This is a genomic window from Vibrio porteresiae DSM 19223, assembly GCF_024347055.1.
Lineage (GTDB): Bacteria > Pseudomonadota > Gammaproteobacteria > Enterobacterales > Vibrionaceae > Vibrio > Vibrio porteresiae.
This window is the reverse complement of the sequence record NZ_AP024896.1, coordinates 749,729-807,399: the sequence shown is the minus strand read 5'-3', so window position 1 is coordinate 807,399 and position 57,671 is coordinate 749,729. Positions and strand designations below refer to the sequence as shown.

The 57,671-nt window shown below is 45.8% G+C and carries 49 protein-coding genes, 2 tRNA genes and 1 pseudogene (1 of these 52 cut by a window edge); 18 read left to right on the top strand and 34 right to left on the bottom strand.

Annotated elements, in window-relative coordinates:
* The first annotated feature begins 385 nt into the window (after positions 1-385).
* The 4 genes from OCV11_RS20220 (at position 386) to glpD (ending at position 5,237) form a co-directional block, all read left to right on the top strand.
* Complete coding sequence (locus tag OCV11_RS20220) at positions 386-568, top strand: hypothetical protein (protein ID WP_261897809.1); 183 nt, start codon at positions 386-388, stop codon at positions 566-568.
* Between the two features lie 320 nt (positions 569-888).
* The gene (locus OCV11_RS20215) at positions 889-2,862 is read left to right on the top strand and encodes a methyl-accepting chemotaxis protein (RefSeq protein ID WP_261897808.1); all 1,974 of its coding nucleotides are present in this window, start codon (positions 889-891) and stop codon (positions 2,860-2,862) included.
* A gap of 116 nt (positions 2,863-2,978) precedes the next feature.
* Positions 2,979-3,416 (top strand): DUF3069 domain-containing protein, encoded by a 438-nt coding sequence (locus OCV11_RS20210; protein ID WP_261897807.1) that lies wholly within the window; start codon positions 2,979-2,981, stop codon positions 3,414-3,416.
* A 270-nt stretch (positions 3,417-3,686) separates the two neighbouring features.
* Complete coding sequence (gene glpD, locus OCV11_RS20205; protein ID WP_261897806.1) at positions 3,687-5,237, top strand: glycerol-3-phosphate dehydrogenase; 1,551 nt, start codon at positions 3,687-3,689, stop codon at positions 5,235-5,237.
* A gap of 91 nt (positions 5,238-5,328) precedes the next feature.
* On the opposite strand, the gene OCV11_RS20200 is transcribed toward glpD, so the two are convergent.
* From OCV11_RS20200 to OCV11_RS20150, 11 genes are all read right to left on the bottom strand, one after another.
* Positions 5,329-5,937, bottom strand: coding sequence for a DJ-1/PfpI family protein (locus OCV11_RS20200; RefSeq protein ID WP_261897805.1), 609 nt, complete (start codon positions 5,935-5,937; stop codon positions 5,329-5,331).
* 26 nt (positions 5,938-5,963) lie between these two features.
* A complete protein-coding gene (locus tag OCV11_RS20195; protein ID WP_261897804.1) occupies positions 5,964-6,350 on the bottom strand; it encodes a MazG nucleotide pyrophosphohydrolase domain-containing protein in 387 nt (128 codons plus the stop codon).
* Between the two features lie 111 nt (positions 6,351-6,461).
* On the bottom strand, positions 6,462-6,944 hold the full coding sequence (locus tag OCV11_RS20190) for a YbaK/EbsC family protein (RefSeq protein WP_261897803.1): 483 nt from the start codon (positions 6,942-6,944) through the stop codon (positions 6,462-6,464).
* A gap of 127 nt (positions 6,945-7,071) precedes the next feature.
* Positions 7,072-7,710: an HAD family hydrolase gene (locus OCV11_RS20185; protein ID WP_261897802.1), complete on the bottom strand. Its 639-nt coding sequence runs from the start codon at positions 7,708-7,710 to the stop codon at positions 7,072-7,074.
* A 210-nt stretch (positions 7,711-7,920) separates the two neighbouring features.
* On the bottom strand, positions 7,921-8,367 hold the full coding sequence (locus OCV11_RS20180; RefSeq protein WP_261897801.1) for a GNAT family N-acetyltransferase: 447 nt from the start codon (positions 8,365-8,367) through the stop codon (positions 7,921-7,923).
* Between the two features lie 69 nt (positions 8,368-8,436).
* A complete protein-coding gene (locus OCV11_RS20175) occupies positions 8,437-8,844 on the bottom strand; it encodes a BTB/POZ domain-containing protein (protein WP_261897800.1) in 408 nt (135 codons plus the stop codon).
* Positions 8,841-9,062 (bottom strand): membrane protein insertion efficiency factor YidD, encoded by a 222-nt coding sequence (gene yidD, locus OCV11_RS20170; protein ID WP_261897799.1) that lies wholly within the window; start codon positions 9,060-9,062, stop codon positions 8,841-8,843. The genes OCV11_RS20175 and yidD overlap by 4 nt, the downstream gene beginning before the upstream one ends.
* Position 9,063: 1 nt before the next feature.
* A complete protein-coding gene (locus OCV11_RS20165) occupies positions 9,064-9,279 on the bottom strand; it encodes a DUF4177 domain-containing protein (RefSeq protein ID WP_261897798.1) in 216 nt (71 codons plus the stop codon).
* Between the two features lie 164 nt (positions 9,280-9,443).
* Positions 9,444-9,878, bottom strand: coding sequence for a GNAT family N-acetyltransferase (locus OCV11_RS20160; protein ID WP_261897797.1), 435 nt, complete (start codon positions 9,876-9,878; stop codon positions 9,444-9,446).
* Positions 9,879-9,937: 59 nt separating this feature from the next.
* Entirely contained in the window at positions 9,938-10,414 is a 477-nt protein-coding gene (locus OCV11_RS20155; protein ID WP_261897796.1) for a GNAT family N-acetyltransferase, read from the bottom strand.
* A gap of 101 nt (positions 10,415-10,515) precedes the next feature.
* The gene (locus tag OCV11_RS20150) at positions 10,516-11,094 is read right to left on the bottom strand and encodes a cysteine hydrolase family protein (RefSeq protein ID WP_261897970.1); all 579 of its coding nucleotides are present in this window, start codon (positions 11,092-11,094) and stop codon (positions 10,516-10,518) included.
* 235 nt (positions 11,095-11,329) lie between these two features.
* Here OCV11_RS20150 and OCV11_RS20145 point away from each other — a divergent pair, with 235 nt between their 5' ends.
* On the top strand, positions 11,330-11,638 hold the full coding sequence (locus OCV11_RS20145; RefSeq protein WP_261897795.1) for a hypothetical protein: 309 nt from the start codon (positions 11,330-11,332) through the stop codon (positions 11,636-11,638).
* A gap of 293 nt (positions 11,639-11,931) precedes the next feature.
* On the opposite strand, the gene OCV11_RS20140 is transcribed toward OCV11_RS20145, so the two are convergent.
* The 4 genes and pseudogenes from OCV11_RS20140 to OCV11_RS20125 all read right to left on the bottom strand — a co-directional run bounded on the left by OCV11_RS20140 (position 11,932) and on the right by OCV11_RS20125 (position 17,690).
* Complete coding sequence (locus OCV11_RS20140; protein ID WP_261897794.1) at positions 11,932-12,549, bottom strand: NUDIX hydrolase; 618 nt, start codon at positions 12,547-12,549, stop codon at positions 11,932-11,934.
* A 230-nt stretch (positions 12,550-12,779) separates the two neighbouring features.
* Positions 12,780-13,313: pseudogene (locus OCV11_RS20135) on the bottom strand (GNAT family N-acetyltransferase); the annotation flags it as partial.
* Between the two features lie 267 nt (positions 13,314-13,580).
* A complete protein-coding gene (locus tag OCV11_RS20130) occupies positions 13,581-16,529 on the bottom strand; it encodes a sensor domain-containing protein (protein ID WP_261897793.1) in 2,949 nt (982 codons plus the stop codon).
* Between the two features lie 240 nt (positions 16,530-16,769).
* The gene (locus OCV11_RS20125) at positions 16,770-17,690 is read right to left on the bottom strand and encodes an AEC family transporter (RefSeq protein ID WP_261897792.1); all 921 of its coding nucleotides are present in this window, start codon (positions 17,688-17,690) and stop codon (positions 16,770-16,772) included.
* A 688-nt stretch (positions 17,691-18,378) separates the two neighbouring features.
* On the opposite strand from OCV11_RS20125, the gene msrP reads away from it, so the two are divergent.
* The 3 genes from msrP to OCV11_RS25015 all read left to right on the top strand — a co-directional run bounded on the left by msrP (position 18,379) and on the right by OCV11_RS25015 (position 22,610).
* Complete coding sequence (msrP, locus tag OCV11_RS20120) at positions 18,379-19,389, top strand: protein-methionine-sulfoxide reductase catalytic subunit MsrP (protein WP_261897791.1); 1,011 nt, start codon at positions 18,379-18,381, stop codon at positions 19,387-19,389.
* A gap of 1 nt (position 19,390) precedes the next feature.
* A complete protein-coding gene (locus tag OCV11_RS20115) occupies positions 19,391-20,017 on the top strand; it encodes a protein-methionine-sulfoxide reductase heme-binding subunit MsrQ (protein WP_261897790.1) in 627 nt (208 codons plus the stop codon).
* 265 nt (positions 20,018-20,282) lie between these two features.
* Positions 20,283-22,610 (top strand): PocR ligand-binding domain-containing protein, encoded by a 2,328-nt coding sequence (locus OCV11_RS25015; RefSeq protein ID WP_315972766.1) that lies wholly within the window; start codon positions 20,283-20,285, stop codon positions 22,608-22,610.
* Here the strand turns inward: OCV11_RS25015 and OCV11_RS20100 are convergent.
* The 8 genes from OCV11_RS20100 to OCV11_RS20065 form a co-directional block, all read right to left on the bottom strand.
* Positions 22,607-23,524 carry a glycyl-radical enzyme activating protein gene (locus OCV11_RS20100; RefSeq protein WP_261897789.1) on the bottom strand — a complete coding sequence of 306 codons (918 nt, stop codon included), beginning with the start codon at positions 23,522-23,524 and terminating at the stop codon, positions 22,607-22,609. The genes OCV11_RS25015 and OCV11_RS20100 overlap by 4 nt on opposite strands.
* Before the next feature lie 61 nt (positions 23,525-23,585).
* Positions 23,586-26,123 (bottom strand): glycyl radical diol dehydratase GrpM, encoded by a 2,538-nt coding sequence (gene grpM / locus OCV11_RS20095; protein ID WP_261897788.1) that lies wholly within the window; start codon positions 26,121-26,123, stop codon positions 23,586-23,588.
* Positions 26,124-26,292: 169 nt separating this feature from the next.
* The gene (locus OCV11_RS20090) at positions 26,293-26,490 is read right to left on the bottom strand and encodes a hypothetical protein (protein WP_261897787.1); all 198 of its coding nucleotides are present in this window, start codon (positions 26,488-26,490) and stop codon (positions 26,293-26,295) included.
* 80 nt (positions 26,491-26,570) lie between these two features.
* Complete coding sequence (locus tag OCV11_RS20085; RefSeq protein WP_261897786.1) at positions 26,571-27,065, bottom strand: GlcG/HbpS family heme-binding protein; 495 nt, start codon at positions 27,063-27,065, stop codon at positions 26,571-26,573.
* Between the two features lie 342 nt (positions 27,066-27,407).
* Positions 27,408-28,277, bottom strand: coding sequence for an aldo/keto reductase (locus OCV11_RS20080; protein WP_261897785.1), 870 nt, complete (start codon positions 28,275-28,277; stop codon positions 27,408-27,410).
* Between the two features lie 211 nt (positions 28,278-28,488).
* The gene (locus tag OCV11_RS20075) at positions 28,489-29,727 is read right to left on the bottom strand and encodes a PrpF domain-containing protein (RefSeq protein WP_261897784.1); all 1,239 of its coding nucleotides are present in this window, start codon (positions 29,725-29,727) and stop codon (positions 28,489-28,491) included.
* A gap of 279 nt (positions 29,728-30,006) precedes the next feature.
* Positions 30,007-30,081, bottom strand: a tRNA-Gly gene (locus tag OCV11_RS20070).
* Between the two features lie 44 nt (positions 30,082-30,125).
* A tRNA-Gly gene (locus OCV11_RS20065) sits at positions 30,126-30,200 on the bottom strand.
* Positions 30,201-30,467: 267 nt separating this feature from the next.
* Here OCV11_RS20065 and OCV11_RS20060 point away from each other — a divergent pair.
* The 4 genes from OCV11_RS20060 (at position 30,468) to OCV11_RS20045 (ending at position 34,994) form a co-directional block, all read left to right on the top strand.
* Positions 30,468-32,084: a VRR-NUC domain-containing protein gene (locus OCV11_RS20060; RefSeq protein ID WP_261897783.1), complete on the top strand. Its 1,617-nt coding sequence runs from the start codon at positions 30,468-30,470 to the stop codon at positions 32,082-32,084.
* A gap of 520 nt (positions 32,085-32,604) precedes the next feature.
* Positions 32,605-33,969: an ethanolamine permease gene (gene eat / locus OCV11_RS20055; RefSeq protein ID WP_261897782.1), complete on the top strand. Its 1,365-nt coding sequence runs from the start codon at positions 32,605-32,607 to the stop codon at positions 33,967-33,969.
* A 187-nt stretch (positions 33,970-34,156) separates the two neighbouring features.
* Entirely contained in the window at positions 34,157-34,519 is a 363-nt protein-coding gene (locus OCV11_RS20050; protein ID WP_261897781.1) for a hypothetical protein, read from the top strand.
* A 286-nt stretch (positions 34,520-34,805) separates the two neighbouring features.
* On the top strand, positions 34,806-34,994 hold the full coding sequence (locus OCV11_RS20045; RefSeq protein WP_261897780.1) for a hypothetical protein: 189 nt from the start codon (positions 34,806-34,808) through the stop codon (positions 34,992-34,994).
* 41 nt (positions 34,995-35,035) lie between these two features.
* Here the strand turns inward: OCV11_RS20045 and OCV11_RS25010 are convergent, their stop codons facing one another.
* The 8 genes from OCV11_RS25010 to OCV11_RS20005 all read right to left on the bottom strand — a co-directional run bounded on the left by OCV11_RS25010 (position 35,036) and on the right by OCV11_RS20005 (position 45,781).
* Positions 35,036-35,635 (bottom strand): RNA-binding S4 domain-containing protein, encoded by a 600-nt coding sequence (locus OCV11_RS25010; protein WP_315972765.1) that lies wholly within the window; start codon positions 35,633-35,635, stop codon positions 35,036-35,038.
* 80 nt (positions 35,636-35,715) lie between these two features.
* On the bottom strand, positions 35,716-36,975 hold the full coding sequence (entS, locus tag OCV11_RS20035) for an enterobactin transporter EntS (RefSeq protein ID WP_261897779.1): 1,260 nt from the start codon (positions 36,973-36,975) through the stop codon (positions 35,716-35,718).
* A gap of 64 nt (positions 36,976-37,039) precedes the next feature.
* The gene (locus OCV11_RS20030) at positions 37,040-41,299 is read right to left on the bottom strand and encodes an amino acid adenylation domain-containing protein (RefSeq protein ID WP_261897778.1); all 4,260 of its coding nucleotides are present in this window, start codon (positions 41,297-41,299) and stop codon (positions 37,040-37,042) included.
* Between the two features lie 35 nt (positions 41,300-41,334).
* Positions 41,335-41,529 carry an MbtH family protein gene (locus OCV11_RS20025; protein WP_261897777.1) on the bottom strand — a complete coding sequence of 65 codons (195 nt, stop codon included), beginning with the start codon at positions 41,527-41,529 and terminating at the stop codon, positions 41,335-41,337.
* Between the two features lie 22 nt (positions 41,530-41,551).
* On the bottom strand, positions 41,552-42,259 hold the full coding sequence (locus tag OCV11_RS20020) for a 4'-phosphopantetheinyl transferase family protein (protein WP_261897776.1): 708 nt from the start codon (positions 42,257-42,259) through the stop codon (positions 41,552-41,554).
* Between the two features lie 32 nt (positions 42,260-42,291).
* On the bottom strand, positions 42,292-42,951 hold the full coding sequence (locus OCV11_RS20015; protein WP_261897775.1) for an isochorismatase family protein: 660 nt from the start codon (positions 42,949-42,951) through the stop codon (positions 42,292-42,294).
* A gap of 8 nt (positions 42,952-42,959) precedes the next feature.
* Positions 42,960-44,588: a (2,3-dihydroxybenzoyl)adenylate synthase gene (locus tag OCV11_RS20010; RefSeq protein ID WP_261897774.1), complete on the bottom strand. Its 1,629-nt coding sequence runs from the start codon at positions 44,586-44,588 to the stop codon at positions 42,960-42,962.
* Between the two features lie 11 nt (positions 44,589-44,599).
* Positions 44,600-45,781, bottom strand: a complete 1,182-nt coding sequence (locus OCV11_RS20005) for an isochorismate synthase (RefSeq protein WP_261897773.1) — start codon at positions 45,779-45,781, stop codon at positions 44,600-44,602.
* Between the two features lie 175 nt (positions 45,782-45,956).
* Between OCV11_RS20005 and OCV11_RS20000 the strand changes: the two genes are divergently transcribed.
* The 5 genes from OCV11_RS20000 to OCV11_RS19980 all read left to right on the top strand — a co-directional run bounded on the left by OCV11_RS20000 (position 45,957) and on the right by OCV11_RS19980 (position 50,536).
* Entirely contained in the window at positions 45,957-46,742 is a 786-nt protein-coding gene (locus OCV11_RS20000; RefSeq protein WP_261897772.1) for a 2,3-dihydro-2,3-dihydroxybenzoate dehydrogenase, read from the top strand.
* Positions 46,743-47,046: 304 nt separating this feature from the next.
* Entirely contained in the window at positions 47,047-48,570 is a 1,524-nt protein-coding gene (locus tag OCV11_RS19995; protein ID WP_261897771.1) for an alpha/beta hydrolase, read from the top strand.
* Between the two features lie 71 nt (positions 48,571-48,641).
* Positions 48,642-49,373 (top strand): nicotinamide riboside transporter PnuC, encoded by a 732-nt coding sequence (gene pnuC / locus OCV11_RS19990; protein ID WP_261897770.1) that lies wholly within the window; start codon positions 48,642-48,644, stop codon positions 49,371-49,373.
* Positions 49,370-50,104, top strand: coding sequence for a nucleoside phosphorylase (locus tag OCV11_RS19985; protein ID WP_261897769.1), 735 nt, complete (start codon positions 49,370-49,372; stop codon positions 50,102-50,104). Before pnuC ends, OCV11_RS19985 begins: the two co-directional genes overlap by 4 nt.
* 66 nt (positions 50,105-50,170) lie before the next feature.
* Positions 50,171-50,536 (top strand): DnaJ family domain-containing protein, encoded by a 366-nt coding sequence (locus OCV11_RS19980; protein WP_261897768.1) that lies wholly within the window; start codon positions 50,171-50,173, stop codon positions 50,534-50,536.
* Positions 50,537-50,610: 74 nt separating this feature from the next.
* Here OCV11_RS19980 and OCV11_RS19975 read toward each other — a convergent pair whose 3' ends face one another.
* From OCV11_RS19975 to OCV11_RS19965, 3 genes are all read right to left on the bottom strand, one after another.
* Positions 50,611-51,585, bottom strand: a complete 975-nt coding sequence (locus tag OCV11_RS19975; RefSeq protein WP_261897767.1) for a LysR substrate-binding domain-containing protein — start codon at positions 51,583-51,585, stop codon at positions 50,611-50,613.
* Positions 51,586-51,949: 364 nt separating this feature from the next.
* Entirely contained in the window at positions 51,950-53,878 is a 1,929-nt protein-coding gene (locus OCV11_RS19970; protein ID WP_261897766.1) for a DEAD/DEAH box helicase, read from the bottom strand.
* 798 nt (positions 53,879-54,676) lie between these two features.
* Positions 54,677-55,183: a phosphatase PAP2 family protein gene (locus tag OCV11_RS19965; RefSeq protein WP_261897765.1), complete on the bottom strand. Its 507-nt coding sequence runs from the start codon at positions 55,181-55,183 to the stop codon at positions 54,677-54,679.
* A 659-nt stretch (positions 55,184-55,842) separates the two neighbouring features.
* On the opposite strand from OCV11_RS19965, the gene rnb reads away from it, so the two are divergent.
* Positions 55,843-57,671, top strand: the 5' portion of a protein-coding gene (gene rnb, locus OCV11_RS19960) for an exoribonuclease II (protein WP_261897764.1). Its footprint extends 214 nt past the window's final position; only the first 1,829 of its 2,043 coding nucleotides appear in the window; the start codon lies at positions 55,843-55,845; its stop codon lies off the right edge, out of view.

The window sequence follows — 57,671 nt, the reverse complement described above, 5'->3', positions numbered from 1 at the left end:
GAGCTAAAAAGCCGATTGCTTCTAAAAAGGCAATAGCCCTAAAAATTTGAATTAATTTCACTAAGGCGATGATTCACATCGCCTTTATTTTTGAATCACACTTTTGTCAGAGAACTATCAATTTATTCACATGTAAAAGTTAAGACTATTTGATGTGAGTAACATCACACTAAAATGCACTATTTTGGATCTTACTTTTTACCATTAACTTACTGATATCACTTATCAATTCCCCCAAAACCTCCTCTGCACCTAACCAGTGCTCTGTAATCGAACACTATTCATTAAACTTACTTTGCATTTTTACTGGCTATTTTTCTTTTTTGCTCAGCGTTAAGGTAATTAGCAAGTCATCAATAACAACAAACAATAATCGAGGTGTAAGATGAAAGTGATTATCGAATACGATCAAGCAGGTCTATATCGTGACAACGCATGGGAAACCCCAACCCAACGTTCTAAAGGTCAAACTCAAGCGGTAACGCCAGCGCACGCAGCGCAACTGATTAAAAATAACCAAGCGCATCTGCTCAAAAACGAACATGGCGAAGTGCAATTTAGCCAGTAACACTCAGTAAGAAATCAGTAGCAAATCGCTTTCCTATGGTGGGGGTAACTCCCCAACCATTGTTTATTATCTGTCATAATAAAACTCGGACTCATCCTCAAGCTGTTCCCTAAACACCCATACTTCTTCTAGGCGATCGTTCAGCCGTTAAGTGTCTTATTTTCAACACACCACTAAAGACGTAATCTCTAGATCAAGTGAACTTGATCACACTGTTTTTTCTCCGTTTCTCCTACGGCATGCAATAATTTCCTTAACATTGTACGCAAATTTTTAATAGCGAATTTGTTATTAGGTTCAAGGTGTGCTCAGGAGGCAACATGCTTAACTTACAATCGGTCAAAACCAAAGTAGTACTCGGGTTTGGGGTATGTGTGCTAAGTTTTGCCATCTCCTCTGGCACATCACTCGTTGGCCTGAACCACTCATCGACTGCCTTTCATCATGTGCTGGCTGAATCAGAAGTGTTTAGCCAAGTGAGTGAGGTTCAGGCAACATTTTTAAAGGCCCGACTAGCTGCAACAGATTATTTCTATAGTCATGATGAAGCCGCTCTAAATGAATTTAACCAAAGAGAAGAAAAGTTGGAGCAGATGCTTTCACTATTGAAGCAGAATCCGGACGTGGCGAACAAAGCCAAACTTTCTGCAGAAGCTCGTGAGCTAACTGATGATATTCATCATTATGTCAATATTTTCAAACAGGTTTCTAACCAATCCCATCTCTACGACAAAATGTTTAACGAACAGTTTTCTGTTGAATTTGCTGTCGCTAAAAAGAATTTGGACCAGTTACTCGAGTTCGCCAAAGAGAGTGGCAACAGTGAGTTTGAATTTGAAATAGCGAAGCTAATGGAAGTTCTGTTGGAATCGGAAATTAGCGCCATGACCGCACTACACGATAGCCACCATGATGCCAATCCATTTAACCAACTGGTCACAACACGCCTTAATCCATTACAAAAGACCGTTGAACAACATTTAGAAAATGCAGAGGAACGGGCGCTATTTAACGAGTTTAAATCACATGAATCTGCTTACTTCACCTCTTTTGATCAACTGATGCAACTTGTCCACACGTTGACAGAAGAGAAAAAGATGCTCGCTGAGGATGGTCTTAAAACCAGCAATGTGATCGTTGAGATGAAAGAGGAATTGTTGAAAGCGCAAACAGAAGAAGCACAAGTGATTAACGAAGAGAAAGAGCTGTTTCAAATCGTTATCGAAGGTTTGACCGCAGCAGCGATTGCTGCCGCCATTTTGTGCACGGTATTCGTGTCGCGCTTAATCAGCCGTGGTATCGATGGGTTAACCCATGCGATCCGTTCTTTAGCTAAAGGCGACCTCACCTATCGCTCTAAGGTCAACCCAAAGAAAAAAGATGAGTTCACCCTACTTCTTACCCATTTGAATATTTCGTTTGATTCACTGAGCGATGTACTGAAGGAAGTGTCTAGCGCCTCTGGTAATGTCAATCATATGTCGGGCTCATTAAGTGCCGTAGCAACACAAGTGAACCAATCGACCCAAGGGCTTAAAGATGAAATCGAGCAGATCACCGTTGCTCTACATCAAATGTCGGCTACCTCGGAAGAGATCGCGCGAAATGCTGAGGAGTCATCTCATTTCACCTTACAGGCTAGCCAAGTCACTCACACAACCATTGATTCTGTGCGTGATGTGCTATCGGATATTAGTGTGATTACTAAAGACATCGAAGAAAGTGCAGATATCATTCAGCAGTTGGTGAATCAGTCTGAGAGTATTGGCACCATCATTGAAACCATTCGCGCCATTGCCGAGCAAACTAACCTGCTTGCGCTTAACGCTGCGATTGAATCAGCCCGTGCGGGTGAACAAGGACGTGGATTTGCGGTGGTATCCGATGAAGTTCGCGTCTTGGCACAACGTACCCAAACGTCAACAGAAGATATTGAAGCGCTGATTGTCTGTTTGCAAAGCAGTGTGACTAAAGCAACGTCATCGATTATTCACTGCCGCGATAAAACCGTACAGGCGGCCAAACGCGCCGAGACGGTGACATCGTCCATGCATCAAGTGCAACATTCGGTTGAAGAGCTACGGGAAACCAATGCGCAAGTGGCGGTGGCAATTGAAGAACAGAGTGCCACTACCTGCACTATCAGCATGAACGTCGATGAAGCTAACCAAATTACCAAAGAAACGGCAACGGCAGTCGACCAATTAGCACAAAGTAGCCATTCACTTGCCGCTTTGTCGGATCAGCTCATGGCACGAGTGAAGCAATTTAAGCTAGAATCCAATCCTATCTAGCATAAACGCTGAAAAAAAGCGCAACCAAACCAAAGATGCTCGATGTTTATTGACTTATCGAGCAATCTTTCTAGGATGCGCTTTTGATTACTGACTTCCACTACAGGATGGCTTCCATGTCTGATACCAACCAAAATGAAACTCCCGTCGTTGACCTAGACTCTCTGTCTGCAGAACTACGTCAAGTGATCGAGTTTGAAGAAGTACCACAAGAACTGTACTTTATGATCCAATCTATTCACGAAGTGTCTGAAGAAGCGGTTCGTGAGTCTTGGGATTCTCTACCAGCAAGCGCACAAAACATTCTGGATAACTTTGAACAGTTCCACGCGCTTATTTCGGTAAGCCAAGCCTTCGCTGGCATCAATGTAATGGAAGAGTTTCCAACATTGGATCTGCCAAAAGAGATGACTGAAGAAGATAAAGACGCGTATCGTGCTCGTATGCTCGATGACGTTCTTTACAGCTGTGTCAAAGACATGCTGAAACAACTGAAAAAAGCACGCCGTGATCCTATTTTGAAACGTGATTTCCGCGAAGTCTTTTCAAAATAAAGTCTTTTCAAAATAAGTGCTCACTGCGGTGATAAGAGACCTGCCTCCTGGCAGGTTTTTTTTTGCTCTTTTGGTCTTACGGCCTCTTCTTAGCCAGCGGTTTTCCTACACTTATCACATCTTTGTCATCTCTAGCAGGCAAACTCATTTTGTTCTATCGATAACTTTTTTGTTACATCAACGAAAAAATGGTGGATATATCAACAAAAAACGCGTTTAATAGTTTCGTACGAACATTAAAGACCAATAACGAACATAAAAGGCCTACAAATGAAACATACACTACGCTCAACAACGGATGACTCACTTCTGGATTTGATAGTGGTTGGTGGCGGGATCAACGGTGCAGGAATCGCCGCCGATGCAGCCAGCCGCGGCATGCAAGTAGGACTCTATGAAGCGCGCGATTTCGCTGGTGCCACCTCTTCAGCCAGCTCAAAACTGATTCATGGCGGGTTGCGCTATTTAGAACATTACGAATTTCGTTTGGTTGGCGAAGCGCTAGCTGAACGCGAAGTGCTACTGAAAAAAGCCCCTCATATTGTCAAACCGATGCGTTTTCGTCTGCCTCATCAACCTTATTTACGCCCTGCGTGGATGATTCGTACCGGGTTATTTCTTTACGATCACCTTGGGGGCAAACGCACCTCTTTAGATAAAAGTCATAAGGTACGCCTGAATGCAGGACACACCACGACCGAAGATTTAAAAGTGGGCTTTGAGTATTCTGACTGCTGGGTCGATGATGCGCGGATGGTGGTGCTCAATGCGATGCAAGCCGAAGAAGCGGGCGCAGAAGTGCGCAACTATTGCAGCGTTGAAAAAGCGCAGCGCGAGAGTAATCACTGGTTAGTGACCCTATTTGATGAGCGTACGCAAACTCGTTTTACCCGTCGCAGTAAAGCATTAGTGAACGCAACTGGTCCTTGGGTAAAACATTTCCTCACCGAAAATATCGAACTCAATTCCCCTTATGGGATTCGCTTGATCCAAGGGTCGCACATTGTCGTGCCAAAAATTCACGACGAAGAACAAGCGTACATTTTGCAAAACGAAGATAAGCGCATCGTGTTCGTTATTCCCTACATGGATAAATACTCGCTGATTGGCACCACCGATGTGGAATACCATGGCGACCCACGTAAAGTAGCGATTTCAGACAAAGAACGTGACTACTTGATTGATGTAGTTAACCGCCATTTCGAACACAAAATTGGCAAAAGCGATATCGTGTTTGAATACAGTGGCGTGCGTCCACTGTGTGATGATGAATCAGATTCACCACAAGCCATTACTCGTGATTACACCCTCACCCTTGATGGTTCACCAAGTAAAGTACCTGTGGTATCAGTGTTTGGCGGCAAATTAACGACGTATCGTAAATTGGCTGAGTCTGCGCTGCATCATCTGCAGCCATTTTTCCCAGGCCTTCCGGAAGGCAATACCGATACCTCTTTGCTTCCCGGTGCGGAGAGTTATGACTTAGACCATTGGCAAACTGAGTTACACCGTCACTTGCCAACTCTTGATCCACTCGTGATCAAACGCTGGCTAACCAGTTACGGATCGCGCGTTGCGACCGTGATGCTGCGTGATGTCGACAACCTCAGTGATTTGGGTGAAGAGCTGGCACCACACGTGTATGCAAAAGAAATTGATTATCTGATGGAGTACGAATACATCTATCGACTTGAAGATGTGATTTGGCGCCGCAGTAAACTTGGCATTGGAATGAGTGATGCGGATAAAGGTCGTATTCAAACGTATATCGAGCAAAAAATTGCTCAACAGAAAACCATCGAGCCTGCGCTAGTTGATTAAACGTTAATGACTAAACGGCATTAATGTTATCGACAGGATGGTGATAAAGCATGTGGCTTTGAAAGTCACATGCTTTTTTTAATTCGAGAGCTTATACCGATTCAACGCCGAACTGATCGTCTTGCGGCGCATTTTCCCAAGCATAATCCATTTGAATGGCGGTCTCTTCTGCCAAGGTTAATGTGCCCAGTTCGCTTACCAACCAAAGGCTCATATCAATGCCCGCAGAGATCCCCGCTGACGTCACTAACTGACCATCACGCACCCAACGAACATTAGGAACAACGGTAAGTTCGGCAAAGGTATCATGTAATGCAGGAATGTCTTCCCAATGAGTCGTCACGCGTTTACCCGTAAGTAAACCTGCCCGAGCCAGTAAAAAAGCGCCAGTGCAAACCGACGTCACCCACGTAGCGGTTTTGGCCACTTGACGAATCCACTCGATGACTGGCTCTTTGTCCATCTCATCGTGATGCACCCCACCAACCACCACCAATACATCAATCGGTGGGTGGTCAGCAAACGAATACATAGGCACATGTTTAAAACCGCCGCGGGCGCTGATCGGTTCAAGTGTCTGCCCAACGGTAAACACATTCCATTGGTCAGCCCCTAATCGTTTGGCGGTACAAAAAACCTCAAAAGGGCCAGAAAAATCCAACACTTCTGAGTTTTCATACACATAGATACCGATATTCATCTGACTCTCCTTGTCGTATGACCAAATCACTTATCTTGTGGAGTCAACACATCCTGACAATGAGCTTTCGCTAACTCAACGGATTGACGACGTTTTACCTCATCCCAAGATTGATCTTGTTCGATGGCAGTCACACGCTCTTGGTACTTTTGACATGCACGAGCTAAAACGCGCTGCGGATCAATCCCCTGCTCTTTTGCCAGAGCTTGGAGTACGTTCACATAGTCCCAAAGCACATCCGCCAGTTCATCTTCGACGTACACACGGCGATGTTTGTTAAGCTCGGCGCGAACTTCATTCAGCTCGCTTTCAATCCCACTTAAGTAGGTTTCTGGTCCTTGGTACCAATCACTGTTTGCGTCAATAGTCGCTTTACGTGCGGCAATCTTCAGTAAGGTGTCAAACTCGTTCATAAGATCATCATGTCAATTAAATTGATGCGCTATTCTAACATTCCCCAACCATGAATGGGAGTTAGATCACATTAGTATGATGTAGGTCAGTTTTGATATTCACTACTATGACTATTGAGCCATCTCGATCCAGGCCCCTTGGGTGAGCTTTTCTAACTGATCACAAGCCAATTCAAACATCGAGTTTGGCGTACCTGCGGCAGCCCAAACCGTTGAATAGTTTTGTAAATCAGGATCAAGGTAAGTAGTCAAAGCTTGGGAGTGGGCAATCGGCGGAACACCACCAATCACATAGCCAACATGCTCACGCACATAATCGGCATCAGCGCGACCCAGTTTAATCCCAGTCGCCTTCTCTACCTTTTTGGTATCGACACGGTTTGCGCCAGAGGCGACCAACAGTACTGGTGTGCCCGTTGCTTTGTTTTTGAAGATAAGCGATTTGGCGATTTGCCCAATTTGACAACCTAACGCATCGGCAGCTTCTGCGGCGGTGCGAGTCGATTCGGTCATCTGTTTTACCTTAAGCTCTACACCATGTTGGTCGAGAAAATCCTGCACCCGTTGAGACGATGCCTTTAATGCTAATGTCATGCTGATTCCTTGCGGTATTTATATTGGCTAGTTATCGTGGCTGATAACACTTTGTTCTTATGGAACAACTTCCTTTTATCAGCAACATAACCTTGTTATAGCAAGGAATCAAGAGACGTGATTCAATCTACTTTTGTAGCAATAAACGAAAATCCGCTACGTGCTCAGTCGCATGTTCAAAGTGGTGACGCTGATTAAACTCATGAGCAATTGCAATCACATCACAATCAGCCGCTAGGCCAGCTTTTAAACCCGCTTCAGAGTCTTCAAAGATCACTGCTTGTTGCGCTTTAACACCTAAACGTTCTAACGCCAATAGATAGGCTTGAGGATCAGGCTTATGTTTAGTCACATCTTCGCGGCCAATCACCACTTTAAATTGAGAGGCCAAATCGAGCTGCTTTAGGATTTTATCCACCATCCAGTTCGCCGCAGAACTCACGACTGCGCAGGGAAAACCTTGCTGATTTAGCTGCGCTAAATATTCGCGCGCACCGCTGTTTAAAGAGAGTTGCTCTTCCAATAAACGTTCATAATGGCGACGAAAATGCGCATTGAACTGGTCAAAATCGGGAGTGATATCCGCGTAATCAAAAAAATGCTGAGTCACTGTCGCCCAATCTTCTCCCATGACTGACTGGTAGATATGGTAATCGACATCCGCACCATACTCTTTACAAGCCAGCGCTAACGCTTGACCTTTAAGCGGTTCAGAATTGACTAAGGTTCCATCCATATCAAATAGATAAGCTTGGTATTTCTTCACAGTGACTCCTTTACATCTTATATGTGACAATACAACGTGATTTATGCACAGTTGCAGGGTTATACAACAAGACGCATCAAGAGTTCCAGAGATTTATTAACCAATTGAAATGGTTGTGAACTCTATAGTCAAAAATCGCCATTTAGCAAAGCTAAACGACGATTTTACTAAGCTGAAAGCATCAAAGGCGATAAGCAAGATTCAGGCAGGCTACTCTTCTTCGCGAGGGAGTTCCATCTGGTATTGATGGGCAGTTTTTTGATGGTGGAAACCGATGCGTTGATAAAAGAGATGCGAGTGTTCACGGCTGATATTCGAACGCACTACCAGCTCGGTTAAACCGTGTTCAACCGCCCACGCTCTCGCGCGATTGACCAAATCACGACCGACACCGATGCGTCGCTCATCATCAGAAACCACAAGACCTGTTATTTCTGCTTTAAAACCAGATTCGAGAAAGAGTCGTTGTTCAACGGCTAACCAACCCAAGGTTTTGTCACCTCGTTTAGCCACAAATACGCAATGATTTTGAGAATGCAACATCTGCTCAAGCCACTGTTTGGACTGTTCAAGCGATGCGTGATAACCAAGTTGAGATGTCAAACTATGGATAGCCGTAACATCCTGCATGGATGCGGGATTAATAGAAAGTGTCATGGCTCACCTACTGAGAAGTCAAAAAAGAGCTACCGAAGTAGCTCTCGATTGGCTAAGTATAACAGTAAGTTATCTTCGTACCAGCGCTTTCTCGCGCGCCTCACAAAGTATTTGGGTTGAGATGTGGTAGTTGTACTGTCGTACAATTTTTTGGGCATAAAACAGCTGAGGTAGCTCCACCAGTAACAGCATGGCGACTAAAAACCAGCCAAACGCTATTCCGATAGAGAGCGCAATCACTGCTAAAACCAAACAACACACTTCACCTAAAAACAGCCCATATTGGCGCAAGTAAAAGTGGTGGATTCCCCCAATGAAAAACCAATTGAGGACAGCATACGTATCGGGGTCTTTGACACGCTGAGACTGCTCATCAAAAAAATATCTGCGGCGAGCGTCGTCCAGCGCCTGAACCTGATAACGTAATGAATTTTCTTTCGTTTCTAACTGTCTTGTGGATTCAAAAATATTCATCATGGCACCTCATCGTATATTTTTTCGACCAGATCAGGATGTGTGCAGCGACGTATACGAGATACGCCCAGACGCCAGCCTTTGATCGCGCCGTACTTTACGATGCATTGACGCGTATACTCCGAACAACTCGGTTCAAAGTTACACTCCGTGTTAAACCATCGCTTTGATCCGCCTGTTGTTTGATAAAAGCGGATCAGCGATAGAGAAAACCATTTCACATTATCGACCTAACGTCAGAATAATTGCTTCACGCTGCCAAAATAGCAAAAAGCGTTTTTTCTCAATAACTTGAAAAACCACTTCCCAGCCATCTTGTGCATAACGATTGAGCTCAGCTTCTAAGCGCTGCACAGGTAAGCCACTTGCGCCAAGAAAAATGGTGCCGCAGCCCCCTTCCACAATCGTAACCACCTTGTACTCTTTGTATGTTGCCATGTTTAAACCAGCCTATAAGATTAACTAACGTTGTTTTATGAATTGTTTTATTACTTAGATATTTGAGTAACGACTCAATTTATTTGACACACTGATGTTAATGGTTGGCTTATTTTTGTTCAATTATCAGTCTGTTATCCTTATTCCAATTTTAGCAGCAGATCTCAAACATTGAGATTATCAGAGTGATTAAACGTCATCATGGTCACTTCATTACGTGGGTACCAATCTAGTTTAGCGTAAAATTTCTGCGCTGGTAGGTTGTCCTTTAACACAAATAAATGGGTCTTCATGATGCCCATTTCTGCCAATGCATCAACGCATAAAGAAATGAGTTGTTTGCCAATACCTTGCCCACGTAATGTCGATGCAACCGCTAAATGTTGCACATAGCCACGACGACCATCCGTTCCCACCAACAATGCTCCGACCACTTTATCGTCGGCCAGTGCGACAAAACTCAACCCCGGATTACGCGCTAAATAGGCACCGATATTCTCTTTTGAGTCAGCATCGCGCAACGACATGTGCTCAGTCACGCTCCACAGCGTCATCACTTGTTGGTAATCGTCTATTTCCATGACTCGATAAGTCACCATAACTCCTCCTTAAGCTACTGATAAATTAGTCTAATTTTCTTCAAATAAATAACACAACTTTAGGAGACGTAGGTGAGTTTCATAACGTGCTGCGGGCCAGCAGCGCCTCCTAAATAGAGTTCACCGGTATCAATAAATCCCCCAGCCAAGTAACTTTTCTTAGCGAAGAGGTTACGACAGTTAACGGTTAAGTAAATGCTTTCACGATGGGAATAGTAATTTTTTAGATAAGCACCAAACTGCCCCATAGTGGCTTTCGCATAACCTTTGCCTTGGTAGCGCTGATCAATAAAAAAGCCGCGTAAACCAATGGCATTATCGTGGGCAAAATCGTATTTGATCCCGTAGAAGGTATCGATCAGAAAGAAACCAATCACTTGGTCTTTGACACAAATAACATGTGGATGAACATCCATTGAGACACAAGCGAGCAAGCCTTCCATTGTGCCAACGTATTGCTGCTGCTCGTCACTGACCGCCAGTTCACACAGCTGTGCGTAGTGTACTTTTGATAAAGGTTGAATGGTCAGATTCATGTCCCACACCGTTTCATAATGAATTCGAATAGAAACATGAACCTAACACGTAACTCAGCGTAAGAAAACAGTCGCATGACTGCCCAAAAGCATTATTCGCCTTATTGGTCTAATTTTGCGCTTTGTTGGATAAATTGATACCAGGTTGGACTTCCTGACAAAATGGCTTCCGCTTTCGCCAACTGAATTGGCACACCAAAGCTCGATATGGAACTCAAGGTTTGATTGTGATGTTGACGAATGTTAGCTGCTAAAGCATGAGGCTTATCGTGGGTAGTATGACTGTCTGACGCTAACAAAATGGGATAACCCAACCCAGCCGCTCGGCGAGTGGTAGTATCGACACAAAAATCGGTTGCATAACCACAAATCACCAGTCGATCAACACCTTGATCTTGTAGAAGTGCCTGCAAATTGGTACGCAGAAAGGAATCAGGCGTTGCTTTACGGACGTAAAAATCACCCTCTTTTGGTTGCAATCCCTCATAGAGTTGCCATGCGTGAGTATCAGGTACAAGCTCTTCGTCTTCATGCTGAATGTAAATCACTGGGTAACCCTGACTTCTCGCCCAGTCAGTCAGTTGATTGATATGATCGACCACTTGATCGCTTTGGTAAGGTGGTGGTGTGGTATCAAATAAGGCTTGCTGTACATCAATAACCAATAAGGCTAATTTCATCATTTTATCCTTCTGCCCTACTCAATGCTCCACTTGCTCTTATTGCCAAAACCATAGAGAGCAACAATGGATACCCCAAATTAACATTGAGTAGAAAAACACAATCAACGTAAAAAAAGGCAGCCAAGAAAATATCGTAATTAATCCACAATAAAATCAGGGATAGAGGTATTCATACTGCTACATTATCGCTACAATGCCCCTACAAAAACTACGAATTTAATCAGTCACCTTCATGAATAAAAAACCCGATCGCATTACCGCTATGCGTCAAATAATCGAAGCGGTCAAAGCGGAATTTCCCCTTTATCAAGCCGACACCTTTATTTGTGGTCCTGATAATGAATGTATCGGCTGTCCTAAAAAATTGATGGAATTAGTCGATACAGAGCTCACTTATTGGGAACATGCCATCAAACGCGGCATTTCACCGACATTTGATGAACTGAATCGTTTTGGCAAAATGTGCAAAAACGTTCGTCGAGGTTTAGTGAGAAATAAACGTATCGTTGAACAACCTATTGCTGTTGTTGCCACAAGCTAACTGAGTAATGCCCCTTTCAACCTCGTTTTACTCATTGATTTTCCATCAGTAAAATCGCTGTTACCCGCTTAAATAGCCTTGGTTTATTTTTAAATAGCTACTTATTTTTAAATGCCAATCGCTATTTAAGTTATAGTGATATCACCATAGTTATATCACTATAACTTATCTATTGAAGGTTATTAATCAATTAAACAGCAATGATGAGATCCAATCCTATTAAAACACAAATTTTAACCATTAATTGCGATAACTAATCGATCGACAATGAATAGGCCATCCACCGACAGAGACTAATCGACGTAAACGGGTAAACTAGGATTGTTGTGATGCGCGAACATCATTTCGATATCACTCATTAATGTCCGTGATTCTGATAAAGGTGGAATATCGTCTAACGAGAAAAAGCCTATTTCAGATATTTCAATATTCTCTATCATTTCCCCACCCACATATTCACACAGGAAAAATAATTTATAGATATGGAAAGGGATAATGGGATTATAACCGTGTACCGCACGATCTTTGATAGCGACTAATCTTGGGTTAGCCACATCCAATCCAGACTCTTCTTTCACTTCACGAATCACGCCTTGAGTCGGGGTCTCGCACACATCGCCCCATCCACCAGGCAGTGACCAAGCACCATCTTCACGCTCACGAACGAGCAAGATTTTATTGTCTTTGATGACGGCAGCGCGCACGTCGACTTTCGGGGTTGGATAACCAGACTCAGCGATATAGAGCTGTTCCACTCTATCGACCGTGCTACCCGCTAAGTCAGCTATCATTTGATAGGATATGGCCTGTACTTGAGTAAAGCGTTCTAAGTCATATTTGTCTTTGCTGTAAGCGTGTCCCGCTTGCGCGATCGCTTGCAGCTGTTTTGCCATCTCTAGCCAGGGTTGCATCCACTTTCTCCTTAAACAATAGCGCTCCACGGTAGCACATTAACCGTTAAGATAAGTGATGCATATTACATTATGTGTTGCTTATACTATCAATATTGTTATTAGTGGGTATTGGAACCGCTTTTCTCCTCTCGTTCATTTACAGGTACTCGGTTCGCTGGCGGGATATCAATGTCCAGCTTATGGTAATCCGCTTTCACCACGTCACAGAGCTTTGGCAAGTTGTCAAACCACTCCTCACGCAGCACACCATATTTAACAGAATCATAATAGACCCCATTGAAATAACGCACTTTACGTAACCGAGCTTCCTGTTTCATGCCCAATTTTTCAGCACACGCCATCATTCTAGGATTACCAGACCAAGTGGTGAGCCCGACTCGTGCAATCTCTTTGGTGGCAAACATGTGTGTAATCCACGGCACGAGCGCTTTAAAGCCTATGCCTTTCGCCCACATATCAGAGCGATAAATAATAATGCCGACTTCCAACCAACGTGTTGGCTCATTTTCCCAATAAAAGGAGACCGTACCGATAGGCTTATCGTCTTTGGTGATCAGCAGGCACCCTTCTCCCATACAGAGATGCGTAAAATGACCCAACTGAAAATCACGTAACGTCGGACGCTCATAACCAAAATAGGGACCATTGAATTGCGTCCACTCCTCATCATCGGTGATCATTTGGTATACATCGACCAATTCACTGGGATAGGCGGGTCTTAATTCAATATCAGCAAACGGCAAACTGGCCGCATAAGACATAGTTTTCATAGGACAATTATGTGGGCTCGCAGAAAAATAACCGGTTCGAATATAGCAACCTAGCTCGACTGGTGTGATGAGATTTTAATCAAAATTACAGTAAGTTAGGCAACCTCTGAAGATAAAACTATCTCAAATACACACGCTATAGGAAACGGTTCCAGATCACAAAACCTTTGCTGATAAATAACACTTTGAATAACGAGAGTAAGAGGCATGCACTAGCTCGGTTAAACAGGAACAAAATGCGCTAAATTAGCGCATTTATTAGGAATTCCTACGATTAAGATGCTGAGACATAAATTGGGTTAACTGATCGGCTGACATCGGTTTGGCATACAAATAGCCCTGACATAATGCAAATCCTTCATCGAGCAAAAATCGATGTTGCTCAGGTGTTTCTACCCCTTCCGCGATGACCTCTAGGCCCACCGCTTCGCCCAATCGATGTATCGCTCTAGTGATCGCGACATCATTGGCATCGCCGGGTAAATCGTTGACAAACGAGCGATCCAGTTTGAGTTTGGTAACGGGCAGACGCTTCAAATAGGAAAGTGATGAGTAACCCGTACCAAAATCATCGATAGCAATGCCTAAACCTAAGTTGCGTAACTGGCGTAAACGGGAAATAGCGAGTTCACTTTCGTGCATCACGAAGCTTTCGGTGAGCTCAACTAAGATGTTGTTGGCTGGGCAGCCCGTTTCGGCAAATATTCCTTCAGCAATGCCCACAAAATCACTGTGCATCACCTGCTTACCAGACACGTTGACTGACACAAACCCCATCTTCAGCCCCATGTCGCGCCACGCTATCCACTGCTCACAAGCGCGGCGTAATACCCATTCGCCCAAAGGATGAATCAGCGGTCCTTCTTCTGCGAGTGGGATGAACTTCATCGGTGGGATCATGCCTTTGAGCGGATGAACCCAACGCACTAACGCTTCCACGCCAGCGCAGTCTCCGGTCAAAATATCCAGCACTGGTTGATAATAGAGTACCAACTGATCTTGCTCGATAGCGATACGTAAATCGGCTTGCAGTTCTGTGCGTTCTTGAATCTGCGCCGACATTTCATGATCGTAAAAATGGTGTTGGTTTCTGCCCCGCTCTTTCGAGCGGTACATAGCTAGGTCGGCGTGTTGAAGCAAGGTGTTGGCATCGGTGCCGTCACCCGGGTAGCAAGCAATACCGATACTGGCAGAAATAAAGAAATCGCCTCGGCCCACATCAAAGGGTTTGGCCAACGCGGCACAAATCTTAGCGGCAATTTTACTCGCCTGTTTCACACCATCAACACTGCGCAGTAGCAAAGCAAACTCGTCACCACTGTGGCGACTGACAATGTCATTTTCACTCACCGCGGCCTGCATTCGTTCGGCGGCTTGGCACAGCAGATGATCGCCAACAGGATGACCGTAGGTATCGTTAACCTGCTTAAAGTTATCGAGATCAATAAACAGCAATGCCATAAACTGGCCTTTCTGTTTCGCTTGGGTCAAGAATTGTTCAAATTGCTCAAGGAAAAGAGTTCGGTTCGGCAAGTTGGTTAACACATCATAATGAGCCAGATAGTGAATGCGCTTTTGAGCTTGCAACTGCTCACTGATGTCGTAGACAGTGGCAATAAAACGTTCAACTTGCCCATTGTGATTGTAAATCGTGGTTAAGCTCAGCCACAGCGGTGTGTCAAAACCCTTTTTATGGCGCTGCCAAATTTCTCCCTGCCAGCGCCCGGTTTCTCGGGCAATATCCCACAGCTCAAGATAAAACTCTTTGGTATGCTTTTCGGTGCGCAGCAAACTGACACTTTTCTCAACGATCTCACTGTTTTTATAACCAAGAATTTGTTCAAAAGCGGAGTTAATTTTCACCACATGGCGGGTGGCATCCAAAATCATCACCCCATCCATGGTGCTAGAAAAGACGTTCGCTGCGAGGATAAGTTCCGCATCCGCCTCTTTGCGTTTAGTGATGTCGGCGATTGACACAACGGCATACTGACGATCCCCTTCGATGAGTGGCGCCAGCGCGACTTCCACTGGGAATTCACGCCCTTGATTATCCAGAGCGTAAAGATCGCGACCAACCCCCATCATACGAATGCTGGGTTGGGTTGCGTACTGACTGCGCAAATTCACATGGTGATTGCGATAACGCTCCGGCAGCAGCATTTCGACCGGTTGCTGTTCGATTTCATTTTGTTGATAGCCAAACACCTCTTCACTGCGCTTATTGGCTTTAACAATCAGACCATTTTCATCAACCAACAAAATTGCCTCAGGCATGGTATCGATGATATTACTCACGCGAGTTTGGCTCTGTTCTAAGCTCAGTTGTACCTGTTTGAGTGACTCAATATCCGTAAAGGAACCAAACCATTTTGTTTCCGCATTGGGCTCATCATCAAGTGGTATCAAGCGCACGCTAAACCAATGGTATGCGCCACTTTGATCGCGAATTCGACATTCAACACTCGTTGCTGAGGTAGGATTTCGCCAGTGGTCAATCAATACTTGACGCTCTGGAAACGCTATCGTGTCTAACCAATCACAATGTGGCTCCCCAAGCAGGCAAACCCCGGTATAACGTTGCCATTGTTGGCTGGCATAGAAACACTCGCCATGCGAATCAAACTCGAGCATTAATTGCGGAAGCGCTTCGGTGACCTGACGTAAACTGCGTTCGCTGACTTGAAGGTGACTTTCACTCACCACATGTTCTTGGACCACGCGGCGTTGACGTTCGAGCAGCAGTCGTGCCATCGCATCATGCTCTTGATTGGCGTCAATTAAAGAGAGCTGAACCAGTAACGAGGCAACTTCACTACGCGGTAAAAGTACATTGCCCCATAACGTCACCACATCGATAAAGTCGTGTTCTTGATGAGAGACCAAATGCAGCAAGGAACTGCGATCGCAGGGCAATACCACCGCTAAGCTAGGTTGGGACACTTTGGAGCTCGTAGGAAAGTCGATTGACGCTTCTTGCGCCAAGGCAATGATGAGCTGCTGTTCCTTTTGATTGTCGATGGATGGCAACCAAGCAGAAAATCGTTCTGTGCACCAGTTTTTAAGCTCCGCATTATCGACCAGTATCAGCAGAGCCAGTTGGCTACTTTGCAATAACGCTTCGATCAGAGCTTGCTGATCGGTAGCTGGCTTAGAACCTAAACGCATCCATAAACAATCATCAGCCTCAATGGCATATGAGTCCATTGCACTTGGTCCATTGATTTTTCTATTTAAAGCCAAAGGTTGCCGCCTCAACATCTCATCTTAAAGGGTGAAAGTACTGTCTTCATGCACACAATAAGAGTATATGCAGTAACTTATAAGCAAAAGAAATATTTATGGCAATAACACCCTGTTTTACCGCTCTTTGTGACATTCACAACGTTGGTCAGCTCAATTTTGCGTTAAGCCATCACCTTCGCAACTCACTGGGCTTAACGCGTGTTATCCCATGGTATACAAAATAGAGAGCGTACTCATAATGGCGACACCGCTGATGATCGTCAGACTATTGGTAAACGCAGAGAGCTGAACATCGGCTTTGAGTTTCATTGAATAGATAGGAGCAAGTGCACTTGCCGGCGCAAAGACCACCACGGAAAGAACTTGGCGAGTCAGTAGATCAAACGGCAGCCAGTAGTAAGCGGTGACGGAAAAAAGCGTTCCCCAACACAAGCGTAATACGGTTAATCCCAGAGCGATTTTGAGCTGACTTAATTCCACATGGGGGTTAAAGAGAAGCCCTAACATAAACATGGCTAAGAAAGGGGTGGCGGCACCAATAGGAGTGAGCATTTGGTTGACGGCGTGAGGCAATTTCCAACCTAAAAAGGCCAAGGTAAACATCACGATATAAGTGACAAAAGGCACCGATTGCGCCAAGTTACGCAGCACATCTTTCATGGTCATGCGCTCACCGTCTGCTTCCGGTAGCAGATACTGTGTCAGCACATAAGACCCACCCGTCACTAACAGCGCATTACCCGTATCAAAAATCGTGGCTAATACGCCACCCTCATTGCCAAAATAGAGCTGCACAAAGGGCAAGGCAAAACAGCCGATGTTAAAACCACTGATATTGAGCATCACCACGGCGCGACTGTAGTTCGCCATTTTGGTCGTCATGCGATAAATCACTAAAATGGGCAGTAAACTGGCAACGAAACCAAATAGGCACACTTGAAGTAAATTTTCGGTGGAGCGAAGCGAAGCAAAGGTCACAATGATGGTACAAGGCAGCGCCAAATTCATCAGCAGCTTATTCACCACCCGACTCTCTTCAGGCTGAATAAAGCCCACTTTCTTTAAAGTAAATGCCAAAGCGATGATAAACACGAACGATAGTGGGCCAAGAAACTGATTCATAGCGAAGACTCAACATTAGGTGAACAAAAGGCGAGATGACAATTATTCTATCGATTCAATAAGATAAAATTTGCCACTCAGCTCGAATTTTAATCACCTCACCCAGAAACTAGCATCACGCCTTTTCTCGATTTCACTATGCCCAAAACAGCATTTCGTCCCCTGCATGACGATGCGTACTTTGTAAACCCCATTGCCCAGAAGGGAGGCAAAGATCAAAATAAGCCAGTATCCATTTCATAACACATTCCTTGTGTATTCGCTGACGGTGGCCGCATGTTCAGAGCTGGTTTCATCAGCCCAAAGCAGCAAAAGTAAAACGTCTATTTGGTTAATCCTTTAACCAAGTTCATCTGGTGCCTCAGAGTGTGAAAGCCATTCATTTCACCCAATAGCGATGAGACACACATGATTTATCACTCTACCTTAAGCCCTTTAGGATTAAATATTTAAATTGCAGGTGAAAATAGGCCGTGCGCTGTAACTCTCTACTAAGCCGCAAAGTGGCAGGATCAAACTCTAACTTGTCGCCTTTTACGTACAACAAGCTCACTTTCTTCTAAGCTTGATGAGTCAAGGAAAGCAAAACAACGTTGATTAAACTTTTTTCGTTGCAACTGTAATGGTTAACGCGTTGTCTACGTCTAATAAGCATTGAACCCAAATGAAGCATTCAGTGAGGAGTGTTATGAAAAAGCGTTTTCAGCCCAGCGTCAAACTAACCGAAAGCGATGTCACCGACGAACACGTCTATTTGCAACGCAGAACACTCTTAAAATCCTTAGGTTTTATCGGCCTTGGTAGCTTGCTGCCCACCAGCAGCCAAGCCTTTAGCCTATTTAATAAAACGGAAGAGACGCCTACCAGCCCATTCGTTACTCAACCACTGAGCTTTGCAAAACCGGAAAAGTACGGTTCGCAAGAAACCCTGACGCCTTACGAAAAAGTGACGACCTACAACAATTTCTATGAATTTGGTACCAGCAAGGAAGATCCAGCCAAGATGTCACAGGCGTTTAAAGTGGACCCTTGGACACTCGATATCGACGGTTTGGTGAGTCGTCCCATTAAGCTCAGTTACGATGATTTGGTTAAACGCTTCCCACTTGAAGAACGTATTTATCGCCTGCGCTGCGTTGAAGCTTGGTCAATGGTGATTCCGTGGATTGGCTTTCCGCTGAGCGAATTAATTAAGCAAGCCGATCCCCTGTCATCGGCCAAGTATGTTGCCTTTGAAACCCTGTTCGACCCTAAACAGATGCCTGGACAAGCTAGTCGCTTTGTCGGCGGCGGCTTAGATTACCCTTATGTTGAGGGGTTAACGCTTGCCGAGGCAATGCACCCTTTAACCTTGATGAGCGTGGGTCTGTATGGCAAAACCTTAATGCCACAAAACGGCGCGCCGATTCGCCTTGTGGTGCCTTGGAAATACGGATTTAAGAATATCAAATCCATTGTGCGCATTCGCTTGACCGACAAACAGCCTCGTTCAACGTGGAACGAACTCGCCCCCAATGAATACGGGTTTTACGCTAACGTTAACCCTGAAGTTGATCATCCGCGTTGGAGCCAAAAAACCGAAAGGCGCATTACCGCAGGCGGTTTGCTCTCGACGAAACGCATCGATACGCAGCTTTTTAATGGCTATAGCGAAGTCGCGAGCTTGTATAGCAACTTGGATTTAAGGAAATTCTACTGATATGGCAATGCGTTGGACCTTAAAGCTCACTTCATGGCAAAGAGTCACGGCCAAGAGCCTGATTCATTTTGTCGCCGCTGGTTGGCTCATCTTAACCTTTTGGCTCGGCGTGCAAGATGAGTTGGGTGCTGATCCGGTTGCTGGGCTGCTACATTTTACCGGTTTTGGCGCGATAAACTTATTGCTTATCACCCTGATGATTTCCCCATTGAGCCGGTATTTCGGTGGTGAGCTGATACGTTTTCGCCGTTTAATCGGCGTCTACACCTTTGTTTACGCGCTGTGTCATTTTCTCACCTTCGCCATCTTTATTTTGGGTCTCAACCTCAGCCAACTTGGCGCAACCATAGCCGAACGCCCTTATATTACGATTGGCTTTAGTGCCCTACTCATTTTGCTCGCTTTAACCATCACCTCCCCCAACGCCATCCGGCGCAAACTCGGTCGCCGCTGGCAAACACTGCATAACCTTGTTTACCTAGCTCTAATACTGATGCTGTGGCACTACACTTGGTCGGAAAAAACAGCCTGGGGTGCACCGGTTTATTATTGGGTGGGCGGAGTGATGATTATCCTGATTAAAGTCCAAATGAAATTTAAGAATAGGTCACCTTTACATCGTCGATAGTCGCTCCCATACGAATGACGATAAATGCTATTAGTAAGGGCAAATTGGGAGAACATCACACTTCATGTTAAATAAGCAGGCATTAATATTATTTAGATCAATATAATTAATTGATCTAAATAACTTAAATATTAACCATCGCCTTATCATTGACCTTATCGCATATTGTTTCTTTTAGTGTGAACACACTCAACGTTAAGACATGAGTGCGCCGTTATAGTGCAAGACGGTTCTTCTGCCATTTTTAACGCTCGTGACTCACATAATGAACGCCCAATATAAACTCCAACAATATTTGAACATTGACAGGCTTCAGACCCTGCAAGACAACTTTAGTAAATCGATGATGATTGCTTTAGTGGTCGTGGATGAATATGGAGTCCCTGTCACTCAACCAAGTGGTTTTTGTGAATATTGTGAGCACGCTAGACAAGATCCCAACCAAAAAAAGCAGTGTTATCAAAGCGATGCTGCGGGCGGTAAACTAGCGATGGAATCCGGTAAACCTGCGGTCTATCGCTGCTATTGTGGCTTCGTTGAGTGTGCCGTTCCCATTATGATCAACGGTCGTTATTTGGGCGCATTTATCTCTGGGCAAGTCAAAATTGAAGATAAAGAGCAAAAACGCGTTCCCTATATTCTCAAGAAAAATAGAGATCTCACTCACGACGAGAAATATCGAGCACTCTATAACAAAGCCCAAAGCATACCTTACGATAGGTTCGAATCGACGGCCTACACACTGTTTAATGTGGCTTCCTATCTGGTAGAGCAAGCTCATAATACTTATATTCAACGCGAGTTAAGACAAAAGGAACTCGAATTAACCGATGAATTAAGAAAAAGAATGGAAATAGAGCGTTCATTACATGAAGCGGAGTTTAAAGCGCTCTCCTATCAAATCAATCCACACTTTTTATTTAATGTGCTTAATACCATTGGCCGGCTCGCCTTTTTGGAAGAGGCGCAACGCACCGAAACCATGGTGCACGATTTTTCCGACATGATGCGCTATCTGCTGCGCAAAAATAATCAGGGACTGATCACGCTCAATCAAGAATTGGACTACGTGAAAAAGTACATGTCGATTCAAACTGTGCGTATGGGAAATCGCTTTACCTACTCTATCGACATTCCACAACGCTATTTAAACGTGGTATGCCCATTCTTAGTATTACAACCCTTAGTCGAAAACTTCTTTAATTACGTGGTTGAACCAAGGGAAATCGTCAGTGAATTATCCATTAAAGCAACAGATGACGGAGAGAACGTCATTCTCGAGCTAAAAGACAATGGCGATGGTATTTCCCCCGAAAATATCCAGCTTATTTTGTCGGGAGAGCGCAATCAACAAAAAGGCGGCATCGGTATTTTTAACATTATGAACCGCATGAAGTTACTGTTTGGCGATCATTACAAACTCGAATTATCCAGCCCTTATAAGCCGATGAAGGGAACGACTATCCGCTTACGCTTCCCACTACAACAGAATCTATATAGTCCAATCGCGAGGTGCATTATGTACAATATTGTTATTGTGGAAGATGAACCCATCGAACTTGAATCACTCCACCGCATTATTGCGCAGTGTGTGGATAATGCGGTGCTGCATGAAGCGTCTACAGGGAAAAAGGCGATAGAGCTTATTGATGAGTTAAATCACATCGACATGATGTTTGTTGATATCAATATTCCACTTCCCAATGGAAAAGAGGTGATTGAATATCTCAAAGCCAAAGACCGCGATACCAAAGTGGTGGTGACCAGTGCGAATGACGATTTTGATATTGTGCGCAGCATGTTGAGCCTGCACGTGGAAGACTACCTGCTAAAACCGGTGAAAAAAAGTACGCTCACCAATACGATCAAACGTACTTTAGGTATCGATTCGCAAGCGGTGTCGGCTGCGCGCGCCATTGAACAAAAAATTGCTGATCTATTGGCTAACCGCGCATGCGCTCAGTGGCATGATTATCTAGTAGAACAGATCAATCAGGCTTACCGGCAGACGAAGCAAGGACAGGATGCTCGACTACAAATCAAAGAACTTCTCGACATCATCAGTCATCACCTTGCTTCGCTCACTGAGCAATATGCTGCGGTACAAAATCAACTCCAAAGAGTTGCCCAAGAGGTCGAGCGCTATGGTCTGACGCCAGCGGTATACGCGCATCTGACTCTTTCTTTAATCAAATTAAGCCGTGAGATATTTACGGAGAAAGGCACACCGCCATCGAGTAGTAACGAATTTTTGCAGCGCGCCAAACTGCATATTGAACGACATATTCTCGACAACTTGACGTTAGCTGAGATAGCCGAGCACGCGTTTGTTAGTGCCTGTTATTTAAGCCGTGCCTTTAAGAAAAGCGAAGGAATTGGCGTTGCCAACTACATTACCGGGCGCAAAATCGCGATTGCCTGCGCGTTATTGCACTATAGCGATCTTAAAGTGAACACCATCGCGTTAGAACTGGCTTGGCAAGATGCCAACTATTTTTGTCGCATCTTTAAAAAAGAGGTGGGAATGACGCCCTCTGCCTATCGGCAACGCCACGCCACATCTCAACCAGCCTCTGCCACCATCAGTGATTAGCCACCGATCTGACAATGGAAACCTTGCGCTTCAACTTCGGCCTTAAGCTGCTCCATTTTCTCTTCGCTAACTAGCGCTGTTTCCCTCATCGGATAAATACGGCCAAGCAGCGCGTATTTGTTTTCACCATAGGTGTGATACGCCAATAAATGTAGCGTATCCACGCCGTGCAGCAACTTGGCAAATTCGGTAATCGCATGAATTTCTTCAATGTTATCATTTACGCCCGGAATGACCGGCACTCGCACCACCAGCTGAGTGATCTGTGCAATACGCAGTAAATTTTCCAAAATAATGCGATTGTCGACACCGGTGTAACGCTTATGAATAAAAGGATTGATCGCTTTTATGTCGGTTAAGGCAACATCAATAAAGGGAAAGATCTCTTTAATTACTCGCTTCGGTGCGTAAGCGGTCGTTTCAATCGCAGTATGCCACCCTTTATCTTTGCACGCTTTAAGCAGCTCTCGGGCAAATTCTGGTTGGGTTAGCGGCTCTCCGCCCGAGAGCGTCACTCCTCCTCCCGCACGGCGAAAAAGTGTTTCTTCCTTTTTCAGTGCATCGATCACTTGTGCCACGCTCATCCGCGTGCCCTTCATTTCCAATGCATGGGTTGGGCATACATCGGCACATTCACCACACTGATTGCATTTTTCACGATCCACAAAATAGGGATGAGTAAAGGCTATCGCCTGCCTTGGGCATGCGTCTGTACACTTACCACAATGGACACACCGAATTTTATTGAACATCAGCTCAGGTTTGAGCCGTTGCGATTCTGGATTACTGCACCATTGACACGATAGAGGGCAGCCTTTAAAAAAAGGAATCGTGCGTATCCCCGGTCCATCGTGAATCGAATAGCGTTGGATATTGAACAGAGTTCCTTCTGCGTTGTAATTGACTTCATTCATCTCGAGGGCTCTCATTGCAAAAAAATAGGCCGCACTAAGACGGCCTAAAAGGGACTCTGCCTTAAAAAGTCTGTTCAGTACGACTGATGATGTCGTCCTGGACTTCCTTCGCTAACACAATAAATTGGGCACTGTATCCCGCAACACGAACCACCAAATCTTGATGTTCTTCAGGGTGTTGTTGTGCATCCAGCAGCAGTTCTCGGTCAATGACGTTGAACTGAACATGCATTCCCTTCTTATCAAAATAGCTACGCACCAAGCCACTAAAATGACGTAACCCATTTTCACCAGCGAGCGCAGCTGGTAAGAATTTTTGGTTGTAGAGCGTACCATTAGACGCAATAAAGTGATCCAATTTGGCAACCGAGTTAGCCGCTGCTGTTGGCCCTAAGATATCTTTACCTTGACGAGGCGACACCCCATCGGCCAAAGGCTGCTTAGCCAAACGACCATCAGGCAATGCGGCAACATCTTTACCAAACAACACGTTGGCTGATACAGGGTAAATGCCCGCTTGAAAACGACCGCCACGAGGGTTGGTGTATTTTTCCACTTCTTGGCAATAAACCAATGCACAACGACGAGCGACATAATCGACGGCATCAATATCGTTACCAAAACAAGGGGAGTTTTCCAGAAAATGGCGGATCTCTTCATGGCGAGACATGCTATGAGGCTCTGGTGCATTGGCTTGTGACAATTGACGGTAGACTTCTTCTTTCACTGCAGCAGGCGTCAACTCGCCATTATCTGCCATGATACGTTTTACCACCGCATTGATTTCTTGTTCAGTCAGCGACATTTTGTTCACGGGCTCAACGTGTTCGAGAGTGAAATCAAAGTTCGCATCCAGCGCTTCTTTGAGTTCGGCCATAGTGAGCTTCTTATCTTCGAAGACCTGTTTTTGCATCGCATAAACCGAGTCACCACTATCGGCAATCCCAAATGCTTGCGGCCCGGTGAAGTTATAAATAGCGCCCCCTTCTTGCAGGGATTTACCGCGACCGATACAGTCATCAACCATGGCAGAAAGGAACGGCAAAGGACAACGTTCACCGTGGGCAATATCGACACTGTTACACGCTTCAACCAGTTTATGTACGAAGTAGGTCATTTGCGTTTTGAAGGCAGTAAAGAACGCTTCGATGTCGGTGAATTGGGTCATTTCTGCGGTAACCGGACCCAACTGTTTGTTACCAACACGGCCGCCATGTAAGGTAATTTCAAGCACTTTGGCCACGTTAAAAAACGCCGCATCATGCCATCCGTCAGTGCGGTGTGGCGCTTGAGGTTCAACACAGCCGATAATGCAGTAATCACGCGCATCATGCAGCGATACGCCGCGGTTTTGTAGCGCCGGGATGATCACTTCATCGTTGTACATGGCTGGCACACCCAAGCCTAAACGCACCAATTCACAAGCGCGGAATAGGAACTCATCTGGCGAGCCTTGCCATACACGAATGGAGAAAGACGGTTGCGGTAAACGCACGTGTGCCGTTGCTTCCATACACATGTAAGTCAAGGCGTTAGTCGCGTCTAAGCCATCTTCGGTTTGCCCACCCACAATCAAGTTTTGGAACACGGCATAACCAGCAAAGGCTTGCGCAGAGACTTCATCACGGGTTTTGTTGATGTCGTTGAGTTTGATCCAGCAGCAATCAACCAACTCTTGGGCGAAAGTTGGATCAATATCGATATCGGCGGCCAAATATGGGTACATATATTGGTCAAAACGTCCTGGTGAAATAGAGTGACCACTAGACTCAATTTGTAACATGCTTTGCACAAACCAGAAGGATTGACAGGCTTCCCAGAAATTGGTCGCACCGTGTTCAGGCACGCGACGACAGTTTTGCGCGATCTGTTCTAATTCCCCTTTCCGATGAGGATTGGCTTCAATTTGGGCAAGGCGCTCTGCTTCATCTGCATAACGATGAGCGAACTTAATGGCAGCTTGATAACTGATAATGACCGCATGGTAAAACTGCTCTTTCTTGATGTAATCCGGTTTGGTGCGGTCAAGATTTGCTAGCGCGAGGTTAACTTCATCGATAACGCCGCTAAAACCTACCTTAAGAATCTTTCCGTAATCGACACACACGTGACCGATGCCACCGAAGAAGTAGTTTCCTACGGTGAAGACACCGCTGTTCATTGCATCGTGTGTTTCAGGCGACATGTAAGATGCCGCCAATTCGCTGGTGGTTTTTCCCGGCCAATACTTGAACGCTTCATGCAATTCTTGGGCGGTTTTCTTCTCAATAACAAAGGGGTCGGCAATACGCGTTGCCATCGTCTCGAACTCTTTTTCGACCCAATCGAAAGAGAATTCAGGACAAATTTCAGTGGAGCGTGGATTGATGGTCACTGCCCCAACAATCAATTCGTCAGGTCGAATGGTGACTGGCAGTTCATTGAAGATTTTCTCCACCACTTTGGCGCGACGCATGATGGCTGGTCGCTGTTCGTTTTCACGATAAGCTTGGGTGGCAAGCACTGCGCGTTCTGATTCCACATAAGGCTGAGCACGCAAAATGGTATTTTTCAGTCTAATCACCCGATCGGTTGGATTAGAAAAGCCTTTCTCTAACATACAATGTCTCCAAAAATGATGAACAGGTATGCTTTAACACACCTTGTAAATGAATTCGGTCGCAGTGATAGGCGATGTGACTTATTTAAACCATTCCCCATGCCTGTCGACTAATAGCCTGTCACTAAATCATCCCCTGCTTGGCTTAAGCCCATTTGAGTAGCTGTTGTTATTTTTTAGTATGTGAATCCACGTGTAAGGTTTCTGCCAATGCGCGGGACACAATGCGGGTAAGATCGCATGCGGCTACTTTTTTAGCGTCTTTTTTAACAGCGCTAACCAAAGGCGTGGCCTCTGTTTCAACTTTAGGCTCGGTGTATTGACTTAGAATCTTGTCGACGACTTGAGCAATTTCTGCATCGTTCATATCAGGTTTTCCTTACCGCTAGGACACACACTCTGCAAAGCCACTGTTATTTGAGCCACAACGGTTATGCAGGTAACTGTTTACTCAGGTAATAACGAATAATAGCGCTGACTAAATTGCGTCACAGCGTATTGGGCGACACTAACGTCTTGTTCCACGCTGCCACCACTCACACCCAGAGCTCCGAGCAATACCTCACCACTCCACAAAGGAATACCACCACCAAAACAGCATAAGCTAGCGTCGTTTTGTAAGGTGTATAGGCTTTTACCTGGTTGTATCTCTTGCGCTAATTGCTGAGTGGACATTTTCAGCGCCACCGCCGTCCATGCTTTTTTAACCGCAACGGTGTGACTCACCAATAAGGCATCTTCCATAGAAAAGAAGTAACGTTGGTTCCCGCTGGCATCCATCAAGCAAAAAACCACCGGCAAATTCATTTCGAGTGCTTTTTGTTTCGCGAATTCACCCAATAGCATGGCGTCATGCAGTGAGATCTTGTGTGGTGCGTCGGAAGTTTGTTTCGCCATCGCGCGATCGACAGGTGTATCGAACAATTCATCATGACTATTCACGGTTGATACCTCTTGATTCAATTTATTGAGCTAGCGCCATGCTAAGACGTGGCAATCTATGCTGTGAGGCAAAAGCCTATGCAGTGAGGAAAAAGCGCGTACCTAGCACAGAGCGACTTTTAGCTGTTAAATTACCACCGAGGCAAAGTGGAGCCGATGTCAGAACTTGCTGTGATGGAGGACTATTTTGTGCTCTCGCAACGAGCATGGACAAAATAGTGCTATTGATTCAATGCAACGCCCGATAGAGAAACTCTCCATAACACTTTCCAATAAAAAACACCCCAACCGGGTCCGGCTGGGGTGTTTTCAATTTGAACGAAAAGGAATTTAGCGTGCGAACTAGTCGTGGATTTTCACGCCTAAGCAGCCTCGAACGAACGCGGGGTTGAAGTGTTTCACGGCTTCACCCACGTAGCCAAGATCCAGTGAGGTGATGTTGTCCATCTCTTCATCGGTCAGCGTAAAATCCCAAATATCGAAATTTTGCTTAATGCGTTCTTCATGAGTGGATTTAGGAATCACCGTCACACCACGTTGCAGGTTCCAACGCAGCACCACTTGTGCAGTCGATTTGCCATGAGCAGCAGCAATACCTTGTACCACTTGACTGTCATGAATGTTATGACGACCACCACCTAATGGAGCCCATGCTTCTGGCTGAACATTGTAGTGTTTCATCGTTTCAAGGGCTTCGGTTTGCGCAAAGTATGGATGAAGTTCGACTTGGTTCACCATTGGCGTGATACGCACGGTTTCACAGAAGTTCGCCAGAACATGAGCATAGAAGTTAGAAACACCGATCGCTTTTAGTTTACCCGCTTCGTAAGCGTCTTCCATCGCACGCCAAGCACTAAAATAATCACCCATCGCTTGGTGTTGAAGATACAAATCAAAGTAGTCTAAACCTGCTTTTTGCAACGACGCTTCGATTCCTGCTTTGGCCGTATCGTAGCTTGCCATATCTTGCACCCACAATTTAGAGGTAATGAATAACTCTTCGCGAGTACATAAACCTTCAGCAATCGCTTCACGTACTGCATCGCCAACCGCATCTTCGTTGCCATAAACGGCGGCGGTATCAATTAGACGATAACCAGCGCGAATCGCTGCCAGTATCGATTGTTTACACACTTCTTTGTCAGTGACTTGAAAGACACCAAACCCTGCCATTGGCATCTGAAGACCGTTATTTAACTTAGTGTATTCCATTGAAGAACGCTCCAATCTCTCTCATTAATCGTATTAAGATAAGCTCTGATGCTTGCCTTACTCGGCCAACCACCTTAAATCTAGCCTATCTCTTATTGAGGTGTAGATTAACGTAATGTGGACAAGATGATTATCCGCAAAATCTTGGACAAACTTATGAGCAGAGATCATCAATCTTTCATCATATCCACGTATTCCAATGTGGCTCAGGCTAATGACGTATTTTCGCTAGTTCAGCACAGAGCTCAGCGGATGCTCCAATTAATGGCACCCACCCTTTCAGCAGAATTTGCGCGCTGCGCTTATAGGCAGCTCCCGTAATATTAACAAGTCCATTGGTAGAATCTTGATGAAGGATAACGGCTTCTAGAATACCCGCTGGGTTATCAATGCGGATTTGAGTAGCATGGGTTCCATCTGCTTGCGCGACAGTTTGAATCCCGTCGGCAACCTCAGCGGCAACACTGCCTTCAATAAGACAAGCTGAAGCAAGACAACATCCCCCAGTCACGGCCATTGAAGCGTGTGCCTTTTGTGGAGTGAAATAGCGCACCGCAATATTTGCTTCGGGGTGCTTTGGCTTAGAGATAAAACAGATTTTAGGAATCGTTTCACTGCGCTGAAGTTCTTCAACTGTCATTGGTAAACCCTGCTTATTTTTAAGCCCCATACGCAAGCCAGCTTCAACCCAAACATCTCTTAACTGCTGTTTAAGCTGCGCGTTATTATTGAGTTCACTTGGCGCTTCATCGCCCACCATCCCCACATCTTCCGCTTTTATGATCACCATAGGAACAGCAACATCCACACAAGTAACGTCAATACCATGGATGGTTTCCTTGGGTTTGCCTGTGGGTAATAGCAACCCAGTTTTGGCCCCGACCGGATTTTGTAAAAAGAGATCGACACTTGGGTAGCGTCCATGAATTCCCGGAATCTCCGTCAATGCAAACCCCGATGCTTTGCTGTAATGAAGGCGCGCTAACGTAGCCACTTCAGTATTGGTATTAAATATCTCCAACTCGGGATTATCCACTTGCGGTAACAAGCCGTGATCAAACGCCCACAACGGAATAGCAGAGGACATATTGCCGCAATTGACACTCCAGTCGATGTCCGCGTGATCGGACGACAGCTGAGCCAAGGTGCTGACTAATTTTACTCGCTGATCACTTTGCTCTGCCACAGCAACAAAGAACACTTTGTTGGTTGTCGGCGTACCACGCCCTAACCCATTAAGCTGGTTATTATTGAGAATCGAGCCAGACAAGGGCGACCCCATAATGAGCCGCAGCAGCTCTTCGCGTAGCGCTTTAGTTTGCGGCGCAACACCTTCCCAAATCACCAGCCCAGTCGACGTTCCACCACGCATAAAGTAAACAGGAAATTCCACCACGCCAGTCACCGTATTTACATTGACCGACATAAACTTCTCTTGACTACTGTGCATAGCAACGTCCTTATAAGCAAACTCCCCGACAATCACTAACATCATCTTCTGCGGTTTCACTGATCAAGATAATACGAGTTGAATGATAGGGAATCATTGAATTGATGAGAATTTAATCCCAAAATCAGATTGTTACCATAATGACATTGAGAATCATTGGGTCAATAGCAAGTTGGTAGAAGTAACGGGTTGCTCTGTGAAAAATCGAAAGAGTAGCTTGAGTTAATCACTCACTAGTGAAAACGACAATCAGGAAAAGAAGTTAAACAAGAAGAAACTTGGAGCGGGCAGCGGGAATCGAACCCGCATCATCAGCTTGGAAGGCTGAGGTAATAGCCATTATACGATGCCCGCGTTGGTGTGCATCTAGCGCTTGTATGGATGAAAGCAGAAGAATCTGGAGCGGGCAGCGGGAATCGAACCCGCATCATCAGCTTGGAAGGCTGAGGTAATAGCCATTATACGATGCCCGCATTGCTTTGCATCGAAGCGATGGAGTCAATATGCCACCGCTATGGTAAAAAGAAAACCCTTTTCTTTCAATTACGTGCTCACTTGGTCAGTTAATGATCAACCTTACCTATCGTTGATGAATTTTTGACAAAAAAGCACAAAATCTGAGAGAGCTTTACCGAGCACACTTTCATTCCAACCTGCATTTTACTTCTCTTTACGGTTATACTTTCCTCCGCAATAGGACAGACACACCTCTGGCATGAGGTATAGGACGATAATTAACCATGCTACCCTCTTCTTCTCCAACACCGCAACTTGCCCCAGATTATTACTTGGCAAATTTCTGGCGACTGCTCGACCACGCCTGCCAGTGGTATGAAGATTTGTTGACCAAGGAAGAGCAAAATTGGATCGACACCTTTAAAAAACTGCCCCACTCAAGCCAATGCATTATCGTGCGTCTTCTGTCACGTAAAGGGGAATGGTTTCGCAGCGATAAACTCGATTATGTTGAGATTGCGAACTTAGAGGCGCAGTGGCCAATACTCGAAGCATCGGGTTTTATTCAGATGAATCCAAACCTAACTGAAGCACAGCTGTGCGAGCTGTTATTTACTAAGCCAGAGATCATTGCCCGTCATCCCTTGTTAAATAAGGCGTTACGCAAAGACGATCTCCTAGCGGCTATTGAACAAGATACACCAGCGCAACCTACGCCATTTACGATCATTCATTTGGTGCATAACGACATCATTGAGTTACTGCTTATTCTCTTTTTCGCCAATGCTCATCAAGACCTCAGTCAGTTTGTCCTTGATGATTTAGGGTTACACCGATTCGAGCAGTACCAACTAAGTCAAACGCAGCGTTTTTTTCATCATCGTGATGAGATAGAGCAATTGCGTCTGTTGCAGCGGATCGCACAAGATTATTGGCAGAATGAAAAGCAACCTAAGGACGCATTAGTTCGCCTTTGTCAGCAACTGCCTGATAAAGCCTCTCATCCCTATGTCGAACGAAAGCGACAAAAACTCATCAATCAATTGGCTCGTGCATTAGAGCGCCTCGGAGAATCTGAGCTCGCGCTGCACTATTTTGCTCAGTCGTCGCTACCACCAAGTCGTGAACGGCAAGCGCGTATCTACGATAAACTCGGCCAATATCAGCGCATGGGCTACCTGATTGAGCAGATAAAAGACACCCCATATCATCAAGAAGAACTGGAAATAGCGCAGCGTTTGCAGCAACGTTATCTTCGCACTCAAGGACAAAAAGTCCCTCGCGCGACCAAACCCAAATGGCCAGAACGTCATCTATCGCTCGATTTATCCACCCAACGAGTCGAATTGGCAGTGCGTGATGCGCTAATAGCGCAAGGCTACTATGTCTATTATCTCGAAAATCAACTGCTCAATACCCTACTCGCTTTGGTTTTGTGGCCTGCGATTTTTGCGCCGGTAGAAGGGGCTTTTGTTAATGCCTATCAAGCTCGCCCGTTGGACTTCTATCACACAGAGTTTTGTGCCAAACGCCAGTCATTGATTGAGTCGTGTTTCGACCAGTTTATGGCACATGGCACGCCATCACTGATCGCCCGTTGGCAAGAAAAACAAGGGATTGCCAATCCTATGACCAGTTGGCAAGGCATAGATGAAGCGCTTTTTCATTGGATAGACCGCACCATTCCACGAGCGACTTTGGTGGCATTAATGAAGATTCAACTTAAAGATTTACGCCTGTTTCGTGCTGGAATGCCTGATATGATGGCCTTTAAGGAGGAAACGTATGAGTGGATTGAAGTAAAAGGTCCTGGCGATAAATTGCAAGATAACCAGCTGCGCTGGATGAGTGAATTTGCCAAGCTTGATATTCCATTTTCAGTTTGTTACGTCAATCATTGAGCCTTAGGATTCGCCAGCGAGTGAATCCCGTTGCACCATTATGCAAATCGATTGCACAGGGTATAACCACAACGGTTTTAATTGCATCTCGTTGCACTATTGATGTGCACAACCAAATTTCGTGCGCTCTTTTTGTGCTCATTGATATCATGTAGCAAACTCTTTTCTGATTTATCACACCTTATTAACAGCATGATTAGCCGAGAATTATCTATCCAACAGCATGATAGTTCGCTGGAATGTTACTAAAGATTTCGATCACATTATTTTGTCCTTAACTTTGCTTGTTTCATTTTTATTGCAATTTGTCGGTATGAGTTTCGCTAGTGCTTATTAGTGGAGCATGAACGACTGGTATGAACAAAGCTTTTAATAAATACCATCGGCTTCCACTGTAGCACGATGTTTTAACAGAATGTTCTTCTGTCACATCGAATAAGGATAGTTAGACCCGGAGTCGAATTCACGTTTAACAAGGATGACGTGAGGCGGTAGACATAAGGGATTAGGAGACATAGATATGACGGCCAAATTGCAAAAAACACTGGGCACGCTCTCTCTTTGGGGGATTGCAGTAGGTCTAGTGATTTCAGGTGAATACTTCGGTTGGAGTTATGGTTGGGGTATATCAGGGACATTGGGATTTTTGGTCACTACATTGATCGTAGCAGCAATGTATACCTGTTTTATTTTTAGTTTTACCGAATTAACCACTGCGATTCCACATGCGGGTGGGCCTTTCGCATACAGTCGCCGCGCTTTTGGTGAAGTAGGTGGTTTGATTGCTGGTTTAGCTACACTGATTGAGTTTGTGTTTGCTCCACCAGCGATTGCGATGGCGATTGGCGCTTACTTGAACGTGCAATATCCCGATTTGGACCCTAAATGGGCAGCGGTAGGTGCTTATATTGTCTTCATGACATTGAATATCTTGGGCGTAAAATTGGCAGCTATGTTTGAACTTTGCGTGACCATTTTGGCTGTTCTCGAACTCTTGGTATTTATGGGCGTTGTCGCACCTGGCTTTAGCTTCTCTAACTTCGTGCTAAACGGTTGGGCTGGCAGCAACGAGTTCACCTTCGGTACTTTATCCGCTATTTTCGCTGCAATTCCATTTGCGATTTGGTTCTTCCTCGCTATCGAAGGCGCAGCAATGGCGGCAGAAGAAGCCAAAGATCCACAACGTACCATTCCAAAAGCCTACATCTCTGGCATTTTGACACTGGTCGTATTGGCCCTTGGCGTGATGATCTTCGCAGGCGGTGCTGGTGATTGGTCTAAACTGTCCGGCATTAACGACCCATTGCCACAAGCAATGAAAATGGTGGTAGGCACTAGCTCTGGTTGGTTACACATGTTGGTGTGGATTGGTCTGTTCGGTTTGATTGCCTCTTTCCACGGCATCATCCTTGGCTATTCTCGCCAATTCTTTGCCCTTGCTCGTGCAGGTTACCTACCAGCAGGACTGGCTAAACTGTCTCGCTTTAACACACCTCACCGCGCGATCTTGGCCGGTGGTGTCATTGGTATCATCGCTATCTTTAGTGATGGCGTGGTCAACCTACAAGGCATGAGCCTTACTGCTGCGATGATTACCATTGCGGTGTTTGGCGCTATCGTCATGTACATAATGAGTATGCTAAGTCTATTCAGACTGCGTCGTTTAGAGCCAAACCTGACTCGTACTTACCACGCACCTTTGTACCCTATCGTTCCGGGAATTGCTTTGGTGTTGGCAGTGCTGTGTCTGATTGCGATGGTATGGTTTAACCAAATCATTACCACTATCTTCATGGTGATGATGTTTGTTGGTTTTGTGTACTTTAGCCAAACCAAACATCAACGTGAAAACGCAGAAAAAGATCTGATGTTAGTTCGCGAATAGATGTCATAAGACAATCGGTTACATTGATAAAGCCAGTATTAACTGGCTTTATTTTTTTGTCGCAGATCACAATAAAACCGATTGCATACTAATTTGATCTCGACCCCAAAAATTTCACACGGTTATTTTTTGCACTACATTTCCAGTTAAAATTCGCGCACTTCAGTTGAAGCTAGGAAATACAATAATGAAAATCAATCGTATGTTAAACGTCATCTGTGACGAGTGTTACCAAGAGTCTTCACTCTCACCCCATGATCAAAAGATCATTTATGAACAAGGCTATATTCGCTGTAAGCATTGTGCTTTGGCCGTTGGCTTTGAAGAGACTATCTCGCAAAAAATCAAAACCGGTCTGTTGCTGGCCTTTTTTATCGCGAGTGCTCTCACCATTCTGGCTGTGGTGCTTAGTCACTTTATTGGCAGTGATGCACTACCCGCCTCTGTTGCTCTGATCGTTGTGGTGATGGACATCATCGTTATATCGATTGCCAGCAGCCAGCCGATTAAGCTGGTTAGCTCAATGCGCGGATATGCGATAACTCACTAATTTGTTTAGGCTTCGTTCAATGGATGAAGAAGCCTTTCTCTTCTCTGCTTTGAATCAATCACTTATCTAGTCCATCCGATTTCGCTCAAAAAAAATCGCAATTATTTTTAGCCAATATCAAACTGAATTTATTTACAAAAACCAAGCCGCCTCAATTGGTCTCTGTTTCAAGAGTGATCCAAACGCTTTACTTTGACTACAATGACTCTGAGGTGTTGTTATCCAAGCTAACAGCACAATAGAGTTGTAAATGAAGAGTCGACCCCAGCAAACAGGAGGTACGAAGATGAATATTCGCGAAAACATTGACGTGCTTGAGCAACAAATTTACGTTGCCTGCTCAGAGGGTGATTATGACACCGTCGCTACGTTAGAGAGACAGCTAGAATATCTCCGTGGCAAAGTGGAGCATCCTTTTGATGAAGACCCTTACGCTTTAGAGGGAAGAACCTTTCAAGATGGTGATTGGTTTTAAATGTTAGGGGAAGCTTACGCTTCCCCTCTCTTTAATCCAACTTACAGAAAATCGATCGAGTTACGACCCGTTCTGTTGGTGTTGGTTGGTGCTTGATCCGCCTCTTTGGCAGACTCTTTCACCGGCGCTTTCTCAGCAGATGCTGACAAACGCGATTTATTGGCTTTGGTCGCTGATTTTTTAGTGCCTGTGGCAGCACGGTGTGCTTTTTCAGCTTTATCCGCTTTTGCTGCACCAGTCGACTTAGGACCTTTGTGCGCTTTATCTGGTGTGTTAGAAGCTTTCTTCGAAGCTGAAGCTTTGTTTGCACCTGAAGAACGATTTTTCTTTGGTGCAGGTTTTGCTACAGGCTTCTCTTTTGGCTCAGACACTGGCGCATCACAAATCACCAAGTAAAACTCTTCGTTAAACTCGATCAAATCCCCGTCGTACATTTTGCGACGTTTGCGCGTTTCTAATTCGCCGTTAACAAACACATAGCCTTCAGTGATCACGTGTTTTGCTTCACCACCGCCGCTGATCGCGTCGGCAATTTTCAACACTTTATACAGTTCAATAGGCTGTTCTGAAACTTCCACGCCAACCGCTTCAATTTCAATTTCGTCGTCAGCCACAAACTCTTGCTGATCCATATCCGTCATAAGTTACTCTCAGTATTACTTTGCGCGCAGTTTACCCTCTTCTCGAAAGGGAGGAAACCACTAAATACTTGGTTTAAGGATTATGCCTGCTGTGGTGTTTTCATTAACTGCGGATCGCTTAATTGTGCGCCGCGTAATTGACGAAAACCAATTGCCATAACCGAGCCAATGCCAAGCGCCCCTAAGCCAAACGCGAGAATGGAAACGCCCGGTGCCATGATATTGCCTAACGCGCCAAGACCTAAAGAACCAATTGAGTGTCCCGACACATCTTGCGCAGTCCATAAACTGCTCACACGGCCCATCAAATGGTTAGGGGTATGACCTTGTACTAAAGAGTACTGAATGATTTTGGTTAATGAGCCTAGATAACCAAACACCACCAGCACCGCTAATAAAAGCACATAATGCGTAACCACCCCAATGGCAGCAATGCTGACAAAAATGCCGAGTGTGCTCCACACCATAATCAGCCCTGGTTTTGGCGATTGATTCACCCAGCCAGAGGTCAGCGCGCCGAACATCGCCCCCAGCGGCATCGCTGCGTAAAGTAACCCAGCTTCTGCCGCTGTGCCGCCAAACACATCGATAGCTAAAACCGGAAACATCACTTTGACTGCGGTAGCGAGTGTTTCTAATGTGCCTAATGCCACCACACTGCCCACCAAGCGATGTTGGAAAAGAAACTTCACCCCAACTTTGAGTGAGGTTAACGGCGTTTCGCCCTTTGCGCCTTCTGCTTTCATGGTCGGCAAACGCAGTAGCGGTAACAAGGTCAAAAAGGTGCCAAGCGCCGCCAAACCGTAGTTCCAACTCACGTCACCCCACGCGATGATCAATCCGCCGATGGCTGGCGAAAGCACCATGCCAGCGCGAACCGTTAGCATACTCAGCGCAGCGGCTTGGGGTATGTTTTCTCTGCCAACAATCACCTGCATGCAGGCCATCAGGGCTGTAACACCGATGGCGGCAAAAAAGCCATTCCACAAAGAAAGGAAATAGAGCACCCACAAAGAGGGCTCAGGGAGCATGCTGTTCATGGTCATGGCGATAAAGCCGACACCACAAATCCCGCGAGCAAACAGGATCAATTGCTTACGTTCATAACGGTCAGCAAGCACACCGCCCAAGAGCAAGCCAATAAACATGCCCGCTCCGTCCAATGCCATAATGCCACCTACCGCTAGGGTCGAGTTGGTCATGTCATGCACTTGAATCGGAACGGCGACCATCATCAGCCCTAATGCCAATACCGACACCAAACGGGCAATGAACACCATGCGAAAATCACGGTTCTCCTTGAGGAGGGTAAAATCAACGAGGAAAGAAGGTTTTTTCATAATAACGTCTTACTAAGCAGCCTTCAGCCATTGCGGCTGAAGGCTTAGAGATGAATGGAAGAGATTAGGCTTTGATAAGTTGGGTATCGCGGCGGATCACCTTATCGAATAACGGCCCGACTTGTTTGAGCGTTTTTGGCTCTAAGATATCTTGGTGACGGGTATCAATATGCAGTTGCGTCAACTCGGCTGCGTATTTTGACCACACCGCTTCGATATCAAAATCGGGGAAGGTTTGATCAGCGACGAACAGATGCACTCGCCCTGCGTAATAACGAGTTTTCGCCGTGGCCATTAGCCCCACGGCGTAGCCGTAGTTAGCATCCACATCCGCCAACATCGCTTGTTGTGCTGCCCCCATTTCCATTGCTTCCCCGCCGTTTTTCTCGTCAAGGAAAGCGGCTTTCTCTTTTTCTGCTACTTCTTGGTTCATGGCCGCATCCCAATCTTGGCATTCGGTTGGGTACGTATCGAACAAACCAACAAACGCGACTTCTTCCCCTTCTTGCTGTAGGCGTGCTGCCAGCGTGTGCGCGACGTTGCCGCCAAACGAATACCCAGCAAGGTGATATGGACCGTGCGGCTGCACTTTTTTCAGCTCCGCATAATACATATCACAAGCCACATCCATGGTTTTCGCTGTGGCGATAGCGCCACCTTCACGGGGTGATTGCAAACCAATGATCGGATAGTCGCCACCTAGGTAACGCAGCAGTCCAGTATAAAGCCAAGAGAAACCGGATGCGGGGTTGATGCACACCAATGGCACACCTTCACCGCGGCGAATCGGCAGTACTTTTTCCAGCCCCACCATTGAGTGACCGTCCGTGCCTTCATCCAAACACTGCGCTAGGGCTTCTACCGTTGGATTGATGATCACCTGCCCAACCGATAAGGTTTGTCCGGTTTTTTCATGAATGTCGGCAGCTAAACGCATGCAGAGTAAAGAATGTCCACCGAGTGAGAAGAAGTCATCTTGCACAGTCACTTCACTCACTTGCAATAACTCGCAAAATAACTGAGCGACAATTTTCTCGTTGTCACTTTGCGGAGCACGCCCTTTATGGCTGGTTTGTAACGTCGGCAATGGCAAGGCTTTACGATCCAATTTGCCGTTAGCGCTTAATGGGAATTCATCCAGAACCATGATCGCCATTGGCACCATATGCGCTGGCAAACGCTCTTGCATTTCACTGCGCAGCCAATGTGTATCAAGTAATGGTGTATCGAGCGAATCACTCTTATCACTGGCGAGCACATAACCGATCAATTGGCGGTTATCGGCCCCGGCGACACCGGTTTGTGACGGTAAGTTTTTCGCACAAACAATCGCTTGGTGAACCCCATCAAGCTCTTGCAGACACGCTTCAATCTCACCCAGCTCAATACGTTGACCGCGAATTTTAAGCTGATCATCACTGCGACCTAAATAGTCCACTTTGCCCGAAGGCAGCCAACGCACTACATCACCGGTGCGATACATGCGACTACCCGCTGGGCCATAGGGATCCGCGACAAAACGATCCGCGGTTAATGCGCTGCGGTTAAGATAACCCACCGCTAGCTGTGCGCCTGTCAAATACAGCTCCCCTGGCACACCAATGGGCACTTCACGTAAGAAACTATCTAAAATACGCAGCTCTGTGTTCCACACAGGTAAACCGATCGGCACGCCGCCGCTTAGCCCTTCTTCAAGTTCAGGACCAAATGCCGGACAATAAGTGACATCGACGGCCGCTTCGGTTGGGCCGTATAAGTTGTGTAAAGGCGCATCAATATGATGTTGATAAAGACGAGCAAGCTCTTTGGTGAGCGCTTCACCACTACAAAATACGCGGCGTAAACTCGATGCTACGCGATCATTCGTATCAACTTGTGAATCTACATAAGCAATAAATGCAGCCAACATCGATGGCACAAAGTGCACTGTGGTGATGTGATAATCTTCCATCAAATGCAATAGTGCATCAGGGTCTTTGTGGACCTCAGGCGGCGCCATCATTAGGCTCGCCCCCTCTATCAACGCCCAGAAAAACTCCCACACCGACACATCGAAACTGCAGGGTGTTTTTTGCAACACGACATCGCTAGCATTTAACTGATACTCTGCTTGCATCCACGCTAAACGGTTCACGATCGCGCCATGGGAAACCAACACCCCTTTCGGATTGCCGGTCGAGCCCGAGGTATAAATGATGTACGCGCCATCTTGGGCATCCAAAGGTCGATTGTCACTAAGTTCATCGCTCTCTTCTGGTAACGCATCCAGCAGGAGCACATCACCTAGCTTTTCAAACTCAGTGGCATAGTCGGAAGTTGTGATCACCAAAGTGGGTTTAGCGTCATTGACCATATAGCTTAAGCGTTCACTTGGGTAACTCACATCCAAAGGCAGATAAATTGCCCCGGCTTCGATTACCGCGTTAATCGCTAAGCTCAGTTTGACACTGCGAGGCAAAGCAATAGCCACGATATCGCCTTTTTGTACCTGATGGGCAATCAGCTGATTGGTCAAGCCCTGCACGCGAGCGCGCATCTCTTGATACGTAAAATGGTGCTCCACATCCATTAAGGCAGAGGCCTTGGGCGTTTGCAGCGCTTTCTCACGCATCAAGGCACGTAATGTCGTTTGCGGTAACACCACTTCCGTTTGGTTAATTTGGGTGAGCAGCGCTCGGTCAGCTTCAGTTTGCAAAGAGAGATCGCGCACTAGGCTCTCTGGATAACTAACCAGTTGCTCAAGCAGCCACTCCACTTGACCGGCAATGCGCTGCGGTGAATATTTGCGGTTGCGATACGCCACCATAATTTGCAATTCATCACCAGGGACAACAAACACCGTCATAGGGAAATGGGTATAACCGCGATTTTTGATCTGCTCTAAACGCCAGTGGTGGTAAGTTTCACCGACCCACTGCGCTTCTTTGGGAAAGTTTTCCACCGACAGCATGGTATCAAACAGGCTTTCACCGCCAGCCAGTTGCTGAATTTCACTTAGCCCCAACACATCGTTTTCCAAAACGCCAATTTGGGCGTGCTGCATCTGTGTTAATTGGCTAAACAGGGTTTGATCGGGACGCAGCTTCGCTCGCACTGGAATGGTATTAGTAAGCAGGCCCACGTGCTGTTCAATATCCACCACCTGTGCAAATCGCCCAGAAATCGGCGTACCAAACACCACATCTTCACGCCCAGTGATGGAGCCAAGAATCAGCGCCCAAACGCCTTGCATTAAGGTGTTGATGGTGATGCCCTGCTTACGACAAAGCTGGTAAACCTGTTGGCTTCTTTCGGCATTTAAGGTCAGATTGACTTCGTCGATATCATGACGCTCTACATCGCCATCATAGGCCAGTGTTGGCGTCGCTCCTTGCAATAACTCCTGCCATAGTGCTTTTGCCGGTTCTTTATCACGAGCAAGAAGCTGCTCGACCAACTGCGCATAGGGCGTGCTATCACTGACAAACGCACATTCCCCTGTAGCATAACTGTGCAATAGGGTGTTGAGCATGAGCGGAGTTGACCAACCATCAACAATCAAGTGATGCTCAGAGAGATACACAGTATGCAGCTCATCACCATGATGAACCACTTTGCAATACAATAACGGCTTGGTTGGATCCATTAGATCATAGCGACGATCAACCTCTTGCTGTTCGATAAGCGCCAATTGTTGTTGCTGCTCATCTGCCGTTAAATGGTGTAAGTCTTGTTCGTGGATTGGCCACAATCCCTCACTCTGCTCAGGCACGTTGACCAACACCTGTAACAGCTGCCCGGTAAGGCGGGCATCGAAACGAGCCCAAAGCTGCGGATAGGTTTTGACCACATTATCTAAACTGTTTTGCAAACGCTGAAGATCAAATGGGCCAGAGAAGGTCATGATCGAAATAGCGTTGTAGTGACTACCAGCTTGCTCAAGCAGAGATTGGAAATAGAGGCCTTGTTGTAGCGGCAATGCGGGTAAGACTTGGCTCACCTTGCCATAACGCGTTTCACACTCTTGCCACTGCGCACTCGATAGTAACGCAGGTTGCGCGGTCGCCACTTTGCGCTCTTTCTTATCGCCTTTTACTTTGGCTTTCGCTGCTATATCTCGAAGCACTTTGCAAACAAAAATGTCTTTTGCTTTAAGCACATAACCTTGTTTGCGCATTTTGGTTGATAGCGCCATCGCAGTGATACTATCACCGCCCAGGGCAAAAAAGTCGTCGTCGATGGTGATAGTGTCAGTGCTTAATAGCTCTGACACAATTGCACACAACACCAGCTCTGCATCACTAAGGTCAGAGCAAGCATCGATTGAATTTAACATTTGAGACATCACGTGTTTCTTCCTTCTGATTCCGTCGATGACCGTTACAAGCGAATATCGGTCCAGTGCTTTTCGATATATTCACAGCATTCTGTTTTGGGATGCGGCCCAAACACCACCAGCCAACCTGCTGGCACCGGCGCAAATTGGGGCCACAAGCTGTACTGTTTTAAAGTGTTGAGCAATACGAGAAATGAATGCTTATCGTCATCAAACGGATTGATATAGTGATCTTTCATGGCATTTCCTAAAATTTGGGGGTCATTGCGCGCCGTCCCGTGGCGACTCAAGGTCGCAAGGTAAGGTCACGAGCGTAATGACATGATGAGAGTTCCACAGATAATCGCAGCGGCAAGTAGCCAACCCTAGCTCCAAAGTCAGAGCATGGGAGAGGCGAAAAGTCAGTTGGTTTTGACTTGCACAAACCAAAGTGGCGTCAGAAAAATCAAGGTAACGTTTTACACGGGGATAGAGCGCTTTAAACACGCTCTCTTTTGCTGAGAAAATCAGCGTCAGTTGCTCAGCAAGCGGTGTATCTAATAAAGAAAGCAGCGCATGTTCGTGGGGCGTCGCGATAACGCCATTGACCGCCTCAAGATCATCTTGAGTCAGGCGCGCTTGCACATCCACACCTAAGCCTTGCCAGTCTGCTTTGGCTCCTGCCACCGCTACGGCAATATCATCACTGTGGGAAATAGAGCCGACCACTGCGCCAGGCCAACATGGGGAACGATGCTCCCCAATAGCTATAGAAAAATCGGTGTATCCCAACACACACAACGCATCATTTGCCGCGACTCTACCTGCGACAAATTCTGCTTTGCGCTTTAAAGCGGCATTGCATAGGGATTTCGGCAGTGATATCTGCGCAGTGTCCCGAGGTTCAATAAACTCATGGCGATGGAAACTGCGTAGATAAAGAGTGACCCCAGCAAGCTGCTTTTTCTGGCATACACCGATAAAAGTCATTGGTAAGTGACCAATTAAGCTTGAGAAAACGTTTAGGCGTTCTCGAGCTCAGCCTCTTTGACTTGCAGCGTTTCCAACAGCGCAGCTTGAGTCGTCACGAAACCACATCGTTTTGACACGTAATTTAGCGCGTGAATATGCTCTTCACGGGAGAAATCTCCTAACGCATCCGATACGAAAAACGCTTGAATATCATACATAAAGGCATCGGCTGCCGTTAACATGCAACCAATATGTGCATAAACACCACAGATGATCAGTTGGTCACGACCACTCTCTTGCATCATGGTGAGCAAATCAGAGCGTTTAAACGCGCTGTAACGCCATTTTGTGTACACAATGTCATCACTTTCTGGCGCCAATTCAGGCACGATACGCGTGATAGACTCATCGGCTTTTAAGCCTGTGCCCCAGAAATCCGTTAATAGTGCGCGATCCGCTGGGTCCTGATCACCCGGCTGCGCGGTATACACCACGGGAATACCTTGTGCTTTACACGCCGCTTTCAGTGCTTTAACACGGGAAATCAAGGTGGATTTCAACTGGTCATCAGCATAGAAATCTAAGAAATATTGCTGCATATCATGCACTAACAGCACTGCACGATTTGGATCGACCGCCCAATCGACTTTATTCGTCACACCCAGCATCAATTTATCAAGTGAGTATGAGTTCAGTTTTGGAATCGCCATAATATCTCCTAAGCGGTGGTCGTTTGTTGAGCAAACTGTTGGCGCAGGTGTTTCTTATCAATTTTGCCAACGGGTGTTTTAGGTAATTGTTCAATGAAATGAACAAAATCTGGAATTTTGAAATCAGCTAAGCCGCAATCACGCAAGAATTGTTTAAATTCCACAGGACGAATATCGCTGCCCGGATGAACCACGATCACTGCGCAGCTACGTTCACCTAGGTATTCATCCGGCACAGCAATGAGCGCCGCATCGTGTACCATTGGGTGTCTCAGCAGTTGGTTTTCAATCTCTTCTGCCGCGATTTTTTCACCGCCGCGGTTAATCTGATCTTTATCTCGCCCGGTAACAATCAAGTTGCCTTCTGCCGTCATACGCACAATATCACCGGTGCGGTAAAAGCCTTCTGGGGTAAACGAACGCTCGTTGTTGTAAGCGGATTTGTAGTAGCCACGAATGGTGTAAGGCCCTTGAACGGTTAAAAAGCCCTCTTCACCACGCGCCACTTCTTGCCCCTGTTCATCGACAATTTTCACTTCGTCATAAGCGGAAATGGGGCGACCTTGCGTTTGAGTAATCATCTCTAGCGGGTCATCTAAACGGGTGTAGTTCACCAAACCTTCAGCCATACCAAAGACTTGCTGCAGTTGGCAGTCAAATAGCGCAGGTAAGCGCTTCGCTGCTGTTTCGCTAAATTTAGCGCCACCAACTTGAATCACTTTCAGGCTGGAAAGGTCGTAGTCGCAATCTTGAACCGCTTCCATCCACACCAAAGCGACAGGTGGAACCAGTGCAACGAAATCGACTTCATGCTCTTCAATCAATTCAAATGCCGCATCAGCAGAAGGATCATCACCGATAATCACCGTGCCACCGGCCCAAAAGATGCCAAGAGAGCCTGGAGAGCTTAATACGTAGTTATGCGCGACAGGTAACACGCAAAGGAAGCGTGTATTTTCGTCGATCTCGCAAATCTCATTACTGCCAATGACGCTGTAGGCGTAATCATCGTGAGTACGCGGAATCATCTTTGGCACGCCTGTCGTACCGCCAGAGAGCTGGAAGAATGCCACTTTATCTGCAGAGGCGTTTTGGGTGAAATCGGGCAACAAACGGCAGGATGATAGCGATACAAATCGGCCATCAGCGGACTCATCTCCCCCCTTCACAATCACATGTTGCAGCTGCGGACACTCTGCAGCGACTTGCTGCGCTAGCTCGGTGTAATCAAACATCGGGTCTTCGCCATCGATGATGTACGCCTTCGCGTTCGCATGCTGGCAGAAATAGGTGATCTCGTTTTTACGATGCGCAGGAAGCGCCATCACAGGGCGAATTCCTTTCTGAATCAGAGCGAAATAACAAAAATAGAACGCTTCATGATTGGTCATTTGCAACACAACGTTATCGCCAGCGGTCAGACCAAGCTCAGTAAATCCGGCGGCTAAGCGAGCAATTTCTTGCTGCATCTGCTGGTAGCTGTATTCACGGTCGTCACAGATAATCGCGGTGTGGTTTGGGAAACGACGTACGCTGTCGCATAGGTAATCGTAAAAGGTTTTTCCTTGCCATAAGCCAAGCTCGCGATAACGTTTTGCGAGCTCGTCTGGCCATGGAGTAAATTCTAACTCGTCCATTAAGCGGTTCCTTAGGCCATTAACTTGTCTTTAAGATCGATACCAGCGGCTGATAAGAAGGTACTCATCTTCGCGCCTGTTTCATCCAGTTCGCTTTCCGGCTCTGATTGATCAACAATCCCTGCCCCAGCAAACACTTTCATCGAACGTTTTTGTACTTCAGCACAACGAATGGTAATCACCCACTCACCATTACCACGCGCGTCACACCAACCGACCATGCCAGTGAAATAGCCGCGTTCAAACGATTCCAATTGACGAATCGCATCATAGGCACGCTGACGTGGATAACCACATACCGCAGGGGTTGGGTGTAAGTCAGCCGCGACTTGAAGTGCACTCACGCTGGCATCATCCACTTCCCCTTCGAGCAAGGTCGATAGGTGCAGCATGGTTTTGGTTTCAATCACTGACGGAATCATTGGCGTATATAAATTGCGGCAATACTGGCTCAATACACGTTCCACTTCTTGTACAACTAAGCTGTGCTCGTGCAGATCTTTAGCGCTGTTGAGCAGTGATAATCGGTGCTCTTGGTTAACATTGTCATCCGCACTACGAGGTCTTGAACCCGCTAGCGGATTTGATTCCAAATGAGAGCCTCGTTTACGCACCAAAAGTTCAGGGCTTGCGCCCATTAAGCGCTGGCCTTCGCTCAACTTCGCCGAGAAGGTGTAACCTTTAGGGTTACTCTTCAAAAGGTTATCAAGCAGTGCGGTATGATCGATATCTTCATCGGTTGCCACTTCAATCGCGCGAGAAAGCACGACTTTCGACAGTTCAGTGGTGGCAAACAGTTCAATGGCATCAATCACACCTTGTTTGTATTTCTCACCCGTCGGACCAGAAATCAAACGCCCCGCAGAGCTGGCTTCATGGACTTTGGTTTGACCGCGAGTGCTACTGGAAACAGAGAGCTGTTTCGGGATCATCAAGCGCGTTGGATGCTCTTCACTAAATGGGATGATGCCAAACAATATTGGGTTATCCGAGGGATGCTCTTTTGCTTCTTCAAGTAGAGCGTTGGCTTGCGCAGCAAGTTGTTTGAACGGGATAGCTTGATTGAATTCACGCTCAATCCCCTGACCGACAAAGGTACAACTTGGGGATGAGAAAAAGAAAGGCACACTATCAAGTTCTTGATTTGACGTAATATCTTGCATTTGGCTGTAGCCAATGACTTCACGCTTCATCACAGATTCCTTCTTAACTATTAACCTGTTTTGGGAGAGATGTCTCGAATGAGGAAGAGCCTAACCGAATATGAGTGCAAATGCTAACAATTATCATTAGTATTTTAGTAATCGGTGATATCCATGGACACAGATCACAAATATTTATGATTTTAACAACAACCAAGGGCACATTATGAACGCTCAACATCGCCAGAACACCGTACTGCTTACTGGCGCTTCTCGAGGAATTGGCTTTGCCACCTTAACGCGACTGCTGGAATCTGGTTATAAGGTTATTGCGACTGACTACCAGATGGATGCGCTGGAAACTCATTGCGCTCAACTAAAACAGGCTTACCCACAGCAGTTGTCGCTCAGTTGCCTTGACTTAACTGACCTCGACCAAATTCACCCAAGCATCGCTGCACTGATATCGCAATACGGCCCGATTGATCATTTGGTGAGCTGTGCTGGCATTTTGCATCTGCACCCTATTCTCACCATGCCGATGGAACAGCTCGCACACACCTTTGATGTCAATGTGTTTGGTCAGGTGGCATTAATGCAAGCGGTTGGACAAGAGATGAAACATCGCGGCACGGGCAATATGGTGATCGTCGGTTCCAATGCAGCCAATACGCCGCGTGCCAATATGGGAGCGTATGCTGCCTCTAAAGCCGCTTTACATATGATGGTGAAATGCATGGGAATGGAGCTTGCCGCCATAGGCATTCGCTGCAATATTGTCAGTCCAGGTTCCACTCGAACCGATATGCAATTGCAACTGTGGAACGAGAACTATGGCGAGCAGCAGGTGATCGCAGGTGACGCGAGCACGTTTAGATTGGGCATTCCGCTTAATAAAATTGCTGAGCCACAAGATATAGCTAACACCATCCTCTTTTTAATGTCCGATGCGGCCAACCACATCACGTTGCATGATCTAAGAGTCGATGGCGGTGCGACATTAGATAACTAATCCACTGTAACGCCAAAGGAAAAGAGGGAACTTACCTTTGGCGTTCTTTAACCTATGTTGCACTTTTCCTCTTAACCATGCCTAACGTAAAGGAGCGTAAAACCAGACTTGCGTTACGGTGTACCATTCTATAATCACACTCGCTTGTGATTACTAACTCAATTAGTGATTCATCATGCACCAAGCCCGATTATTATTCATAACCGCAATGAGTTGTCTCTCAACAGCCGTGACCTACGCTAATCCAACCTCAGCCCTTAATGCTTTTCACTCTGAAGTCATTCAAGTGGAGAAGGAGCAGCCTATGCTTAAAGCAACACGGATTCATGAGGGTAAAATGCAGCAGATCTATCACTTCGAAGGCCAAGCAGGTCATTACTACCGTGGCCAACTGCAAAGTGATGTACCGTTACAGAGTGCCAATATCAGTTTAGGTAAAGAGACGGCCAAACCTTTGCTGCAACCGGGACAAGACGCTGCGGATATCTATTGGTATCCTCAAGAAAATGGCAGCGCTAAGTTTGTGGTCACCACCATGTTGGGTCAGCCGAAAGCCAATGTCTCCATTACGCTCCAAGAGATCGCCCTTAAAGATGATCAGCGGGTTTCCCCCAAGCATGATATCCAAAGCCCAATCTTGCTCGATACCATTACTGCCATCAGCAGTGGAGATAAACAAGCCATTACACGCTTTTGGCAAACAGTCACCCAAAAGGGAACACCGCTTATTGAGCCACTAAAAGAGAATCGTTCGTTACTGACTTTCCTTTGGCGCGGAGCGGATGAAAACAATGTGGGGCTACTTGGTGCGCCTTATGAAGGTCATGCCTATCTAACGCATTTAAAAGGTACGGATATTTGGTATAAATCTTACGTGGTCAGTAATACGACTCGCCTCTCCTATCGGCTAGCCCCAAACGTACCGCAACTAAGCAGTCAACAAGGCATTGAACAGCACCGATCGATCATCGCCACAACTCAAACCGATCCGCTCAACCGCACTTCGACCTACCATGAACAAGTCGACCCATGGGGCGATGCTTCAACCGTAGTACTCAACCAAGCCGATTTGGCCGATGAGACTTTGCCGCAAACCGAGGTCAGCGTTGGTCACGTTAAACGCCACCAATTGGAGAGTCCGTCTCTGGAACAAACGCGTGTCATTGATCTTTATCATCCAGCTCAAGATGCCTCACTCAATGAGAACTCCCCTGTCCTATTTCTCTTTGATGGCTCTGATTACCAAGACAAAATTCCGGTTCCGACCATTTTGGATAACCTGATTGCGCAGGGAAAGATTCCGCCCATGCGCGCCGTATTCATTCATCACGGATCAATGAATCAACGCATGAAAGAGTTGCCACCTAACCAAGCCTTTACTCAGTTCGTCGCAAAAGAGCTAGTCCCTTGGTTGTGCGAACAGCAAATTTGCCCAGCGGCACAAGATCGCATTCTGGCTGGTTCCAGTTTTGGAGGATTAGCGGCTTTATCTATCGCTCATGATCATCCCGATCTGTTTGGTAAAGTATTGAGTCAATCAGGTTCTTTCTGGTGGGGTCCCAATCACCAGTCCCTAGATTGGTTGAGCCAAAAGATTGCCCAACAGCCCAACCCCAAGATTAAGATCTATCTTGATGCCGGTGTGTTTGAAACCAACCCGCCTCCTCGCAGCATCCTACACGCCAATCAACGGCTTTATACTTTGCTACAAGAGAAAGGTTACAACGTAGCGTTTAAAACGCTCCCTGGTGGTCACGACTTCTTCAGTTGGCGCGCCGCATTTGCTCATGGACTTACTCATTTAGTCAGTCATTCGCAATATCAATAGGTTGAAACGGTTGCGATGAATCCTTACGCGGTAGCATAATAACCGTTAACGCCACTTTGTAAGGATTCATCATGACGTTTACTGCGTTTTTCGATATTAACAATACTCTCGTCACCATACCGCTAGGTTCTGGCTATGACATGTCTTGGATTGAAGCCATTGGCACACTGTTCGGACTGCTCTGTATTTGGTATGCCAGCCAAGAAAAAACCATCAACTATCTATTTGGTTTGCTGAATGTTTCCCTCTTTGCCATTCTCTTTTATCAAATTCAGCTCTATGGACTGTTGCTATTACAAGTGTTCTTCTTTGTCGCCAACGTCTATGGCTGGTACGCATGGACCAGACCAAACGAACACGGTGAAACGCTCGAAGTTCGTTGGATGTCCCCCAAGAAACAGACCGTGACTTTAGTCATTTCGATTGTTGCCGTGGCATTGATGACGCTCTATATCGACCCTATTTTTGTCGCGCTTACCCACTTAAGCTTAGAACTCTTATCGGTCTTTGGCGTGGTGTTGCCAGCACCAGAACTTGAACCCGATTCTTATCCATTCTGGGATGCTGCCATTACCATCTTATCTATCGTCGCGCAAATTCTCATGACGAGAAAATACGTCGAGAACTGGATTTTATGGGTGGCCATTAATCTACTCAGCATTGGGGTGTACACAGCACAAGGGGTCTATGCTCTATCCGTAGAGTATCTGATTTTACTGTTTATCGCGATTCACGGAACTCGTGAATGGGTAGCCACCGCTAAACAACGTAAAGCGCCGACAGGCAAGGAGTTACATGTATGAGTATTCAACCGCATCTGACCGTAGATGAATCGCAAGTGTCAGAGCGAGTGATTGTGTGCGGCGAACCCGATCGCGTCAATCGCATTGCGTCCCTACTGCAAGAAGCTAAACCGGTGGCGGAAAACCGCGAGTTTCGGCTGTTTCAGGGCAAATATCGTGGTTACCCAATCACAGTATGCAGTACTGGAATTGGTGCCCCTTCGATGTTGATTGCGTTAGAAGAGCTCGTCCACTGTGGAGCAAAATCGATTATCCGTGTTGGCTCTGCTGGCGCCTTGCAAAAAGGGATTGGATTGGGTGAATTAATTGTCGCAGAAGGTGCTATTCGTGACGATGGCGGTTCATTATCCTATGTAGAATCAAGTTATCCCGCCTGTGCGGACTTCAGTTTGTTACGTCGTTTAGAAAACTATTTGAGCAAACAAGAGCGTGCTTATCACTTTGGTATCGTGCGCTCTCACGACAGTTTTTATCGTGATGACGAAGCGCAAATATGTCAAAAATGGAGTAAAAAAGGGGCTATCGCCTCGGATATGGAAACCTCTGCACTGCTCACCGTGGGTCGGTTGCGCGGGATAAAAGCGGCGTCAATCTTAAATAATGTCGTTTTATATCAGCAGGATGTTAAAGAAGGTATCGGTATGTATGTTGATGCTGATAAAGTGATGATGGATGGCGAGCGCATTGCTGCCAAAGCCGCTCTCGAAGCATTGACCAGCATTGATGCATGATTAGAGCTGCAGCGCTTTTACTTGATTCATCCACACGACCCCAGTTTTTAAGAGACGCGATAATTCATGACTTTTCTTATTGACCAAATCGTCGAACAACGCATTGCTAAAGCGATGGAAGAAGGCGTATTTGACGATCTTCCTAAGCAAGGAGAGCCTTTAGAGTTGGATGATGATCGTGGAGTCCCTGAACATCTACGCATGGGATATCGAATTTTGAAAAACGCGGGTTACCTACCTCCAGAGTTGGTGGCACGCAAAGAAGCTTTAGAACTGTGTGATTTGGTCGCGCAAAGCGATCCTGAATCTCAGGAGACAAAAAAGGCGTTGGCTGCTATTCGTAAGCTGGAATTAAAGATGCAAATCAAAGGCATTGATACCCGATTTCTCCATCGCTACCTTGCTCATCAACAAGAGCAAAAGTGCAAATAAAAACCCAGTATAAAAACCAAAGCATAAAAAAGCGGGCTGTTAGGCCCGCTTCATTTTTATATCGCCCTGAAGAATTAATAAACAGGCAACTGGATGTTTTTAAATAGGTTTTCAATCTTAGTCGGATTACTGTTAGCCAGTACTTCTTCCATCAGTGACTTAGTTAAGTGTGGCGCAAAAGAACCCAAGAAATCATACATATAGTTATGCAAGATAACGTCTTTACTAAAGCAGATCCACGCTTTACATGGCTCTAGTACATGGTCAAGATTGATGTATTTCATATTGGTGTTAGCGATATCGGTCGCTGCCAAATTAGACAAAATACCGACGCCAAAATTCAGGTTCACATAACGTTTAATCACGTCTGCATCCATAGCACTCATAAAGTACTTAGGTGTACAACCCACATCACGCATCGCATCATCAATACATTCACGACCCGTGGCTCCAGGTTCATAACTGAGCAAAGGATATTCAGCAATCTGATGTAAGGTCGGTTTATCGATTTTCGCTAATGGGTGATCTTTATGAACCACAGCGCCCATACGCCATAAGTACGCAGGCAATACGATCAAATCCGTATCTGGCGCTACGATTTGTGCCACGATTGAAAAATCGGTATGACCTTTACTGATACCACCGCGAGTGTCTGAAGGGACAGTTGGATATAAGTTGAAATTGACACTAGGGTAACGTTTAGTAAACGCCGCCACGCTCTTTGGTAGCAAATAACATGCAATGGTGTGCGTGGTATAAATATTGAAAGTTCCCTTCCCTGGATCCACGTACTCTGCAGCAATCGCTTTGATCTTCTCTTCCAGAAGCAGCATCTTTTCTACTTCTTCAAAAATCTTTTCGCCGATGTCGGTGATACGCTGAAGATGTTTACCATGACGTTCAAAGATACGTACGCCAAGCTCTTGTTCGAAAAGCAGAATTTGCTTACTAACGCCTGGTTGGGTGGTATACAAAGATTCAGAGGCCGAAGATATATTGAGGTTGTTATCTTTGACTGCTTTAAGATACTTTAACTGCTGTAACTTCACGTTCTACGATTCCTCTTTTATCTATCTTTCCGATGAGTATAGATTTCTATTCAGCACATGAATCCATGAGCGACTTACTCACGCAATGTCACACATAATAGAGGTTGTAGTCGCGTAAATCCATGACAGACTGAAATAAATCAAGCTGTTAGTTCATTCTATAGGCAACCGGTTGCTAAAAGAGTCAACAAGCCTAATCACTTGTCTTAAAACAGCATCGGAGCAAAAGCCTAAACAGTAAGGCTACAATTTACCCGCAAATATCCGAATAGAAAACGATTATTATCAAAAGTTATTAAATATACCCGAATTTTAGATACAAAAAGGCCCATGAAATCATGGGCCTTTTACTTTCAACTATTTATTATGCGTCTTGGGTTTGACGACGACCGTGGCCACGTTCACCGCGGAAGCTACCGCGATCATCGCCACTACGGTTACGTTCGAAACGACGTTCACCACCACGGAAGTTTCCGCGACCGTTGCTATTGCCTTCACCGTTGCCGCGGAAGTTACCTTCGCTGCTAAAACGACGACCACCTTCACGGCGACCACCATCACGTCCGCCTTCACGACGACCGCCATCACGACCACCGTCACGACGACCACGTGGTTCACGGAAATCCGTGAAATCACATACCACTGCATCTACTTCTTTCTGGCGAATACGTAGTTTGCGTAGTTTGCTAGTTACGTCGGTAGACATAGTCTTAGGCAACTGAACAAATGTATGACCTTGAGCCAGTTTGATGGCACCGATAGAACCTTTAGTTAGGCCTAATTCGTTTGCAAGTGCACCAACGATGTCTTTAACTTGTACGCCTTGTTCACGACCAACTTGTAGTTGGTAAGTTTCCCAATCTGCATTGTTCGCACCGAAATCACGACCACCTTCACGGCCGCCTTCACGACGGTCATCACGGCGTTCACGACGACGAGACTTGTCACGCTCGATTGCTTCTAACATTGGGTCTTCACCAACGTAGAACAATGGACGTTTACCCTGTTGACGTTTCAAAAGAATCGCAGCAAGAGTCGTTGCATCGATCTCTAGAGAACCTTGAATTTTCTCTACAAGTTCAGCAAATTTGTCTAATGCTTTGTGTTCTTTTTCTGCTTCCAAATCAGCAGCAAGTTGAGTCAAACGAGACTCAGCTACTTTGTCGCGGTGTGGCAACTGGATCTCTTCCATAGAAGAGTGAGTTACACGCTCGATAGTGCGTAGCATGCGGATTTGGTTAGTACGAACCAATAGGATCGCTTTACCTTTACGTCCTGCACGACCAGTACGGCCGATACGGTGGATGTAAGATTCAACGTCAAATGGGATATCGTAGTTAAATACGTGTGTAATACGTGGCACATCAAGACCACGAGCTACTACGTCAGTTGCTACTAGAATGTCGATAACACCTTGTTTGATGTGATCAACAGTACGTTCACGTAGAGACTGAGGAATATCACCGTGTAGCGCAGCAGCTTTAAAGCCACGAGCACTTAGCCAATCTGCTAGGCGTTCAGTATCTTGACGAGTACGAACGAACACGATTGACGCATCAGTTTCTTCAGTTTCTAGAAGACGAGACATTGCTTCGTCTTTTTCAACACCTTTTACTACCCAGAATTGCTGCTCAACTTTAGCAACAGTCTGGTTAGAGCCAGCAACGTCAATACGTGCAGGTTCACGAAGGAAGCGATCAACGATGTCTTTAACCATTGGAGGCATAGTTGCAGAGAACAACACGCGTTGTGCTGTTGAAGGAGCCTGCTCCATGATCCAAGTAACATCGTCAACGAAGCCCATTTTTAACATTTCGTCAGCTTCGTCCAATACGAAGGTATGACATTCGTCAAGATGGAGACGCTCACGAGTAATCAAGTCTTTTACACGACCTGGAGTACCAACAACAATGTGGGCACCGTTTTTCAGGGCGCGCATTTGATCTACGATCGATGCACCACCGTAAATTTCAAGAACTTTAAGACCAGAGATCTTTTGACCAAGGTTCTTAATCTCAGCAGCAACTTGGATCGCCAACTCACGAGTTGGAGCCATCACGATTGCTTGAGGTTTACGTTGGGCTAAATCTAACTTGTTCAGCAGTGGAAGAGAGAATGCTGCTGTTTTACCTGTACCGGTTTGCGCTTTACCAAGCGCATCACGTCCTTCTAACAGAACAGGGATTGACGCTGCTTGAATTGGTGTTGGTTGCACAAAGCCCATTTCTGTTAGGGCTGATAGAATTGCACTGTTAAGTGCTAAGTCACTAAATTGAATGACAGTATCTTGCATGGGATTCCCATAATAATAAAAAAAACCAAGGTCCCATGAGCTTTACCATTTCCAACCAATCCAAAAATTTGCTGATTCCGTTCAGATGCGGATAAGTATTAAAACGCATCAAGCCGCTTGGGACATAACTTAGGGGAGCGGATTATTCCCTAAATACATAAAAAAAGCTAGGAAAAATTGAAATTCATCACAAATTTTTCTTACGTATGATAAAACTCTGACTTAAACAAGCCCAGAGTCCTTGATTTGCTTGGCTACCGCATTACGTTTCACCAACTCAACCCGCACCCCAATTTACCCAATCTTCAAGCAGCATGAACCGCATTTTCACCTATTCGATCGCCTCGTGAGAGACCATCGCAACACATTGAACGAGCTGTTCGCACAAGAACATCAACTCAGAAAAATACCTATTAATTCAATGGATTTTACTGTTTCCCTTGCAAATAAAACCGCACGGAGCTCTGCTTTAGATTGTCAGGAGATATTGTAGCCTATTCTTTCGCAACTAGATATGGATCACTAAATTTCTTTTTGCACTTTCTTTAGCCAATCTTCTGTCTAGCCACAGGGATAAAGCATCTTTTTTAAAGACTCTATCTATTACTTATACCAAACGGTCAATTTATCGCCTTATTGTCAATATTCATTCCAATAACCAACTAAAAATAAAAGTACTTTTAAAAAATTGGAATTTCAAAAAACTATGTTTGTTTAAATTTTAACCAGCTCAGATTCATCAATCACTTAGCAAAATTTATATCCTAGTCATGGAGATACTCGATTGGCTAGCCATTCTCAGTAACGCCATGATATCGCGACACCGAGACCTTTAGACTCCCAATACGGCACAATCGCCAATTCTGTGACTGACCAGCCTTGCTCAGAGATCAAATACTGCACGCCTGTGCCTAGCGCCAAGCCTGCAAACACATCACGCCAGTGATGGCGTTCGGCATCAATGCGCGAATACCCAACCACTCCAGCTGCAATATATGCAGGAATGCCGTACTGATAACCGTAACGAAACTGCAGATAAGCTGCGCCTTGCGCAGCACTAGCCGTATGCGCGGACGGAAAGCTCTCATCCGTACCGTCTGGGCGTTTTGCATCGATGGTACTCTTGAGTAGATGGGTCGTAAGGGCCGTCCAAACAGCTCCTTCGCCAAGTTCAACTAATCCCTCACCATCGAGATGATATAAAGAGATAGCGCCAGCAACGAGAGGAATACCATATTGGCCAACATCCCCTACTTTTTCTAACTTGTCACTTTTGGCAAATACAGGAATGGAAAAAAAGGACACAAAAACTAAAGTGCTAAAACAGGATACAGAGAAATACTTCAAATTGGCTCTCACTCTTCACAATACATTACGACGTTGTATGCCCTAGCTTGAATGGGTTGAGTCATTATTCTAAGTTGCTCACTGAGCGTTTTATCTAGTGTATGTGACCTTTAGCGTATTGCATGGTGAAGGTGATTTTATGCAACAAAGCTCTATGAAAACTAGAATCGGTACACAATCGAACACCCATTTCCGTGAGCTAACACAGCGTTTTCCATCGGTAATCTCTGTTTACGTCTCTTATTTCACCAGTAAAATTCATCGAAAGAGAGGAAGACGACAATTTGCCTAGAAATTCACCTAGATTTATTGAGCCTTTAGTCGCCGACACCGACTTCGCGATATACATTAGTGCCATTACCTAGTACCATTGACGCCAGACTGAGCGTGCTTTGGTAATCGATATCATCTCTTGGTTATGGATACCAAGCGCGAATGGCATTAGTGATGTTTCTTACCCGGTTATCGTAAGAAAGTCAGGATATCTTTATGTCCGTAGCGTGATGTATGCCAAGAGTGACCACTCAGCGCTCACGAAATTGCTCATCGATAAGCAGTTCGTACTGGCGTTCATACTTCATAAAAAGGGTATAAATACCAACAATTAAGAGTAAATAATGTTTCAAGACAACCCATTACTTGCCCAGCTTAAACAGCAAATTCAGGAAAACCTGCCTAAGAAGGAAGGTTCCATCAAAGCCACGGATAAAGGTTTCGGCTTTTTAGAAGTAGACAGTAAAACGAGCTTCTTCGTCCCACCTCCGTACATGAAAAAATGCCTTCATGGCGACAAAGTCGTTGCCATCATTCGTACCGAGAACGAGCGTGAAGTTGCCGAGCCACAAGAACTGCTTGAGCCATCACTGACTCGCTTTATCGGCCGCGTAAAACTGTTCAAAGGCAAGCTAAATGTTGCTCCTGATCACCCTCAATTGAAAAAGCAGTCGCTCAAAGCTCGTACTGCTAAGGGTCTGAATCCAGAAGATTTTAAAGAGGGCGATTGGGTTGTTGCTCACTTAACTCGCCATCCACTTAAAGGCGATAACGGCTTCTTCGTTGAGATTTCAAAAAAAATCACCGATGCCGACGATAAAATCGCTCCTTGGTGGGTAACTCTAGCAGAAAACGATCTACCGAACTCTGAACCAGATGGTATCGAAAATTGGGAATTGAAAGATGACGCTGACCTTGTGCGTGAAGATCTGACTTCAGTTCCATTCGTGACTATCGATGGTGAATCCACCAAAGATATGGATGATGCACTTTACGCGAAGAAAAATGCTGACGGCAGCTTTAGCCTCACCATCGCTATTGCTGATCCAACGGCGTATATCACACCAGATGATTTTATGGATAAAGTAGCCCGTGAGCGCGGCTTTACTATTTATCTTCCTGGTCGCAACATTCCAATGCTACCTCGCGATTTGGCTGATGAGCTTTGTTCTCTAATGGAAGGTCAAGTTCGCCCTACTCTTTGCTGCAGCGTGACCGTAAGTTCTGATGGCGTGATTGGCGATGACATTCGTTTCTTCGCAGCTAACATCGAGTCTCATGGCCGTTTAGTGTATGACCATGTGTCTGATTGGCTTGAAACTGGACATAGCGACAACTGGGCACCTTCTGACGAAGTGGCGCAAGTCGTACGTGATTTGTTCGACTTCTCACGTGCTCGTGCTAATTGGCGTGAAACTAACGCAGTCGTATTCCCAGATCGTCCAGACTACCGTTTCGAACTGAGCGAAGATAACGATGTTATCGCGATTCATGCCGACATGCGCCGCACCGCAAACCGCCTTGTTGAAGAATCCATGATTACGGCCAACATCTGTGCTGGTAAGGCGCTACGTAACGCATTCCAAACAGGTGTGTTCAATACTCACGCAGGTTTCAAACCAGAGAAAATGGCTGAAGTGGTTGAATTGGTTAACCAACATGGCGCGCCAAACGCAACTGAAGAAACTCTATCAACAGTAGAAGGCTTTGCTGCACTACGTCGTTGGTTAGGTCATCAAGAGACCACTTATCTTGATAACCGTATTCGTAAATACCAAAGCTACAGTGAGATCGGTAATCAACCATTACCTCACTTTGCTATGGGCTTAGATGTGTACGCCACTTGGACATCTCCAATTCGTAAATACGGCGATATGATTAACCACCGTATGCTTAAAGCGATGATCCTTAATAAAGAACCAGTACAAACGCCTGATGAAACCGTAGGTGAAGAGCTGGCTCTACATCGTAAGCATCACAAAATCGCAGAACGTAACGTTGGCGATTGGTTGTATGCACGTACGCTTGCGGAAGAACCAGCGAAAGCTACTCGCTTTACTGGCGAGATCTTCGATATTAATCGTGCAGGTATGCGTATTCGTGTGATGGAAAATGGCGCAGCGGCGTTTATTCCAGGCGCACTGATCCTCGATAACAAAGAGCGTATCGAATG

Bases quoted from the DNA above. Each gene is read 5' to 3' on its own strand.
- grpM (WP_261897788.1), bottom strand. From the start codon at position 26,123: ATGTTAGAGAAAGGCTTTTCTAATCCAACCGATCGGGTGATTAGACTG.
- OCV11_RS20025 (WP_261897777.1), bottom strand. From the start codon at position 41,529: ATGAAAGATCACTATATCAATCCGTTTGATGACGATAAGCATTCATTT.
- entS (WP_261897779.1), bottom strand. From the start codon at position 36,975: ATGAAAAAACCTTCTTTCCTCGTTGATTTTACCCTCCTCAAGGAGAAC.
- OCV11_RS20190 (WP_261897803.1), bottom strand. From the start codon at position 6,944: ATGACATTAGCATTAAAGGCATCGTCTCAACGGGTGCAGGATTTTCTC.
- OCV11_RS20060 (WP_261897783.1), top strand. From the start codon at position 30,468: ATGCTACCCTCTTCTTCTCCAACACCGCAACTTGCCCCAGATTATTAC.
- OCV11_RS20180 (WP_261897801.1), bottom strand. From the start codon at position 8,367: ATGACACTTTCTATTAATCCCGCATCCATGCAGGATGTTACGGCTATC.
- OCV11_RS20175 (WP_261897800.1), bottom strand. From the start codon at position 8,844: ATGATGAATATTTTTGAATCCACAAGACAGTTAGAAACGAAAGAAAAT.
- OCV11_RS19980 (WP_261897768.1), top strand. From the start codon at position 50,171: ATGACTTTTCTTATTGACCAAATCGTCGAACAACGCATTGCTAAAGCG.
- OCV11_RS20200 (WP_261897805.1), bottom strand. From the start codon at position 5,937: ATGAATATCGGTATCTATGTGTATGAAAACTCAGAAGTGTTGGATTTT.
- OCV11_RS19985 (WP_261897769.1), top strand. From the start codon at position 49,370: ATGAGTATTCAACCGCATCTGACCGTAGATGAATCGCAAGTGTCAGAG.
- OCV11_RS20160 (WP_261897797.1), bottom strand. From the start codon at position 9,878: ATGGTGACTTATCGAGTCATGGAAATAGACGATTACCAACAAGTGATG.
- OCV11_RS20045 (WP_261897780.1), top strand. From the start codon at position 34,806: ATGAATATTCGCGAAAACATTGACGTGCTTGAGCAACAAATTTACGTT.
- OCV11_RS20215 (WP_261897808.1), top strand. From the start codon at position 889: ATGCTTAACTTACAATCGGTCAAAACCAAAGTAGTACTCGGGTTTGGG.
- msrP (WP_261897791.1), top strand. From the start codon at position 18,379: ATGAAAAAGCGTTTTCAGCCCAGCGTCAAACTAACCGAAAGCGATGTC.
- OCV11_RS20100 (WP_261897789.1), bottom strand. From the start codon at position 23,524: ATGAATGAAGTCAATTACAACGCAGAAGGAACTCTGTTCAATATCCAA.
- OCV11_RS20050 (WP_261897781.1), top strand. From the start codon at position 34,157: ATGAAAATCAATCGTATGTTAAACGTCATCTGTGACGAGTGTTACCAA.
- OCV11_RS20075 (WP_261897784.1), bottom strand. From the start codon at position 29,727: ATGCACAGTAGTCAAGAGAAGTTTATGTCGGTCAATGTAAATACGGTG.
- OCV11_RS20220 (WP_261897809.1), top strand. From the start codon at position 386: ATGAAAGTGATTATCGAATACGATCAAGCAGGTCTATATCGTGACAAC.
- glpD (WP_261897806.1), top strand. From the start codon at position 3,687: ATGAAACATACACTACGCTCAACAACGGATGACTCACTTCTGGATTTG.
- OCV11_RS20020 (WP_261897776.1), bottom strand. From the start codon at position 42,259: ATGACTTTTATCGGTGTATGCCAGAAAAAGCAGCTTGCTGGGGTCACT.
- pnuC (WP_261897770.1), top strand. From the start codon at position 48,642: ATGACGTTTACTGCGTTTTTCGATATTAACAATACTCTCGTCACCATA.
- eat (WP_261897782.1), top strand. From the start codon at position 32,605: ATGACGGCCAAATTGCAAAAAACACTGGGCACGCTCTCTCTTTGGGGG.
- OCV11_RS20030 (WP_261897778.1), bottom strand. From the start codon at position 41,299: ATGTCTCAAATGTTAAATTCAATCGATGCTTGCTCTGACCTTAGTGAT.
- OCV11_RS20155 (WP_261897796.1), bottom strand. From the start codon at position 10,414: ATGAATCTGACCATTCAACCTTTATCAAAAGTACACTACGCACAGCTG.
- OCV11_RS20145 (WP_261897795.1), top strand. From the start codon at position 11,330: ATGAATAAAAAACCCGATCGCATTACCGCTATGCGTCAAATAATCGAA.
- OCV11_RS20210 (WP_261897807.1), top strand. From the start codon at position 2,979: ATGTCTGATACCAACCAAAATGAAACTCCCGTCGTTGACCTAGACTCT.
- OCV11_RS20090 (WP_261897787.1), bottom strand. From the start codon at position 26,490: ATGAACGATGCAGAAATTGCTCAAGTCGTCGACAAGATTCTAAGTCAA.
- OCV11_RS20195 (WP_261897804.1), bottom strand. From the start codon at position 6,350: ATGAACGAGTTTGACACCTTACTGAAGATTGCCGCACGTAAAGCGACT.
- OCV11_RS20125 (WP_261897792.1), bottom strand. From the start codon at position 17,690: ATGAATCAGTTTCTTGGCCCACTATCGTTCGTGTTTATCATCGCTTTG.
- OCV11_RS20000 (WP_261897772.1), top strand. From the start codon at position 45,957: ATGAACGCTCAACATCGCCAGAACACCGTACTGCTTACTGGCGCTTCT.
- OCV11_RS20080 (WP_261897785.1), bottom strand. From the start codon at position 28,277: ATGGAATACACTAAGTTAAATAACGGTCTTCAGATGCCAATGGCAGGG.
- OCV11_RS20005 (WP_261897773.1), bottom strand. From the start codon at position 45,781: ATGAAGCGTGAAGTCATTGGCTACAGCCAAATGCAAGATATTACGTCA.
- OCV11_RS20130 (WP_261897793.1), bottom strand. From the start codon at position 16,529: ATGGACTCATATGCCATTGAGGCTGATGATTGTTTATGGATGCGTTTA.
- OCV11_RS25010 (WP_315972765.1), bottom strand. From the start codon at position 35,635: ATGACGGATATGGATCAGCAAGAGTTTGTGGCTGACGACGAAATTGAA.
- OCV11_RS20150 (WP_261897970.1), bottom strand. From the start codon at position 11,094: ATGAAATTAGCCTTATTGGTTATTGATGTACAGCAAGCCTTATTTGAT.
- OCV11_RS19995 (WP_261897771.1), top strand. From the start codon at position 47,047: ATGCTTAAAGCAACACGGATTCATGAGGGTAAAATGCAGCAGATCTAT.
- OCV11_RS20010 (WP_261897774.1), bottom strand. From the start codon at position 44,588: ATGGACGAGTTAGAATTTACTCCATGGCCAGACGAGCTCGCAAAACGT.
- OCV11_RS20015 (WP_261897775.1), bottom strand. From the start codon at position 42,951: ATGGCGATTCCAAAACTGAACTCATACTCACTTGATAAATTGATGCTG.
- OCV11_RS20140 (WP_261897794.1), bottom strand. From the start codon at position 12,549: ATGCAACCCTGGCTAGAGATGGCAAAACAGCTGCAAGCGATCGCGCAA.
- OCV11_RS25015 (WP_315972766.1), top strand. From the start codon at position 20,283: ATGAACGCCCAATATAAACTCCAACAATATTTGAACATTGACAGGCTT.
- OCV11_RS20165 (WP_261897798.1), bottom strand. From the start codon at position 9,279: ATGGCAACATACAAAGAGTACAAGGTGGTTACGATTGTGGAAGGGGGC.
- OCV11_RS20115 (WP_261897790.1), top strand. From the start codon at position 19,391: ATGGCAATGCGTTGGACCTTAAAGCTCACTTCATGGCAAAGAGTCACG.
- OCV11_RS19970 (WP_261897766.1), bottom strand. From the start codon at position 53,878: ATGCAAGATACTGTCATTCAATTTAGTGACTTAGCACTTAACAGTGCA.